General features: G+C 55.6%; 42 protein-coding genes, 1 tRNA gene, 2 pseudogenes and 1 riboswitch (2 of these 46 only partly in view). Of the genes and pseudogenes, 20 read left to right on the top strand and 25 right to left on the bottom strand.

Translation table 11 applies throughout. The features are described 5' to 3' along the window. Positions 1-57: pseudogene (selD, locus tag HY788_13045) on the bottom strand (selenide, water dikinase SelD); it reaches 934 nt to the left of the window's first position. A 74-nt stretch (positions 58-131) separates the two neighbouring features. Then, positions 132-737 (bottom strand): sulfurtransferase-like selenium metabolism protein YedF, encoded by a 606-nt coding sequence (gene yedF, locus HY788_13040; protein ID MBI4775080.1) that lies wholly within the window; start codon positions 735-737, stop codon positions 132-134. A gap of 259 nt (positions 738-996) precedes the next feature. Next, positions 997-1,071: riboswitch (cyclic di-GMP riboswitch) on the top strand. Between the two features lie 76 nt (positions 1,072-1,147). On the opposite strand from yedF, the gene HY788_13035 reads away from it, so the two are divergent. The 6 genes from HY788_13035 to HY788_13010 all read left to right on the top strand — a co-directional run bounded on the left by HY788_13035 (position 1,148) and on the right by HY788_13010 (position 8,181). Beyond that, a complete protein-coding gene (locus HY788_13035) occupies positions 1,148-1,924 on the top strand; it encodes a hypothetical protein (protein MBI4775079.1) in 777 nt (258 codons plus the stop codon). Positions 1,925-2,232: 308 nt separating this feature from the next. Then, positions 2,233-3,561 (top strand): YihY family inner membrane protein, encoded by a 1,329-nt coding sequence (locus HY788_13030; GenBank protein MBI4775078.1) that lies wholly within the window; start codon positions 2,233-2,235, stop codon positions 3,559-3,561. A 195-nt stretch (positions 3,562-3,756) separates the two neighbouring features. After that, positions 3,757-4,044, top strand: coding sequence for a co-chaperone GroES (gene groES, locus HY788_13025; protein ID MBI4775077.1), 288 nt, complete (start codon positions 3,757-3,759; stop codon positions 4,042-4,044). Positions 4,045-4,054: 10 nt separating this feature from the next. Beyond that, complete coding sequence (gene groL, locus HY788_13020) at positions 4,055-5,689, top strand: chaperonin GroEL (protein MBI4775076.1); 1,635 nt, start codon at positions 4,055-4,057, stop codon at positions 5,687-5,689. Positions 5,690-5,773: 84 nt separating this feature from the next. Then, positions 5,774-7,537: a hypothetical protein gene (locus HY788_13015; GenBank protein MBI4775075.1), complete on the top strand. Its 1,764-nt coding sequence runs from the start codon at positions 5,774-5,776 to the stop codon at positions 7,535-7,537. After that, complete coding sequence (locus HY788_13010; GenBank protein ID MBI4775074.1) at positions 7,534-8,181, top strand: radical SAM protein; 648 nt, start codon at positions 7,534-7,536, stop codon at positions 8,179-8,181. Before HY788_13015 ends, HY788_13010 begins: the two co-directional genes overlap by 4 nt. Positions 8,182-8,323: 142 nt before the next feature. Here the strand turns inward: HY788_13010 and HY788_13005 are convergent, their stop codons facing one another. After that, positions 8,324-9,316 carry a bifunctional riboflavin kinase/FAD synthetase gene (locus HY788_13005; GenBank protein ID MBI4775073.1) on the bottom strand — a complete coding sequence of 331 codons (993 nt, stop codon included), beginning with the start codon at positions 9,314-9,316 and terminating at the stop codon, positions 8,324-8,326. Positions 9,317-9,746: 430 nt separating this feature from the next. On the opposite strand from HY788_13005, the gene HY788_13000 reads away from it, so the two are divergent. Further along, a tRNA-Leu gene (locus tag HY788_13000) sits at positions 9,747-9,833 on the top strand. A 178-nt stretch (positions 9,834-10,011) separates the two neighbouring features. Then, positions 10,012-10,587, top strand: coding sequence for a cysteine hydrolase (locus tag HY788_12995; protein ID MBI4775072.1), 576 nt, complete (start codon positions 10,012-10,014; stop codon positions 10,585-10,587). A gap of 182 nt (positions 10,588-10,769) precedes the next feature. Here HY788_12995 and bamE read toward each other — a convergent pair whose 3' ends face one another. Continuing rightward, complete coding sequence (gene bamE, locus HY788_12990; GenBank protein MBI4775071.1) at positions 10,770-11,351, bottom strand: outer membrane protein assembly factor BamE; 582 nt, start codon at positions 11,349-11,351, stop codon at positions 10,770-10,772. 170 nt (positions 11,352-11,521) lie between these two features. Here bamE and HY788_12985 point away from each other — a divergent pair, with 170 nt between their 5' ends. Further along, positions 11,522-12,157 carry a DUF3786 domain-containing protein gene (locus HY788_12985; protein ID MBI4775070.1) on the top strand — a complete coding sequence of 212 codons (636 nt, stop codon included), beginning with the start codon at positions 11,522-11,524 and terminating at the stop codon, positions 12,155-12,157. Positions 12,158-12,233: 76 nt separating this feature from the next. Continuing rightward, complete coding sequence (locus HY788_12980) at positions 12,234-12,995, top strand: AAA family ATPase (GenBank protein ID MBI4775069.1); 762 nt, start codon at positions 12,234-12,236, stop codon at positions 12,993-12,995. A gap of 163 nt (positions 12,996-13,158) precedes the next feature. Here HY788_12980 and HY788_12975 read toward each other — a convergent pair whose 3' ends face one another. The 4 genes from HY788_12975 to HY788_12960 form a co-directional block, all read right to left on the bottom strand. Beyond that, on the bottom strand, positions 13,159-14,427 hold the full coding sequence (locus HY788_12975; protein ID MBI4775068.1) for an amidohydrolase family protein: 1,269 nt from the start codon (positions 14,425-14,427) through the stop codon (positions 13,159-13,161). Between the two features lie 117 nt (positions 14,428-14,544). Further along, the gene (gene mqnC / locus HY788_12970; GenBank protein MBI4775067.1) at positions 14,545-15,606 is read right to left on the bottom strand and encodes a dehypoxanthine futalosine cyclase; all 1,062 of its coding nucleotides are present in this window, start codon (positions 15,604-15,606) and stop codon (positions 14,545-14,547) included. After that, a complete protein-coding gene (gene mqnE / locus HY788_12965; protein ID MBI4775066.1) occupies positions 15,590-16,702 on the bottom strand; it encodes an aminofutalosine synthase MqnE in 1,113 nt (370 codons plus the stop codon). Before mqnE ends, mqnC begins: the two co-directional genes overlap by 17 nt. A gap of 14 nt (positions 16,703-16,716) precedes the next feature. Next, positions 16,717-17,319, bottom strand: coding sequence for a shikimate kinase (locus HY788_12960; protein ID MBI4775065.1), 603 nt, complete (start codon positions 17,317-17,319; stop codon positions 16,717-16,719). A 170-nt stretch (positions 17,320-17,489) separates the two neighbouring features. Here HY788_12960 and HY788_12955 point away from each other — a divergent pair, with 170 nt between their 5' ends. Continuing rightward, positions 17,490-18,287 carry a menaquinone biosynthesis protein gene (locus HY788_12955; protein ID MBI4775064.1) on the top strand — a complete coding sequence of 266 codons (798 nt, stop codon included), beginning with the start codon at positions 17,490-17,492 and terminating at the stop codon, positions 18,285-18,287. 12 nt (positions 18,288-18,299) lie between these two features. Further along, positions 18,300-19,088 (top strand): class I fructose-bisphosphate aldolase family protein, encoded by a 789-nt coding sequence (locus HY788_12950; GenBank protein ID MBI4775063.1) that lies wholly within the window; start codon positions 18,300-18,302, stop codon positions 19,086-19,088. Between the two features lie 70 nt (positions 19,089-19,158). Here the strand turns inward: HY788_12950 and rpiA are convergent, their stop codons facing one another. The 6 genes from rpiA to HY788_12920 all read right to left on the bottom strand — a co-directional run bounded on the left by rpiA (position 19,159) and on the right by HY788_12920 (position 24,359). Then, positions 19,159-19,908: a ribose-5-phosphate isomerase RpiA gene (gene rpiA / locus HY788_12945; protein ID MBI4775062.1), complete on the bottom strand. Its 750-nt coding sequence runs from the start codon at positions 19,906-19,908 to the stop codon at positions 19,159-19,161. Between the two features lie 251 nt (positions 19,909-20,159). Then, positions 20,160-20,465 carry a hypothetical protein gene (locus HY788_12940; protein ID MBI4775061.1) on the bottom strand — a complete coding sequence of 102 codons (306 nt, stop codon included), beginning with the start codon at positions 20,463-20,465 and terminating at the stop codon, positions 20,160-20,162. Between the two features lie 203 nt (positions 20,466-20,668). Continuing rightward, positions 20,669-21,412 (bottom strand): amino acid ABC transporter ATP-binding protein, encoded by a 744-nt coding sequence (locus HY788_12935; GenBank protein MBI4775060.1) that lies wholly within the window; start codon positions 21,410-21,412, stop codon positions 20,669-20,671. Further along, positions 21,402-22,097 (bottom strand): amino acid ABC transporter permease, encoded by a 696-nt coding sequence (locus HY788_12930; protein MBI4775059.1) that lies wholly within the window; start codon positions 22,095-22,097, stop codon positions 21,402-21,404. The genes HY788_12935 and HY788_12930 overlap by 11 nt, the downstream gene beginning before the upstream one ends. Positions 22,098-22,279: 182 nt before the next feature. Next, positions 22,280-23,134: a transporter substrate-binding domain-containing protein gene (locus tag HY788_12925; GenBank protein MBI4775058.1), complete on the bottom strand. Its 855-nt coding sequence runs from the start codon at positions 23,132-23,134 to the stop codon at positions 22,280-22,282. A gap of 4 nt (positions 23,135-23,138) precedes the next feature. Then, positions 23,139-24,359 (bottom strand): MFS transporter, encoded by a 1,221-nt coding sequence (locus HY788_12920; GenBank protein ID MBI4775057.1) that lies wholly within the window; start codon positions 24,357-24,359, stop codon positions 23,139-23,141. 553 nt (positions 24,360-24,912) lie between these two features. Here HY788_12920 and trxC point away from each other — a divergent pair. Together trxC and HY788_12910 are read left to right on the top strand one after the other, a co-directional pair. Beyond that, a complete protein-coding gene (trxC, locus tag HY788_12915) occupies positions 24,913-25,347 on the top strand; it encodes a thioredoxin TrxC (protein MBI4775056.1) in 435 nt (144 codons plus the stop codon). A gap of 37 nt (positions 25,348-25,384) precedes the next feature. Beyond that, complete coding sequence (locus HY788_12910; protein ID MBI4775055.1) at positions 25,385-25,666, top strand: hypothetical protein; 282 nt, start codon at positions 25,385-25,387, stop codon at positions 25,664-25,666. Here the strand turns inward: HY788_12910 and HY788_12905 are convergent. From HY788_12905 to HY788_12875, 7 genes are all read right to left on the bottom strand, one after another. Beyond that, positions 25,650-26,000, bottom strand: a complete 351-nt coding sequence (locus HY788_12905; GenBank protein ID MBI4775054.1) for a hypothetical protein — start codon at positions 25,998-26,000, stop codon at positions 25,650-25,652. The genes HY788_12910 and HY788_12905 overlap by 17 nt on opposite strands. Before the next feature lie 23 nt (positions 26,001-26,023). Continuing rightward, the gene (locus HY788_12900; GenBank protein ID MBI4775053.1) at positions 26,024-26,380 is read right to left on the bottom strand and encodes a molybdenum cofactor biosynthesis protein MoaE; all 357 of its coding nucleotides are present in this window, start codon (positions 26,378-26,380) and stop codon (positions 26,024-26,026) included. 43 nt (positions 26,381-26,423) lie between these two features. Next, a complete protein-coding gene (locus HY788_12895; protein MBI4775052.1) occupies positions 26,424-27,476 on the bottom strand; it encodes a DUF1786 domain-containing protein in 1,053 nt (350 codons plus the stop codon). Positions 27,477-27,513: 37 nt separating this feature from the next. Next, complete coding sequence (moaA, locus tag HY788_12890) at positions 27,514-28,509, bottom strand: GTP 3',8-cyclase MoaA (protein MBI4775051.1); 996 nt, start codon at positions 28,507-28,509, stop codon at positions 27,514-27,516. 150 nt (positions 28,510-28,659) lie between these two features. Further along, positions 28,660-28,995: an STAS domain-containing protein gene (locus HY788_12885; protein MBI4775050.1), complete on the bottom strand. Its 336-nt coding sequence runs from the start codon at positions 28,993-28,995 to the stop codon at positions 28,660-28,662. Positions 28,996-29,007: 12 nt separating this feature from the next. Then, positions 29,008-29,340 carry a hypothetical protein gene (locus HY788_12880; protein ID MBI4775049.1) on the bottom strand — a complete coding sequence of 111 codons (333 nt, stop codon included), beginning with the start codon at positions 29,338-29,340 and terminating at the stop codon, positions 29,008-29,010. Next, positions 29,321-29,677, bottom strand: coding sequence for a hypothetical protein (locus tag HY788_12875; GenBank protein MBI4775048.1), 357 nt, complete (start codon positions 29,675-29,677; stop codon positions 29,321-29,323). The genes HY788_12880 and HY788_12875 overlap by 20 nt, the downstream gene beginning before the upstream one ends. A gap of 587 nt (positions 29,678-30,264) precedes the next feature. Here HY788_12875 and HY788_12870 point away from each other — a divergent pair. Both HY788_12870 and HY788_12865 read left to right on the top strand, forming a co-directional pair. Next, entirely contained in the window at positions 30,265-31,590 is a 1,326-nt protein-coding gene (locus HY788_12870) for a metallophosphoesterase (protein MBI4775047.1), read from the top strand. 21 nt (positions 31,591-31,611) lie between these two features. Further along, the gene (locus tag HY788_12865; protein ID MBI4775046.1) at positions 31,612-32,022 is read left to right on the top strand and encodes an HIT family protein; all 411 of its coding nucleotides are present in this window, start codon (positions 31,612-31,614) and stop codon (positions 32,020-32,022) included. 155 nt (positions 32,023-32,177) lie between these two features. On the opposite strand, the gene HY788_12860 is transcribed toward HY788_12865, so the two are convergent. From HY788_12860 to HY788_12850, 3 genes and pseudogenes are all read right to left on the bottom strand, one after another. Further along, on the bottom strand, positions 32,178-32,858 hold the full coding sequence (locus tag HY788_12860) for a YkgJ family cysteine cluster protein (protein MBI4775045.1): 681 nt from the start codon (positions 32,856-32,858) through the stop codon (positions 32,178-32,180). Positions 32,859-32,980: 122 nt separating this feature from the next. After that, entirely contained in the window at positions 32,981-34,000 is a 1,020-nt protein-coding gene (locus tag HY788_12855) for a hypothetical protein (GenBank protein MBI4775044.1), read from the bottom strand. Between the two features lie 140 nt (positions 34,001-34,140). After that, positions 34,141-35,192: pseudogene (locus HY788_12850) on the bottom strand (MFS transporter). Positions 35,193-35,621: 429 nt separating this feature from the next. On the opposite strand from HY788_12850, the gene HY788_12845 reads away from it, so the two are divergent. Genes HY788_12845 through rsmB form a run of 3 tightly spaced genes read left to right on the top strand, consistent with a single transcriptional unit; the run spans position 35,622 to position 38,436 of the window. Continuing rightward, positions 35,622-36,131: a peptide deformylase gene (locus tag HY788_12845; protein ID MBI4775043.1), complete on the top strand. Its 510-nt coding sequence runs from the start codon at positions 35,622-35,624 to the stop codon at positions 36,129-36,131. Beyond that, a complete protein-coding gene (locus HY788_12840) occupies positions 36,128-37,078 on the top strand; it encodes a methionyl-tRNA formyltransferase (GenBank protein ID MBI4775042.1) in 951 nt (316 codons plus the stop codon). Before HY788_12845 ends, HY788_12840 begins: the two co-directional genes overlap by 4 nt. Next, positions 37,075-38,436, top strand: coding sequence for a 16S rRNA (cytosine(967)-C(5))-methyltransferase RsmB (gene rsmB, locus HY788_12835; GenBank protein MBI4775041.1), 1,362 nt, complete (start codon positions 37,075-37,077; stop codon positions 38,434-38,436). The genes HY788_12840 and rsmB overlap by 4 nt, the downstream gene beginning before the upstream one ends. A gap of 166 nt (positions 38,437-38,602) precedes the next feature. Here the strand turns inward: rsmB and HY788_12830 are convergent, their stop codons facing one another. Then, a complete protein-coding gene (locus HY788_12830) occupies positions 38,603-39,604 on the bottom strand; it encodes a ketoacyl-ACP synthase III (GenBank protein ID MBI4775040.1) in 1,002 nt (333 codons plus the stop codon). A gap of 612 nt (positions 39,605-40,216) precedes the next feature. On the opposite strand from HY788_12830, the gene HY788_12825 reads away from it, so the two are divergent. Next, positions 40,217-40,783: the 5' portion of a DUF2760 domain-containing protein gene (locus tag HY788_12825; GenBank protein MBI4775039.1), read on the top strand. Its footprint extends 198 nt past the window's final position; the window shows 567 of its 765 coding nt (coding positions 1-567); it begins with the start codon at positions 40,217-40,219; its stop codon lies off the right edge, out of view.

Below are 40,783 nucleotides of genomic sequence, written 5' to 3'. Positions count from 1 at the left end.
AGGATCCGTGTCCGCGGGCAGATCGGCCAAAATGGCCTCCAGATCCCCTGGAGGAATTTTGGACGCTCAACCGGCGGCTTTGACGCGCGTTGTCAGCCTTTTGGAAGGATCTCCCAAGTCAGTCACCACAATTAAAGATTGATAACCTTGCTCGCCACCTGCATAGATGTGACAATATCGAGCATGTTGGTGGTCTCGCCCACCTTTTTCTTGTCCAGGAGATCGAAAAAGGTCAGGCAGGTGCCGCAAACGAGCACACTCACTCCGGAGGATTCCAGTTCCTGGATGGCCGGCACGGTTTCGGCGCCTGCCACCGTGAGTTTGACACCGTTGTTTACGAATACCAACCGCCACAGTCCTTCCATTTCCTTAAGCGTGGAGAGGAAGTTGACCATCAGTTTCTTGCCCAGGGTGTCGTCTCCATACCCGATACGGTCCGTGGCGATCATGACCATGGTCCGGGCCTGGTCGAGGCCCAATTGCCGGTCGGACATGACCTCGCACTCCTTGGATGCTGGAGCGCTTTCCGCACGATTGCCGGTTATGGTGAACACTCCCGCGTCGCTGGTCACATCGGGTTGAAATCCCCGGGATTGGAGAAAGCGGGACACGTTTTGGCTTGCCGCTTCGTTGTCCACCAGGATTTGTACGGCCTCGACGGTCCGCGATTCGATCAGTTCTTTGGTTCTGAGGACGGGACTGGGACAGGCCAGCCCTTTGCAGTCCAGAATCTCCATGGTCGTTCCCTTCAATCAAATTTATATAGCAATCTATTCACTAAAGGGGAAAAAATAAAATTGGAAATATCGATGAGAAAACAGAGAATAGATCGGAATAATCGATACATTCAGATCCGGGCGACTAGGGAAGCCCGGCCGGAAGTCGGCAGCCGTTTTCTAGGGTGTTTCGTAAGAAACAGGAAAGTAAGAGAGGCCTGGAATAATATAGTTGACTTTTAGTTCGAGGGCGGCTATTATATCTTCAAGTAATCATATAAGCAGAAAAAGCCAAACCCGTCGTGAGGCGGGGACGGAAAGCCGCGGATCTCGAAGAGATGGCCGGGTTGCCTGAGGGTGCCGGGCCTTTTTTGTCTTCTGAAGAGGGGCACTTTGGGAAAAGTGTAGGATAATAGCAGCAGGAGGGCGCCATGAGAAAAGTGAAGGAAACTAACTTGAACAATTTGAAAAGAAACCGGATGTATCGGTTCATGGGCGACTGGAGAAGGATGTCCGTCGCCGTGGCCGCGATAGCCGCCATCGCAGCCTTTTTGATATGCGGGCCGGTCAATGCCTACACCATAAGCGCTGTGCTGACCGGTGACCCGAGATCCGAAAACCCGGACAACATCTTGGTGAATGTGACCATAGAGGTCGACGAGGTCAACTCGCCGAACGTGGCATCCTGGACGGTGGAATTCGACATGGCCGGTGTCCATCCGAACGCCAAGGCGAGCGAATTTTATTTCAACCTGGAAAACAGCGGCAACAAATTCGATAGCGGCAACTTGACGTTCAGCGGCTTCGATCCGTCGACGTGGGCGGTCGTGAGTCCGGCTTCCACCGTGGGTGGCGGTACTTTTACGCCGAATTTTCTCTTTGAAGCTCAAGACACGGGTACCGGACAAAACAAGAATCCTATCCAGGACGGAATTCCCCTCATGTTTGACATGACTTTAACAGCGGGTAACTTTTTGATCAGCGACTTCTTGAACGCCCCGTTTTCAGTCAGCTCCGACATGGTGCTTGGTTCGGGTCAGTTGGGCATGCATGTGCAGTCGTTGAACATGGCGGCGGGAAACGCCACCACGGATAGCGGGTTTGTTTTGGGTAACTACCACGTGGTTCCCCTCCCAGCCGCCGTCTGGCTGTTGGGATCCGGTTTGCTGGGCGTAATCGGATTCGGGCGCAGGAGGAGAAACCGCTGACCGACCCTGAAAGGCATTGATAAAAAGGGCAGGATCCTATGAAAATCCTGCCTTTTTTATTTATTCAGTGTACCGTTCAGGATATTCCTTGCAGACAATTGCACTTCCGGGAGCTACCTGATAGTCTATTTTATATTGTGATTATGCGTCCGGCGGCGCAGGCCGGAATGGTGAGCGAAACGAGCCGGTTCCGGCCAAGGCGCTTTCATCCGTACGCACCAGCTTAGGGTCCTCCGCGTTTTCCTCGCGGGACGGGACCTCCTTCAAGGGGCGACGGCAAGGAAAACGCGGATTTGAGGATGAGCGGCATGGATTACAGAACAGCCCTCAGAAACAAGCTGGAAGAAGTTCTTTTTCGCGATAGGGAAGCGCCGGCGGGAAACGTACTCCAAGGGATCCGACACTGGTTCCTCAACTTGCTTCGAGCCATTTATATCGGAATCTATAAGAGTTTTGCGGACCATGTTCAATTCAAGGCCTACGGCCTTACGTACATCACCACGCTTTCGATTGTGCCCATGCTCGCGGTCTCGTTCTCGGTGGCGAAAGGATTGGGTATGGCGGAGGCGCTGCGCGAGGTGCTTTTCAGCCACGTGACAGGGGTCCGGCCCGAGGTTCTCGAAAACATCCTTCAATATGTGGAAAACACCAACGCCCGCACCATTGGTATTGTAGGCGTCGTTTTCCTGTTCTACACGGTCACCGCCATGATCAGCGCCATGGAGCGAGCGTTCAACGAAATCTGGAACGTCGCGGAACAGCGGCCGTTGTACAGGAAGTTCACCGATTACATCAGCATTGTTACGGTGTGCCCGCTGTTGCTTCTAGTTGCCACGACGGTTACGGCTTCGCTGAGCAGCAACGCGTTCGTGGAATATCTAATGCGCGTGCGTTACCTGACGACGTTGGTGACATTTTCGTTGTCCATTGTGCCTTACGTCTTGTCCTGGCTGGCCATCGGCGTGATTTATCAGCTTCTTCCCAACACACGCGTGCCCGTGGTCAGTGCGATTTCCGGGGGCCTCATAGCAGGTATCGTCTGGCAGCTCGTGCAGAATCTGTATATCGCTTTTCAAGTCGGTGTGGCCAAATACAATGCCATATACGGTTCCTTCGCCAGCTTGCCGCTGTTTCTCATCTGGCTCTATTTGAGCTGGCTCATTCTGCTTTTCGGAGCCGAGATCGCGTACGCTTTTCATGGCTTTGGCAAGGTTCATCCGCGGTACTTGAGGAGCAGGGAGAAGTCATCCGCCGAAGCGCTGGTGATGAAGGTGTACTTGCTGATGGCCAAACGGTTTTACGCGGGTGAACCGGCCTGGCCCGCCAGGGAATTCGCGCTGCGCTTGGGCGTGGACCAGGAGCTCGTGAACACGACTCTAAGTATGCTAGAGAAAAGCAGGCTGGTGGTGAAACTGATCGACTCTCCTCCAAGATTCCAGCCGGCGAGGGATCTGGAAACCATATCCCTGGCCCAGGTGATGACGGCGGTTCGGGAGCCGCTGGATATCTCGAGGATAGATGATCCGGCGGAGAAACGTCTCGAAGAGATTCTGCGCGACGTCCGTTGCATGTCCGTGGAAAAGCTTTCCCACATTTCGGTGAAGGAACTTATCACCAAGCAAGTCCCGGATAGTTGAAATGTACGCACCGAACGCTGAAATCAAGGCTTCTGAAAAAAAATCGAAAAGACCGTCTCACCCCTTGACACCGCTAAAACCTGTTTTACCTTGAGCAAAAAGTTTGCCTTTTTTTGCTATCCGTCGTCCATGGCAAATCGCGATAGAATCCCATTCGGGAAATAGATATAACCGTATATCAGGAGGTGAAGGTGGATGAAGATCAAACCGCTTAACGACAGAGTGTTGGTCGTCCGAATCGAGGAAGAGCAGACAACCGCAGGTGGAATTATCATTCCTGATACCGCCAAGGAAAAACCGCAGGAAGGGAAGGTCATCGCCGCGGGTCCCGGCCGTTTGACCGAAGAAGGCAAGCGGATTTCGATGCAGGTCAAAGAAGGCGACAAGGTTCTGTTCGGCAAATACGCGGGAAGCGAAATGAAGCTGGACGGAGTCGAGTACCTCATCATGCGTGAAGACGATATTCTAGCGATCTTGGGTTAGGGGGAATAGTATGGCTGCAAAGGATATAAAGTACGATATGAAAGCCAGGGAAAAAATGCTTGCCGGCGTCAACAGCCTGGCGAACGCCGTGAAAGTGACTTTGGGCCCCAGAGGTCGCAACGTCATTCTCGAGAAGTCCTGGGGTTCGCCGACCATCACGAAGGACGGCGTTACCGTGGCCAAAGAAATCGAGCTGGAAGACAAATTCGAAAACATGGGCGCCCAGATGGTGAAAGAGGTGGCGTCCAAGACTTCCGACGTGGCTGGAGATGGTACGACAACCGCGACGCTGCTGGCTCAACGCATCTACCAGGAAGGTTCGAAAATGGTGGCGGCGGGTCACAACCCCATGTCGCTGAAGCGAGGTATCGAGTCCGCCGTCGAAGTCGTCGTGAGTGAACTCAAGAAATTGTCGAATCCCACCAGAGACAAGAAAGAAATCGCCCAAGTGGGAACCATCTCGGCCAACAATGATTCCACGATCGGAGACATCATTGCGGAGGCCATGGAGAAGGTCGGCAAGGAAGGTGTGATCACGGTCGAGGAAGCCAAGAGCATGGAAACCACCCTCGAAATCGTCGAGGGTATGCAGTTCGACAGAGGATATCTGAGTCCGTATTTCGTCACCGATCCGGAGAAAATGGAAGCCGTTCTCGACGAGCCTTATATCCTGTTGAACGAGAAAAAGATCAGCAACCTGAAAGACATGTTGCCCGTTCTCGAACAGATCGCCAAAATGAACAGGCCGTTGTTGGTCGTTGCCGAGGACGTGGAAGGCGAGGCCCTGGCCGCGTTGGTTGTGAACCGGTTGCGCGGCACGCTGAAATGCGCCGCGGTGAAGGCTCCGGGTTTTGGAGACCGACGCAAAGCGATGCTTCAGGACATTGGCATTCTTACGGGTGGACAGGTGATTTCCGAGGATCTGGGCATCAAACTCGAGAACATAAAACTGAACGACTTGGGAACCTGCAAGCGCATCACTATCGACAAAGACAATACGACCATCGTTGACGGCGGCGGCAGTAAGGCCGATCTCGAGGGACGTGTGCGACAGATCCGCGCCCAGATCGACGAGACTACCAGCGATTACGACCGGGAAAAGCTTCAGGAGCGACTGGCGAAGCTGGTGGGTGGCGTGGCTGTGATCAACGTGGGCGCTGCCACCGAAACCGAGATGAAAGAGAAGAAAGCCAGAGTCGAGGACGCCTTGAACGCAACGCGGGCCGCTGTGGAAGAAGGCATCGTGCCCGGCGGCGGCGTGGCTCTGCTGCGCTGCGAAACCGCTCTTGAGGCTCACAAGCTGGAAGGAGAAGAGAAACTCGGCGTACTTATCGTCAAGCGAGCTCTCGAAGAGCCTGCACGCCAACTGGCGGAAAACGCCGGTTTTGAAGGCTCCGTGGTCATTCAGAAAATCAAGGAAGGTAAGGGCGCGTACGGATTCAATGCGGATAGCGGTGAATACGAAGACTTGATGAAGGCCGGTATCATCGACCCGACCAAGGTGACCCGTTTCGCCTTGCAGAACGCTGCGTCCGTGGCGGCGCTGCTCCTTACGACGCAGGCCATGGTGGCGGAGAAGCCGAAAAAGAAAGAAGCTAAAGGCGGCGGCGCCGGTATGCCTCCCGACATGGGTGATATGTACTAAACGGAATTCCATTTCAGCGATCATAGATATCTCCGGACGGGAATCATCCCGTCCGGAATTGTTTTCCAAGAACCGCCTTTCCAAATGAACGCACCTCACGATCAAGGTCCCACCAAAAGCACTGCCGAAGGTACTCCGACGGCCCGAGATGAATACGAGGTATCCGAACACGTGGAGTCCATGAAGCCCGGTCGCGCCGATCGAAAAGAGTTGGAATCGACCATCGGCAGCGAAACCGTCATCCAGAGAATTCTGGATACTTCCCATCCCGCCCAACTCGTCGGAAAACTCGCGGAAGAGGATTTCTTCTGGCTGGTTCTGGACGCAGAGCCCGATTCGTCACTGGAAATTCTGAGGTTGGCTTCGGAAGATCAGTGGACGTATGTGTTGGATCTGCTGATCTGGAACAATGAGGGGCTCGATATCGACTCAGCCGTGGAATGGTTCGAACGACTGTTTCTGGTGGACCGCAGCCGCTTGACATCGCGGTTGTTGAACATGACTCCGACCTTGCTGACCGTGTTCCTCTCGAAAACCATCCGCCTCTGGGTGAGGGGGCATGACGAACCTGTGGATCTGAGCGGGCAGGAGTGGTTCACTCTGGACGAAGTATTTTACCTACGCTGCAGGCGCAGAAAGCATCGCGTCTTTATCGAGGAACTACTGAAGGAACTGGCGGACTCTGATTTCGACCGCTACTATGCCGTTATGTTTGCTTCCGCTGAAATCATTCCAGCGGAAGAAGAGGAAGGTCTCAAAGATCTCAGGAATGCGCGGCTGGCGGATAAGGGGTTTGTTTCCTGGGACGAAGCCATGCTGATCTACAGCCACATCAAACCCAGTCAAATCTATCGAAAAGTCCCTGTTTCCGAGTACTTCTCCGAATCCGACGAGGAACCCGGCGAGGGCATCCCCGTGACGCCGGTTCTGCTGGCGGAATCCCGCGACGCTTTCTCCAGGGCCTTGTCCTCGATTTTGGATACCGATACGCTCGATCGGCTTCGCCTGGAATTTGCGGGCCTCTGCAATATGGCGTTGAGCGGTGAAGGGTGCGCGCCGGACGAGGTTTCCGTGCTAAAACGGGTCTATCGAAAAGCCTCCGGCATGGTAAGCATCGGAATCGAGAGAACGGACGCGGAACCCTCCGTCGTGTTGCAGGAAAACGCCCTTATCGATCTATTTCGATTGGGATTCAGCGCGGTGCTCGATCTGAAGTGGAAGGCGGAGAAATGGTGGAAAAGCAGTTGGGCCCATGGTCAGGGATTATCACTGTCGTTCTGGGATAGGTCTTTGGAAGGCATGCTGCAGGGTCTTTTTCGAAAGCGCCCGTTACGCTATGACGCCGCATCCGAATCCCAACCGTTTGTGGATTTTGATTCCGTGGAAGAGGTGCAAGCGTGCGACAGGAAGCTGGATACACTTGAAGCGCTGGACGCGTTTCTGGAGGCTTCGTGCAGACAACCGATACCGGACGGTGAGAGAGAAGACCCGTTCTTTACATACAAAAGATGTCTATATACCATCTGGGCCAGGAGTTCTCTCGATTTAGATCCCGTGTTGAGCCCCTTGACCGCCTCGGATCTGAATCGTTTCTTCGATCGCATGGCAGAGGCGGGCGGCGAGGTGTCGGCTTGGTCCGGGCCGGAAGTAATGGACGCGTTCTTCGATGCGCTCAAAGCGCATATGCCCCAACTATCTTCCGATCATTGGAGGCGCGTGCGGGCCGTCTACAAGGAGTTGCTGGATTCCGTCCGGGATGCGTTCGGTAAGGTGAAACGGGCGGATCTGGACGCCCGGTACGTGGACTTGTTCCGGGTGTGGCCCGGGCGGGAAGAGACATCGATTTGACCCTGAAAGTAAACGAGATTTTCTATTCCATCCAGGGGGAATCCACCTATGCCGGACGCCCCTGCGTGTTTGTCCGACTCACCGGATGCAACCTCCGCTGCTCCTATTGCGATACCACGTACGCCTACCAGGATGGTGACGTGTGGTCGTTGAAGGATCTTCTGGCGCGAGTGGGCTCCTATTCGTGCGGCCTGGTCGAAATCACGGGAGGAGAGCCGCTGCTTCAGGATGAAACGCCGACTCTGGCGCGACGGCTTCTGGACGCCGGTTACCGCGTGCTCGTGGAGACCAACGGCAGTATCAACATTGAATTGCTGGACCAGAGGTGCGTTCGAATCGTGGACTTCAAATGTCCGTCCAGCGGAGAGGCGGACAAGGCGGACTGGGATAACTGGCATCGGATGGGGCCGGAAGACCAGGCCAAATTCGTTATCAGCAATCGGACGGACTACGAATTTGCCGTGCATGCTCTGAAACGGCTTTGCGACAATGCGGGACCTCGGTTTCCCGTGCTGTTCTCGCCAGTGTTCGGGGCAATGGAGCCTCGAACGCTGGCCGAGTGGATTCTTGAGGACAGCCTGCCGGTTCGGTTGCAGCTTCAATTGCACAAACTCATTTGGGGCCCGGTCGCCAGGGGCGTGTAGGCCTTCGAAGTCGCCTGACGCGCCCGATGAACGTTCGATCGGGGCTTGATGTACACGTGTGCTACGTCGCCCTGTCTCGATGCCGATCAGGCTGCGCGAATTCTCCCGATGAGATCGATCTTCCCACTTCCGGTGTGAACCTTCAGTTCGATGGGCTCAGGGGGGCCTGTAATCTCTGGGTCCGCTCTCCGGCCTCGATGGATCTCCCGCCAAAATAGGCCCGCGCTTCCTCGACGTCGCGGGCGATCTGTTCGGACAACTCTTGGACGCTCGAGAATTTCATTTCGTTCCGCAACTTGTGAAGGAAATTGATCTGTATCCGCTCGCCGTAAATATTCTCGTTGAAATCGAATAGATATGCTTCTACAGATAGGCGTTCCAGACCAAAAGTAGGGTTGTATCCCACGTTACACACACCGGCATACGTCTTGCCCCGCAGGATGACCTCCACCACATATACACCCTGCCCCGGCATGATTTCTTGGCCGGTTTCCATGTTGGCCGTGGGAAAGCCCAATACGGCTCCCCCTACCTTCCGGCCGGGAACGACTTTTCCCCGCATCTGGAAAGGCCGTCCTAGAAACTTCCGCACCTTTTCCATGCCACCCTGCTTGATAAGGTGGCGAATCGTGGTGCTGCTCACTCGCTCGCCCTCGAACTCAACGGCGTCCATCCGGACCACCCGGAAATCCTGTTCTTCGCTCATACGCAGCAGCAGTTCCAGGTTTCCTTCCCGTTTGTAGCCGAAAGCATAGTCGTGACCGATGACGATGGCCTTCATGCCCAGGCAACGGCATAGAATTCCTTCCACGAAGTCCCGCGCTCGGATTCGGGAGAACTCCACGGTAAAAGGAATCACGACCACATGGTCGATGCCGTATTCCCTCACGAGTTCCAATCGTTGCTCCAGACTGTTGATCATTGGAGGGGGCAGAATGGAAGCGCTATGCACCACAGCCAATGGGTGCGGGTCGAATGTCACGACAACCGACTCGCCGTCCATCTCTTTTGCCAGTTGTTTGATATGATCAAAAAGCGCTTTATGGCCCACATGTACGCCATCGAAGTTGCCAATGGTAACCACGGCCTTCTTAAAGGGATGCCTAATTTCAGAGAGGCTGTAAAACACGCCCATGTTGTGGATCCTTTTATATATTCATATTCGATGGATTCGTAAGAACCCTTTTGATCAATATATAGCCTAAGAAAATCAACAGGTTAGAGACACGAAAGCGGGTTTTTACGTACTCATCCTAGTTGTATATTCGCATTCAGAACCTGTCCGGAAGCTTCCGAGGGTTACTCTTCCGTTCCTTCGAAATCTGCTCGGTCGGTCGATGTACACACTACCATACCCGGAATCCGCGCGGACTACAAACCGGGACCGGGCGCTGAGGCATTCATCGGACTCGCCGGGTTCCAAGACCTCTTCCGAACGGAACCTCGATCCTTCGCCGGTGCAGACCCACCGTCGCCGGTCGGCCAAACACTCATTTCGATCGCTCTGAGACGCTCCATTATTCTTGACAAACGACAAGAAAGACTCTATTAACGAAAACGTTCGTGCCGAAGTGGCGGAACTGGTAGACGCGCTAGGTTCAGGGTCTAGTGGGCGTATGCCTGTGCGAGTTCGACTCTCGCCTTCGGCACCATGAAAACAACAAAAGGCGCTCCTTCACCTGGCTGCGCCTTTTTTCGTTTTCAGTTACGTTGTGTCAGCCGGGTTTTCCTGGACCTCCGAGTGCCTCCGGGCACACGTTTTATAGTCCCGAAACGCATGGATGTCAACTTGGCCGAGCTTTTTTGCTACCAAAAAAAGAGGAACGCGTCATGAAAACGGCTCTACTCATTATCGATCTGGTGGAAGACACGTTTGGAAAGCACAGTCATTTACCCGTAACGCAAGCCGCTCTGGCCATGGTGCCCCGAATCAACGAGGTTATCCGCGCTTGTCGTCAACGTGGCTTGCCCGTGATTTTCTCGACGGACAGCTTTCTCGAAAACGATTTCGTTTTTCAGGGAAAGATGAAGCCGCATTCGATCAGGGGAACCCGGGGAGCGGAGGTATACTCCGGATTGGACCGGCAACCCGGTGACGTCGTATTGCCCAAAAGGAGGTTTTCCGCGTTTTACAAGACGGACCTGGACCAGTCTTTTCGCCTGTGGGGGGTGGACACCGTGGCAGTGACAGGCATCGCCACTCACGTGTGTGTGCTGGCTACGGCTCTGGACGCCCTTTCCAATGACTTCAAAGCCATTATGATCGAGGACTGCTGCGCCTCCATGAGCGAAGACATGCACAACAACTGTCTGAACTTATATCGCAGGAGTCCATTGTTTCCCCTCTTTCAGGTGATGCCCTCCCAGGAATTCATGGAAAAGATCGGCAGCGGCGAGCAGGGGTGATGAGAAGCCCCGCATTCCGGTTCCTCATCGAAAGGTGGAAACGCTTCTGAAAGGCGAAAGGCGAAGTCAGCCCACCGGGAACGTGGTCCGCGGCGTCCCGTGGACCACGTTCGAAGATCTGGTAAAACGGTGAGAGAACTATAGAACGGCTATCCGGAACGTCTCCGGGGGGGGCGCTGAAATTAGAATCCCATCAAGAAATCCAGCTTGAAGTCGTCGACCACACCCTTTTCGTCAAAATACACATCAAGCACCTGATGGTCGTACTCACGCTTGTGGGTCTTTTTCTGCACATACAGGTAACGCCAGACGGGTTCCGGTCCGTCGGTGAAGAACTTACCGTCAGGGCTTCCGAACCAATCCTTGATCTCGTCCTTTGTTGTCTTGCCCACTTGAATCTCGGATACTTTGGAATCATCGAATTTCGTGCAGTCAAGAGCGGTCGAACTCATGTACTGGACACCGTACAGAACTTCCTTTTTGAAGAAGAAGTCAACTTGCTGGATGGCGTACACATCCGGCTGGCAAGCGTTGTCGGATGGGTCTCTGTAGGCGTAGCTGATCTTTGTGAGACCGGTTTCGGGCGTGTATAACTCGTGAGTCAGGTCTTGAGTTCCGTAAACGCCTTTTATCTCGTCCATGGTAGTCTCGCCCAGCGTAAACTGGTCGACTGCCGCTTTCGAGATCCGTGATGGCGCCGCACAAGCCATAAACATGAGAGCGATTATTCCAAGGGTTAACATGCCGACCAAGATCCGTTTCATCTCATTCCTCCTTTTCTGTGATTTTGTGAGTTCCAAGGATAGGAGAAACCCCTCTTTGAGTCAACTGCTTTGTAGAGCGTGCACCAAATCGCAAGGCCGCTTACCTCCTGCACTTGAACCAACGCGGACCAGGTCTTATAGTCAGATAAATTCATAAAAGGAGACGTTGAATGCCTCGAGTCGACGACTACCAGCATGCCTTCGAAATCGCGCAGAAAGAGCTGAAACAGCAGGATCCGGCCGATGTGGCCAAACGGAGCGGGGCGACCTATGTCGAGGACGGCGAAGGCGCCGTATCACTGACCTTCATCGATCGAGGAATCGTTGTCCGCTTCAGTGGCATGCAAATAGAAATGGAGAACGATTCGGACGGAGGCGAGATCCCGATTCAGGAAAAGGTTCTGGTGCTGCACTATTTACTCGGCGCACAGGGACAGGCGCCCTCGGGCCGGTTGATCACCTATAGGGAAATACCGTCGGGAGAGTTCTATTTTCCCGCCTTTAAAAAGCGGGCCATAGATCCCATGGTGGCCGTGTTTGGACAAAAGGGTGAAGCGTTTCAATCGCTGGCCGCCGAACTGGGGGGATCCCGTCAGACCGACCTCTCGGGGCTCGCTTACCGTTTCGTGCCGGTCCCGTTGGTTCCGATCACGCTTCAACTGCACGAGGCGGACGACGAATTTCCGGCGTCGGGAAACGTGCTTTTCGATGAGACCGTTTCCGATATCCTGTCACTCGAGGATGTGGCCTGGCTCTCCGGCATGATCGTGTACCGGCTGATGGGAATGCTGCGAAACCGTAAATAGCGGGTCTCCATGCGCGCTTTCAGCGCTTTCTTTGGTAAAGCGTCAAAGATATAGGTACCGAACAGGAGGATTCGATATGAAATTAGCCATCAGCGGCAAAGGCGGCGTTGGGAAAACCACCGTAGCCTCGCTCATTATCCGCGCTTTTAACGAACTCGGTAAACGGGTTCTCGCAATAGATGCCGATCCGGACGCCAACCTGGCCAGCGCATTGGGTATTCCAGATGCGGACAAAATCGTTCCCATAGCGGAAATGAAAGACCTTGTCGAGGAGCGTACGGGCATGCGTCCCGGCACGGTGGGCGGCATGTTCAAAATGAATCCCAAGGTGGACGACCTGCCGGAGAAACTCTCTGCCAAAAAGGACGGGATCTTGCTCATGCGCCTCGGAGGTGTCCAGAAAGGGGGAGGAGGGTGTATCTGTCCGGAGAGCACCTTGCTGAAGGCCCTCATATCACATATCGTGCTGGCCCGAGACGATGTCGTGGTCATGGACATGGAGGCCGGCATAGAGCACCTCGGCCGGGGTACGGCTCAGGCGGTCAACAAACTGATCGTGGTGGTCGAGCCGGGCCAAAGGAGCGTGGAAACCGCGCGCCACATCCGGCAATTGGCCTCGCAGATCAAGCTCGATAAGGTGGCCCTGGTAGGAAACAAGATCCGGGGAGAACAGGATCGGGAATTTCTGAAAAAGAACATGCCGGACTTCGAGTTCCTGGGATTCATCCCTTATGATGAGGCCATTATCGAAGCGGACCTCAAAGGGGAGTCTCCGTACGATCAGGACACGGAGGCGAAAGCCATCGTACGGAAGATGATCGACTCCATTCAGTCCTAGATCGGGTCGGAATGGGGAAAAGAAGGGAAAAGAAGGGGTCAAGTCTACTCTTGGCTCTTGCTGACCCTCTCTGATGGTTCTTCGAATAGACTCATCATGGCGCGGCTATCCTTCTTAATGCTCCCATCGTCTGTATGGGCATTGTCCTTAGGATACGGGCGCCTCAAAGTGTATCGGAACAAGAGCCAAGAGCAGACTTGACCCCTTTCCTTTCTTCACCGTATACGGCCCGTTCCAAAACATCCTCCGCCGTATACCCATCGAGGGACAGGAACGCCATGAACGCTCTCCTGCCCGGAATTAACTCTCCGAAATGCGAATGGAGCCCCAAAGCCCGGGCCCCGTTGGACGTGGCCATGGCCATGATGTCGCGGGGCGAAAGATTCGGTAGCTGACGAGCGAGGAACGCCGCTTCCTTCCACACGTCCAGATCGTCCACACTGGCGAGGCTGTCCGTTCCCAGAGCCGGTCGAATGCCCGCTCTCAGCATGTCTTCCACCGGGGGCATGGTTCCGTACATGCGCATATTGCTCCTCGGACAGATACATACGTTGCAGCGTGCTTCCGCTAATCGGCGAAGATCCTCCCAGACGGCCAGTCTCAGATGAACGGCCAACGTCCTTTCGTCCAGGAGTCCCAGTTCGTTGGCGTACGCGACCGGCGTATCCCGTTGGGTTCGAGGGAGAACGAGAGTGATGCCCCGTTCGCTTAGAAAGTCGGCCCACTCGCCCTTTCCCGTGCGGATAAATGCGGCTTCCTCTTCCGACTCCGCCAGGTGGATGGAGAACAGCAATCCCTTTTCCTTCGTGCGTTGTTTAGCGGAAACGAGCGTTTCCGAAGGCGTTGTGTGCGGTGCATGACCCGCCAGGGACAGACCCGGTTCACAGGACGCGGCGTTGAGAAGCGGCTTGCTCAGGGACGCCCGGGGCAACGGCGAACCACCCAGCACCTCCCAGAGAAACCAGCCGCATAGGTTCGCCTGCCTCAGCCTTTGGATGCCCGCCGGGCCGGCGCCGATGTCCGCCACGCAGGCGGTCCCTCGGGAACACAGGTTCCTTGCCGCGGACAAAGCTTCTGATTCCGCCGCTTCGGGATCCATCCGCCCCCTTTCCTGTAGGAGCGAACGGACCCAGGACAGAAACGTTCCGGACCCGTGCACCCGGCCCTTCAGAGCGGACAGATCGAGGTGGGTATGCGCATTGATGGCGCCCGCCATGAGCAGGCCCGTACCGTGATCCGTCACGCGACGGGAGGAGGAGGCCGAGCCGTTTCCCCATGGCTCTACCCTCGAGATGGTATTCCCGACCACTGTTACGGCGCCGTTTTCGATGATGCGATCCGGGGTCATCATGACCCATTTGGCGCGATGCACTCGTGGGGGAGGAGAAACGGTTTCTTGGTTGCGGGTGCTTGAATGAGAATCGTCGTTCATGTCGATCCGGTCAGGTGTCCAGTCGTCAGGTCTTGGGCGGTGCGCCCAAAACCGACTTAAAAGATTTGGGAGGGGAGCGCGAGGGGAACCCTTTTCAAAGGGTTCTCCTCGGTCCGATCAAATCAGGTTATAGAACGTATCTCTTTTCGCCGGTGTGAAGTTCGCGTCGCGGATGAGGCGCACCATATCCTGTTGCGACAGACGAAAGCGCACCCCTGCCGCGGCCACGACGTTCTCTTCGATCATGGTGCTGCCCAGGTCGTTGGCGCCGAAAGTGAGAGCGATCTGTCCGATTTTTGCGCCTTGGGTAACCCAGGAGGCCTGAAGATTGGCCACATTGTCCAACACGATTCTCGAGATGGCCAACATACGCAAGTAGGCCACGCCCCCCAGGGGGTCCACCTTGATCTGAGTATTCCGAGGTTGAAACGTCCATGGGATAAACGCGGTAAATCCGCCCGTTTCATCCTGCAGGTCCCGGACTCTGAAAAGGTGCTCCAGCCGCTGTTCGGGCGTTTCGATCTGGCCGAACATCATGGTGGCCGTGGTGCGGAGCCTCAGTGTATGGGCCGTATGCATGACTTCGAACCACTGATCCGCCGTGCACTTGCGTGGAGACACTTTGCTTCTCACATCATCCACCAGGATTTCGGCTCCCCCGCCGGGTATGGACCCCAGGCCCGCGTCGATCAGTGCGATAAGCACTTCCCGGATGGTGATTCCCTCGATCTCGGCCATGAACACGATTTCGGGCGGTGAAAACCCGTGCACGTGAATGGGGAACCGTTCCTTGATAAAGCGGAGCAGGTTCACATAATAGTCGAGATGAAGTTCCGGATTCATGCCTCCCTGAAGCAGAATCTGAGTGCCGCCCACATCGATGGTCTCTTGAATCTTCCGGGCCAGTTCCTCGCGGCTGAGAACGTATCCGTCCGGCGATCCCGGTGCTTTATAGAATGCGCAAAACCGGCATCCGGACACGCACACATTCGTATAGTTGATATTCCGGTCCACCACGTAGGTCACGCGCATGTCGGGGTGAAGGGCCAGGCGGCGGCCGTGGGCCAGTGCTCCGAGGTCAAGGAACTCCGCTTGCGCGTACAAGGCCGCGGCTTGGTCCATGCTTACACGGTGTCCGTCTTTCACGCGTTTGATGATTCCTTCAAGCGTGGGCGGCATGCGCGCTTCCTTCCACGGACCCATAAAAAGCGTCCCGTTCCACCGGTTCGAACCCGGCTTCCTCGATCAAGCCTCGGAGCAGGGACCTGGAGACGCCCTTGGGGCTCTCCGCGCCGGCCGTGTGGGAGATTTTTTCCTCGACAATGGTGCCGTCCATGTCGTCGGCTCCGAAAGACAGGGCCACCTGCGCGAGTTTCAGTCCCAGCATGACCCAGTAGGCCTTGATGTGGGGAAAGTTGTCGAGCAAAAGGCGCGCCACGGCCACGGTCTTGAGATCGTCGTACCCCGTGGTGGGGGGCAAGTGAGACAAGCGGGTGTTTTTTGAATGAAAGGCCAGCGGCACGAACGCCATGAAGCCTTCGACTTCGTCCTGCAACGCCCGCAATCTCAGAAAGTGCTCCACCCGTTCCTCGACGGTTTCCACATGTCCGTACAACATGGTGGCGTTGGTCCGGATGCCGGCCCGGTGGGCTTCACGCATGACCTCGAGCCACTCGTCGGCGCCTATTTTGCGCGGAAACAGCTCTTCCTGTATCCGGGGAGAAAACACCTCGGCCCCGCCGCCGGGCATGGCTTCCAAACCGCACTCTTTCAATCGCCGGAAGGTATCCGCCAACGTGCTTCCGGTCAATTTTGCCAGATGGTGGATCTCGACCGCGGTAAACGCCTTGACCGTGGCGTGGGGGCGCACCTTTTTTATCCTCCGGACCAGGTCGAAATAGTAATCGGCCGGAAGATCGGGATGTACGCCTCCCACCACGTGAATCTCCGTGATGGGTTCGGCCTCGCGGCAGCGGAGAGCCGCCTCCACGTCGTCCAGGGTCATGAAATACGCGCCTTCCCGGTCGGCCTCTCTTCCGAACGCACAGAATCGGCAAAGGTTCTTGCAGATATTGGTGTAGTTGATGTGCTGGTTGTATACGTAATACGCTTTGCGCCCGTTGGCGGCCAGACGCGCCCCGTGCGCCAAAACGCCCAGCCCCAGGAGGTCGTGGGTTCGATACAAATGGTTCCCGTCTTCCGCGTCCAGGCGTTTGCCGGCCTCGAGCTTTTTTTCGATTTTCCGCAGAGCGGGATCCGTGGGTTGTGCAAACATGATGTTCCTTTTCATTACTCTATTCTAATGGGGAACTCTTCTTTATCCCCACGATGCATGGCTTTCTCGATTTCAGCCGCCAACCGGGGCAGAGACATCCGGTCCGTGGAGAGCTTCAGGATCGAGCACTCCTGATACCAGGGTCTTCTGTGTTCGAGGAGGCTTCGCACTTCCTCTTCAGGCGTCTTGTCCGTGAGGGGAGGGCGCTGCGCAGCCGTGTTGGCGTCTTTGCTCATGCGTTGGAGGATCGTATGGATGTCGGCGGTGAGCCACACGGTATAAAAGTCCCTTTTCAGCGTCTCCCGGCATTCGGGCGTTTCGATGATGCCTCCCCCTGTGGCCACGACCACCCGTTCGTGCTTCGAGAATTCGCGCAACAGCTCGGCCTCGATCATGCGAAACGAATGCCATCCCTGTTCGCGCACCAGATCGGCAATGTCTTTGCGCGCTCTTTCCTGGAGCACCTTATCCAGATCCACGGCGCGCCATCCCCATTGTTGGGCCAGGATTTGCGCCAGGGACGACTTGCCGGTGCATCGATATCCGATCAACGCCAGCCGAACTACGGCGTTAGCTGAGTGAGCAACGGGATCTTCAAAGTGGTTACGATCGCGCATGAGACAGCGTCAGAAAGCGGTTGCTTTTGCCTTTCAGAATGGTTATTATTGACCATGTGGTCACTTAATTGCAAATCCTTTTTAAGCGGTTAGGGATGACCGCGTGGTCATTAAAGATGATGTGTGAATCACGTACAAACCCCAAAGTCCGCGTCGGCCGGATCCGATACATGAATTCGGACCCCGTGTACTATCATCTCGAACAACGCTCCCCCTCGGACGAATTGGAACTGGCGCCCGGCGCCCCGGCATGTCTGAACCGCCGGGTCCGAATCGGCGAGCTGGACATCAGCCCTGTTTCCTGCGTGGAATACGCCCGCCACTTCGAACGATACCTGATCTTGCCCGACCTGTCCATATCGAGCTTCGGTCCGGTGAGAAGCGTTTTCCTGGTCACGCAGATGCCGGTGAACGAACTGGACGGGAAACGGATCTGGGTGACCGAAGAGTCGGAGACTTCGATCGCGTTACTCAAGCTGCTGCTCGAGAACGGCAAGGGAGTGCGGCCGCGGTACGAGACCGTTCGGATTCATCCGGAAGTCCTCCGGAAGGAACGGCCGGATGCGGCCCTGGTCATCGGAGATCTCGCACTCCGCATGGGGACCAACGGCGGTTTTCAATATCGCTACGATCTGGCGGATTGGTGGCGTGAGGAGACGGGACTCGGGTTTGTCTTTGCCCTGTGGGTGGTGCGCAGGGAGTTCGCCGAGGCGCATCCGGATCGCGTGCGGAGAGCGCTGGAAACCCTGCTCGATTCCAAACGCAAAAGCCGTGTCGCCCTTGCCGACGTATCCCGCGCCGCCGCCGCGCGAAGCGGCCTCGATGAAGGCCTCATCTACAGTTACATGGATCGGCTGGTCTTCGATCTCGATCCCCCGCTGATCGAGGGGCTTCGTGCGTTTTTCGATAAGCTCCACGCCCGGGGCGTGCTTCCCGAGCCGGTCCCGCTCCGGTTTTTCGATGCGTGAGGGAGGTGGAACATGCGCTCTTTCAACCCCCGTCTGCGACATATCCTGGATCCGACCACGGGTCGGACCGTGATTGTCCCTCTGGATCACGGGTTCACCGCGGGTCCGTTAAAGGGATTGGTTTCCATGAGGGACGCGCTGGACCCAATCCTTCAGGCGCGGCCCAACGCCGTGATCCTCCACAGCGGCATGCTTCGGGAGCTGCCGTGGGACTTGCCCGCCGACGTCGGCATCATCCTGCATCTGTCCGGCGGCACGAACCTGACTTCATCCGGAATCCGCAAAGTGCTCGTAGCCAAGGTGGAGGACGCCCTGGGTCTGGGCGCGGACGCGGTATCCATTCACGTGAATCTGGGAAACCGGTACGAGGCGGAGATGTTGGCCGATGCCGGGGCTGTTGCATCCAAATGCCGGACCTATGGTCTGCCGCTCCTGATCATGGCTTACGTGCGGGGAAAAAAGGTAAAGGATGAATTCGATCCGGGTCTGGTGGCGCACGCCGCCCGGCTGGCTTCGGAACTGGGCGCCGATGTGGTCAAAGTGCCCTATACCGGTTCGGTGGAGAGTTTTCGATCCGTGGTACAAGGCTGCTGCGCGCCCGTGGTGATCGCCGGAGGACCCAAGATCGATCGGGAAGAAGACCTGATTCGCTGCGTTCAGGAGGCCATGAAGGCGGGCGCCGCAGGCATATCCATCGGCCGCAACGTGTTCCAGCATCCGAATCCCAAACTGCTTCTCCGCCGGCTGAGAACCATCGTGCACTCCAACCGTTCCCTCGCCCACGTGTCCCACGCGGCTTGAGGAACGGCCTGCTATTCGGAATTCAGCGGCCGGAAGGAACGTTTCGTAAAAGAAACACTCTGAAAGAACCTCATTCCATCCAGCGAGCGGATCCGGTCAGGCTGTCGCCGATGATGACCTGGTCCGTCATGCCGACGAAGAGCCCGTTTCCAACGGTGCCGGTGATGTTGTTGAGACGCATTTCCAGGGCCGCGGGATCGTCTATACCGTCAAAATGCACGTCCAGAAGCAGGTTGCCCAGGTCGGTAATCACGGGTCCGGCTTTGTGGACCGCCATGCGCAGCTCGGGTCTTCCGCCCACTTTTTCCACGGCCGCCATGACCGCGTACAGGGCCACCGGAATGACTTCCACGGGCACGGGAAAACTCCCCCCCAGCCTGGGGACCAGTTTCGAGCTGTCCACAATGACTACAAAACGATCGGCGAACCCGTCCACGATTTTTTCGGTAACATGGGAGGCGCCGCCGCCCTTGATCAGGTTTTTTGAAGGATCCACCTGATCCGCGCCGTCAATGGCAATGTCAATGCCGGAGACATTGTCCATGGAGCGCAGGGTTATGCCGACTTTCCGCGCCAGATGAGACGCCTCGTAAGAAGTAGGCACCCCCTGGATCCGGAGCCCTTGCTCGCGCACCCGCCGTCCCAGCTCCTCGATCACAAAGGCTGCCGTGGATCCGGTTCCGAGCCCCACCACCTGTCCGTCCTTGACGAGTTCAACAGCCGCCATTGCCGCCAGACGTTTTTCTTCTTTCGCATCCCGTTTCTTCGTCGATTCCAATGTGAACGCTGCCTCCGATATTGAAGTGATTGTACCGAGCATGGAAAAAGGGCTCCCTCGACGGGAAGCCCCTTGTTGAATTCGGCTGTGGCCAAAGGGCGAGGCTAGAAGCCTGCTGGAGCATTGCTCCGATTGCTTACCATGCTGTTGAAAAACGCGATCTGCGGCGTTGCGCTTCATCCCTCGTCACTGCGACGTACTCTATGTACGACTCATTCCTCGAGATTCGCGCGCCTTGCATCTCATCGTTTTTCAACGGCCTGTAATAACCCGGCTTTTTCAACGGGCTGTTACTAGGATTTCGGCTCAAAGAGTATCGGCGCGCCCAACTCATCGAAACTGAAGTTGTAGAACACGTTATGACCGTTATAGTCGAGCACCCGCAGGTCGTCTGTCTGGTTGAGGTCTCCAAGGATGACGTCGTAGTGGTTACCATACTTCTTTTTACACAGATCCACCGGCACTTCGTACGCGATGAACTTGTTGATGCCTTTCTGACGAACCTTGTCTACGAATTTGGGGTCCGTAAAACTCTTGTACGTAGTCAAGATCAGGATCGGACCGGTTCCTGTGAACAAGATCCCTGCCAAGCTGTTCATCACTCGGCCTCCTTTCTCGAAAGTTACGTTCGGCGGGCCCGAAACCCTCGCCTCGCCCTTTCCCAGGCGGCTTACAACGGTCACAGCATTCGCTCTCGCTTCCTCGGGTCGGAAATTCCGTCCCGACACGGATCTCTATTCCGCACCGCCTTATATGTATAATAACACAACGCACCGATCTTGACCACACACGTGTGCGCGAATCAGGCCGGCGCTTGAAATCGGGTGACTCTCGAGAGAAACGTTCGGGTGATGGGGTCGGAAGGTCGGGAGAAGACCTGTTCCGCGGGGCCGTACTCGACAATGGCTCCGTTCGCGAGGAAAACCGCCTGGTCGGCTGCGGCCCGCGCGAATCCCATTTCGTGCGTAACCATGATGATGTCCCTGCCTTCGCGTTTCAACCGAGAAATGACTTCCAGCACCTCCGCGGACATCTCGGGATCCAGAGCGGACGTGGGTTCGTCAAACAGCAGGACCCTGGGTTTGATGGAGATGGCCCGCACGATGGCCACCCTTTGCCGCTGTCCCCCTGAAAGCTCGGCAGGCTTCTTCAACGCATGATCCTCGAGATGGAAGTGACGAAGAAGCTCCCGGGCCCATCGTTCCGCTTCGGAAGGGTTGTACCCGTGCACCTTCTCCAACGGCAGGGTAATATTTTCGAGTGCGTTTAAATGAGAAAACAGATTGAACGCCTGAAAAACCGTTCCAATGCCCCGCCGGTACTGGATCAGCTTGGGTTCGTCGTATTCGACCTCGAGTCCGTTAAGCCGTACGGTTCCGGAATCGGGCCTTTCCAAGCCTCCGATGATACGCAGCAGGGTTGATTTCCCGCCGCCCGACGGCCCGATGACGGCCAATGCTTTCACTTCGCCCGTATCCAGAGTCAGCGAATCGAGGGCGATTTGGCCTTTGTAGGTTTTGCACAGAGAGTGCAGCTCAAGTCTCATAGGCGAAATTCCTCTCGAGATGCCGGCTCCACAAGGATATGGGTAGCGTGAGTATCAGATATCCCACCGCCAATGGGATGTAGCTTTCGAAAGCGCTGTACGTGAAGGCGTTTATTTCTTGAGCGTTCAAAGTGAATTCGCTGATGGAAATAATGGACAGGAGAGAAGAATCCTTGATCAAGGACACGAATTGTCCGGCCAGAGCCGGTAGGATCTGCCGGATGGCTTGAGGAAACACCACGTAGCGGTAGATCTGGCGGCGGGTAAATCCAATGGCTCTGGCCGAGTCGATCTGGGACTTTCCGACGCTTTCAATGCCTCCCCGTACGATCTCACAGATATACGCCGCGCTGAAAATAGACAGAATCAGGATCCCTACCAAATACCTGTTGCGGATCTGAAAAGCTTCCGCCACAACGTAGAAAAAGATGAGAATCTGAACGAGCAACGGGGTCCCCCGGATCAGCTCGACGATCAGTTTGCTCAGGTAGCGCAAGGCCAGCATGCGGGAGCGTTGAGCCAATGCCAGGAACACGCCGAGGCATGCGCTTGTCGCCAAGGCTGCGAAGGAAACCAGGACCGTTACGCACCAACCTCGGACGAACATGGGCCAGTAGCGCCCCACCGAGCTCCATGCCCAATGGTAGGCCACGCGGCTGAAAGCAAAATAGAACAGGCTGACCATGAACAGGAAGGCAAGGAACGCATTGAGACACCGGACGGCGCGCGAAGGAGCGGATTCGTTCCCTTCGTATTCGAGCAGGAAAAGGCGGTGTAAAAGGCGTTTTCGGTTCGAACTCACGGCGGAGCCCTATGTGTAGGTCGGATCGTCGTTGTATCGAACTAGATACGGGGGACTTCCTTCCATCAGAAGTAGAAAGGATATCCCATACGGCGGAACGCTTCTTTTTGCTCGGACAAGTACTTATCCGCCAGGCGGTCGAAGCCTCCGCTTTTTCTGAAGTGGCTAAGAAAGCCGTTCACCTGGGTGCGCAGGCGGTCAGTTCCCTTGCGCAGGCCGATAGCCCAGGACTCCTCTTGAAACGGTTTCAACAGCGCCACGGTGCGGTCCGGATAGCGACGCCAGGTCTTGTATATGGACATCTGGTCGTAGATGAAGGCGTCCGCCTTTCCTTGAACCACTTCGAGCACGCAGGCGGCCTCCTTGTCCAAAACGAGAACCGTCGCGTTACGAATATGAGTTGCAGCGTACGCATGGCCCGTGGTTCCTTTCTTCACGGCCACGGTTCTTCCTTCCTTGTCGGCGTCCGAAATGGAATGAAGGTTCGAGTCTATGCCGACCAGCAGGCACAATCCGGTTTTCAAATACGGATCCGAGAAATCGATGGATTGCCGGCGTTCCGGAGTAGCGGTCATGGAAGAGATGATCAGATCTATTTTTCCGGTCTTGAGTGCGGGAATCAAGCCGTCGAAGGGGATATTCTCGATCCGGACGGGTCGGTTCAGATAAGCGCCTAAGGCATGCGTCAGGTCCACGCTGACGCCCGTAGGGGACCCATTCGAGTCGGTCATTTCGAAGGGAGGGTAGGCCAACTCCATGCCGACGATCAGAGGATCCACGCCGGCTTGCCGGGAGCTGCATCCGGCCAGGAATCCCCCCAGGGTCAACACCAGGCCCAGGTATACCCAAGTTCTTTGCGGCGGACTCGCCGAGGAGGTTACAGACCGGGACACGAACCCGCCCCATATGCGCCGATACATGTTCTCACTTCCTTTCAACTTCCAACGCTTTCGAATCGATTCGGACCTTTCGTCCGGCGACGAACAGCAACAGTCCGCCAACGAAAAACACGGCAGTAAGGACCCAGAAGCTGGGAGAGAGGCTCTCGTTCGCCCTCCAGTCGAATAAAATCATACCCGCGGCAAACCCCATATTCAAACAGATGTTCTTGATGCTCAGAATGGTGGCGCGAAAATCGCTGGGAATGCGACTGTTGATTTCTCCTTCCACATTCACGGTGACGAAGAACATGCACGGCGCCAAGGCCAGCGGAAAAACGACACCTAGGAACGGAACCATGGTGCTCATGCCCGCGAAACTCGCCAGCGCCAACCCGCCGACCACGAGGGCCGATCCGTTGAAACCCAAGGCGGTGTCGATGCGATAGGCATTTTTCGAAACAATGGACCCAACCAGACGGATTCCCACGCCGATGGCGCCGAACCAGGCCACCGGAATCAGAATCTCCTGGAAATATAGAGAGTTATGCACCATGGCGATTCGAATGCCGGAGTCCACGAGAAACGCGAACAGAATCAGGAAGAGGATCTCCCTGCTGTCCAGAACGATCTTCAGGCTGCTGCAAAACATGCTCCATTCGGCGGCAAAAGTCGCTTTTTGCTTCAATCTGGGGGTCTCCCGGAAGAACAACGACCCGATAAAGGTGACGACCATGCAGACGGCCGTGAACCAGATGGGGAGCCGCATGTGAACGGTGTACAGGAGGCTGCCGGACACAGCGGAAACCGACCCGAAGATCAGGGTCTGGTATTGGGCCTTGCCCAGGGCCTGTTTGTACTGATCCTGCCGCCCGGCTTCTTTCAGGGAATCGTACAACAAGGCCGAGTCTGCTCCGGATGCGAGACTTTCGTTGAATCCGCTCAGTACCCGGTTTAATGCAAAACCCCAGAAGGTGGTTGAAAGGGCGAACACCAGCATTTCGATCACTGCGAGGAAGGCCCCTAGACGCAACGTCTTGGTCCTGCCGATCAGATCCGCCACGATGCCGGACGGCACTTCGAAGAAAACGATGCTGAGGGACCAGATGGCCTGCAGCACGGCAAACTGCTCGATGCTTACCCCCGCGTCCAGGTAAAACAGAGCGAAAACCGGGTAGTAGAACCGCATATTGAAAAACACCCGATAAAGGGCAAACAATCGCACATTGCGGTTCCAGGACGCTAGATCGTCGGGCTGCGTCTCCAAGGAAGAAAAGCCTCCTTTGATGTATTTAACAGGCTGTTGAAAAACGCGATCCGCGGTCACGCCAACGGCGTGACGCTTCATCCCTCGTCACTGCGACGTACTCTATGTACGCCTTTCCTCGGGATTTGCGCGCCTTGCATCTCATCGTTTTTCAACGGCCTGTAACAATCCGGCTTTTTCAACGGGCTGTTAAAGGGATATGCCGGCGTGTCAAAACACGCCGGATTCCCCTGATCGGATCCACCGAAGAACGTCGTCCCCGGACATCCCTCCAAAGCTGTTGACGTATTGCTTTTAAGGGCGGCCGGGAAGCGTTTCGAAATCCCGGAAACGGCGGGACCCCGAACGTTTTCGTTCGCTCGCCCATATGCACACAATCGACGGAAAGGGTCAATGGAAACATCGCAGCCAAGGCGTGTCGAAGGTTCATTAGGACTGAAGGCTTGATTTCCGAATTTCAGGATCTAGTTTAAAAGTAAATACGTAAAGACGGACGGGGTCTTATCAGACCATGCGTTTAACCGGAAACCGTGTAAATGATGAGGAAGCGAGCATGTCGGCGTCCATTCATATTGTCTGTGCTCATTGCGACAGCGTGAACCGTATACCAGCGGATAAACTCGGTCTCAGACCGAATTGCGGTAAATGTCATCGAAAACTGTTCGAAGCGCACCCGGTCTCTTTGAGAGGACAAAGCTTCGCCAAGCACGTCAGCCGAAGCGATGTTCCCGTTCTTGTGGACTTTTGGGCATCCTGGTGCGGGCCGTGCAAGATGATGGCCCCCGCGTTTGAGAAAGCAGCCCAAATGCTTCATCCGCGCGTGCGCCTGGCCAAAGTCAATACGGAAGAGGAGCAGGCTTTGGCCGGAAAGTTCGGGGTCCAGTCGATTCCCACCATGGTTCTTTTCAAGCATGGGCGGGAAGCGGCGAGAGTTTCAGGGGCCATGTCCGCGGACCAGATCGTGGGGTGGGCGCGGGGGCGCCTTTAACCTGAATCAATGAATTCAGATACTGGACGAGGAATACATGGCCATTTATCCCGAATTGGAGGACTTTGTGAGCTCCACGGCAGGGGCGCGGGTGAACGGGTACGTGGCTGGATACGGGACTCTCCAAGGCTTGAAATCGGAGTTGGACCGTCTGGGGTTGTCTGCTGAAGCGAGCAAACGATTGCTGCGTATGGTAGGCCCGCGGGAACAGTATACCGGAGGGGCCGCTTTTGGAAAAAAGGCCCCCCCGACCTCGCTCCTGCGACTTCGAGAGGGCGCTGGGCAGTTCCCCTTGAGGCGAATCATTTCTCGTCCTTGAAACCTTCTTTCACGCCTTCTTTGACTTCCTTGTATCCTTCTTTAATCTCCCCTCCGACTTCCTTGAATCCGGACTTGATCTTGCCGCCCGAGTCTCGTGCGGTTTTACCCGCATCCTTCACGCCCTGCTTGACGTCTCGAATCCCCTGTTTCACGTCTTCAGCCAGGGCTTTACTGCCCGTGCCGATGGCCTCTTTTGTTTCCGATACGATTCCTTTGTTTTCATCGGCGGCGGATGACTCGTTCGTGGGTTGAACCGGTTCTCCCGCGTAGACGCAGGTCAACGTCAGGACCATCACTCCCACTACCATCGAGACAACGGCTAAACGTTTCATATCGGCCCTTTCCAGTTGGTTTTTCAGGCGTATCTTTCCCAGCTTTCGGTAGCGAACCGTTTGATCTCGTCCACCGTGTCGACCAGAGCGGGAAACACGTTATCGCGGAGATCGCCGGCCACCGCCACCAGCAAAACATCTTCACCCGGAAGGAGTTCACCTTCTTGATATTCGACCAGGACCTCGACAATACCCGGCCGCTTTCTCGCTGATTCAATGATGTCCGACAGCCTTTCCGTATTCATCTTAACATGAAACGACGCGACCGGAAGGCCATCCCTGGATGTTCCCCGCACCACGCCGCGATGCGAGGCGATCATACCCACTCGGGAAAAATCGGTACTGGAACGAATCCGCTCGTGTAATGCTTCCAGGTTCATTGGAATCTCCTTTGGCCTGATTTCGGGCGGGTGTCGGCTCCGTTCAACAGATCGAACGATTCAGCTTCCACGCATGGAGAGCCGCCCGGACGAGTCCGAAACAGCCGCTCAGCATCATGTCTCCGAAAGGCGCGGCCGGATGCACATCCCCTGTTTTGATCAGGGCCCGTTGCGGGCCGGTTGCCAGCATCGGCGCGTTTTCAAAATGGTCGTTCACGCCCTCGGAATAGACGACACCATGTCCCATGTCGGAGTACACTTCTTCAGACGTTAGGAGGCCGTTTCTGAAACGCTGCAACTGATCCATGGCCTTGGCAAAATCAAGACATTCCGTGTGGTGTTCGTAGATTCCGTACACCCGGCCTTCGGCAACGAGATAGGCCAGTGTGTGGGCGTTACCCACATTTACGACCATCAGGCCGTCTCGAATTCTGGAAACAGCCCAATCATCCAGCATGGCTCCCATGATGGCCGCCGGACCGGTGTCCACAATCAGCGCGTCGGGTCGTATCTTGTGAATGGCGCCCATGCGAGTATTTTCCGGGGGAGGAGTTGCGTAGACCAGATCTTCAAGCTTTCCTCCGGCGTCGAGGAACCGTTTCCATTGAGCGAATCGCATTTCCCGGTTGCTGATGTTCGGAGAAAACCCGTGATCCTGCACGGCCACGATCAACCTTCCGGGAAGCGTCACCTCATAGGCATCGAGAAGTCGATTCAAGTTCTCGATATCGAGATCGAAAAGCCGAATCCTCTCCGCCAATTCCGGGGCTTCCTCCACGATTTCGACCCCCATGCGACGAACATACTCGATGTTGTCGTGGAAGGTTGCGGCCGCTTCTTTTTCCGCGTAGGCTTTCAGTCCGGCATCCAGATGTTTCTTGAGAGCAACCGTGTTGGACCCGCCTCCCATCACCGTTCCATACAAGAAGATCGGACGTCTGCGCGAGGTGGCCCGGGATATCCGTTTCGCCACAATTCGGGTAGGCGAAGGCAAGACAAGCTTGGCGCAGTTTTCGATGCGATCTTCGGGGGTCCACAGGAGGAGATCCTGAGTGCCTCCTCCTATATCGATGGCAAGTATAGCGTCCGCGTGCATTGAACCAACAGCCTTTCGGGACTCGATTCCGCGAAATTCAGCCTCCGATGCCCCACATACGCCGGTTGAGCGCGGGTGTGGCTTCTTCCGCCAGGCCGTGCCCCCGGGGCTTGTTGGCTACAGCGCGATCCATGATATCAAGGAGTTCCTCGTCTCCCGCTCCGTTGCGCATCGGCGATTTCAAGTCCGTCTCTACGTTGGAGAAGAGACACGTTCTGAGCTTGCCTTCGGCAGTGAGTCGCAAGCGATTGCAGGAAGAACAGAATCCGTGCGTAATGGCGCTGATAAAACCGATCGTCCCTCGCGCCCCGGCCAGTTTGTAACGCGAAGCCGGTCCATCGGTGGTTGAACGGTCCAATTTCGACAGGTCTCCTAATGCTTCAATGCGCCGGAGCAACTCCTCCGCCGGGACCACCAGGTCCGAGCGCCAATCTATGGGGCCGCCCAAAGGCATGTATTCGATGAAACGAACATGGTAAGGGGCGTCGTATGTCAACCGGGCGAAATCCAACACTTCGTCATCGTTCCAACCTTTGATGACCACGACGTTCAATTTGATGGGGTCGAACCCCAAGCGTTGCGTTTCGCGAATGCCGGCCCAAACTTTGTGAAACACATTCCTTCCGGTAATAAACTCGAACCGCTTGGGATCGAGACTGTCCATGCTCACATTCACCCTGCGGATTCCGTTCGCCCATAGTCTTTCGGCGTATTCCTCGAGAAGGACGCCGTTGGTCGTCAGTGTTATTTCTTCCACCCCCGTCTTAATCGATACATGATGTATGAATGTGGGGAGGCCTTTTCGAATGAGGGGCTCGCCACCCGTGATGCGGACTTTTCGAATACCACGTTGTACGGTTAGGCGAATGATTCGCAAGAATTCTTCATACGTAAGTATCTCATCGTGGGGAATTCTTTGAATTCCTTCCTCTCCCATGCAATATCGGCATCTAAGATTGCAACGGTCCGTGACGGATAGCCGGAGGTAATTTATGCATCGCTCCGAAGTTCCAACGTTCGAGTGCCAACTCAAAACAAATCTCCTGCTCGACTTCCAATGTGTACTAACCTGGTATTAAAACTAGGGTTGCCACAGCATGAAGTCAAGCGTCTGTGCCAACCCTCCGCCCGGGTTGCGAGAGAAACCGGGTTCAAAGCGTCTTGTCGCGAGATAAACGTATGCTCAGAACTCATTCCAGACACCCGATTCGTCCTGGACAATATGAAATAGAGAACAAAAGCCCGCCACATCCATGATCGCCAGCACGGCATCGGGCAAGCAGCACAATACCAGCTTGCCCTTCGCCCTGCGCATGCGCTTTAGCAGCAGCCATAGAGTCTGCAGGCCGGCGCCCGCCATGCTCTCCAATCCGTTGAAGTCCAGAACGAGCTTCGTAACGCCGGAATTCAACAGTGCATCCAGACGCTCCTGAAGAAGTCGAGCCCCTTCCCGATCGAGGCGTCCCCGGAGACGGACCAATTGGACCCCTGAGTGCTCTTCCACCGTGGTCTCGATCATAGCGTCCTTCTATCAGGTTCTGAGATTGCATTCCCGGACGAGGCGTTCACTGAAACGGAGAATGAAATCCATTTGCTCCCTGTCCGCGTATTGGATACAGGAACAGTGCAGCGTCTTCCGGCTCCGGACCAGCAACTCGATTTTGACCCAGTTCTTGCCCGTCTCCAGGGCAAAACAGAAAGGCCTGCAGTTTTCGTGCGTGCACTGTTCACCCGTTAAGAGATCGTCCGGAAACTCAACGAAATAGATCTGCTCTATGGGTCCCTGGTCAGCGTGTTGCCGTAGGTGCTCCTCCAATCGCTCCATGTCCGAGGAACTGATTTCATCAAACAGAAGTTGTCTCATTGTTCATGTCGTCCAGTCGTTTACCGTGTATGTATGCGTCCACGATCGAAAAAATCCAGACGCACAGCAACAGGATAACCAGCACCATCAGATACGTATGATCCTGCTCGGACATCGCACTCGCCAGTTTTTGGATGATCTGCGGGTCCGGACTCAAGTCGGGCGTGGTCTGAAAAACTCGATTGAGGTCCACCAGAACCTTCATTAGGATCAGGAGGAACAACACGGTCGTTCCCGCGATCAGAGCAATACCCTTGATCGGTTGGCGATTTAAGACTTGCCCTGTTCCCGGCAATACCAGACCGCTGACTAAAGGAGAAATGAGCCTGCGTTTCATAAGCTGTCGATCCTGCGTAAAATCGTCTATGCGGGACAACCAAGGCGCCTACGCACCGAAAGTCGCTCCAGACCTTCACGGAATTCGAGATCCGTGACCGTCCGCGAAATCGGTTTCGTGATGAGGGAGGAGACGCCCGCGGCCGCGGCTAGCCGTTGTCCCGGCTTTCCAATGGCGTAAACCAAGGCATCCCAACCTCAGCGCCATACCCAAAATGATGCTATTATGGCCCACGACGCCTTGCCTAGCAAGGGAAATCACCTTAGACCCGCCGGGCCGCGCCGGCATTGCGGCCGGCGGGATCGCGCGCGTCTGCGGGTTTGACAACCAAGTTCCAGTTATGCGACGATGCCTCTACCATCATTGCCCCTATCGGGTCAAATGAACTTGAGGCTGGGAGGACCAGTTTGCTCTCGGAGATTCATTTGTACCGGATCGCGGATGAACGCGGAGCCATCCCAACGCCTTTCATGGGGGAGGCCAAAAACGGTTGAGGGGATCATCATCGGCCGGCGGCAAGCTTGGGAATTGCCCCGCCGATCTCCTTTTTCACTTTAGAACGGCACCTCTCATAGGAGGATAGGGTTATGCGCCTTAGCAGACGCCGATTCTTGCAGCTATGCGGTGTGAGCGCGCTATTCGGCCCCAGCCTGAGCCTTTCCGGGTGCAGCGACTCGACGGATGAAGGCGTTGTTCCCACGTCTGCAGAGGGCTCGGCCATGGCCCCGCCACGGCCTGCTCAGTTTATACGATTGAACGATCTGGGCTCGGCTCCCAATGCGGAAGGCGCAATAGGGACCGCGGGGCAATTGATCTCCTTCGGACAGATTTCGGATACGCACATCACGCTGGATGATTTTAGTGTGACAGGCAACCTGGCCCTTGAATCCCTGTTGGATTCGTTCGGAGACAATATCGGTTTCGGAGGTCTGGATCGGCCTCAACCTCAGGAGCGTTATGACGTAGACGTACTCCAGGCCATCGTAAAAACCATGAACGCAGTCGTTCCTCCATTGGACCTCATTGTGCATACCGGTGATGCGATCGATGCGGGGGTCATGACCGAGTTGGTCTCGTTTCTCGGCGAAATCAATCAGTCCGGGCTGCCCTGGCTCCAGGCCATCGGTAATCATGATCGACTGGCCTTGGGAAACATAAGGCCAAGCTTGGCGGAGAACCTCTCGAGTCTGGATTTTGTGGACACGGGTCAATTCATCCGGGAACATTTTTTCAGACATCATGTACCCACGGAGTTGATGTTTGGTTCTATGGCCATGGGTTTTGATTTTGGCCCCGGTTTTAACGGAGACCCCAACAGCGTGAAGGGGTTTTACGCATTCAGCCCTGTGGCGCCTGTGCGTGACGTGTCGAACGTATTGGTTCAGCCCGGTGTGAGGTTTTATGTTCTCGAGAGCACCCTGGACGCGGGAAGCGCCGAAGGCGGGGTGAGCGACGAACAGATCTCGTGGCTGGCAGGCCAGTTGGACCAACACACCGATTCTTTGGCCATCGTAATCAGCCACCACCGTTTGAACGACCTCACGATCGGCCGTGACGACCTGGTGGGCGTCCTGTTTGACCATCCTCAGGTTATCGCGGTACTCAGTGGCCACGATCATACGCACCGAATCCGGGCTTTTCCCGTGAGCGGGGAGCCACACCGCGGATTCTGGCAGATTCAGACGTCATCGCTGATTGATTTTCCTCAGCAAGCCCGCATACTTGAAGTGATTAACAACGCGGACGGGACCGGCATCATCCGCACGTTCGTATTCAATCAGCAGGCGACGGGTCAACTCGGCGAAAATGCCCGAGCCTCTTACGAATCCTCGATCGATGATCCTTTCAATGGAGAAGGGGCGGCGGAAGACCGCGACGTGGAGCTTTTGTTTCAGTTCCCCCAGATGACTTGAGCCGATAGGAGAGAACCTGCAATGGATTGCCTTTTCTGCAAGATCGTTTCCGGAGAGATTCCTTCCACAAAGGTGCTGGAAAACGAACATGTGTTGGGCATTATGGACATTCAGCCCATGAATCGTGGCCACTTGCTGGTCATTCCCAAGAAGCATGCGGCAAATATTTTGGAAATCGACGAAGAGGGTTACCGCGCGGTGGCAGGAACCATTCATCGCTTGGCCCGTGCCGTTGAGAAGGCGTTGAACCCCGACGGAATGAACGTGCTCCAGTTAAACGGCGCTGCGGCCAACCAGGAGGTGATGCACCTGCACATGCATCTGGTGCCTAGATGGGAAGGGGATGGGCTGACGGTGTCCCAATGGAATCCGGAGCCGGGCGACATGGCGGCCATAAAAGAGACGGCGGATCGGATCAGAGCGAAACTTTAAGTCTATCCTCGGCAGGGTGAAACCGGCGTTTGTCCACCCACGGGGACGTCGGTTTGTCTTACTGAGGGACAAGCGATAGCTTCCTGACCGGATGCACGTCGGACGTATTGAGCACCAGCCGTCGGGTTTGGCCGGACATCGGAAAAGCGGATGATCTAAGGATGCTTCTTTTCCTGTTCGGATATGAATTCCTCCACCAGGCCGCACAGAATTTCCATGAGTTCGTCGTTGTCGGAAGGAAGGGAAACGCCCTTTATCCGGCACGCGTCCGGCAGGTATCTGTCGAAGTCGTACAAGAGCTCCCACGCCGGGCTCAGATCCGAAGAGGGAATCTTCAACCGTTCGAGACGACTTACCAACCGGATGAAGGCGTCGTTCCACCGTTCATACTCGGACAGCCCGGAAAACGCTCTCCATTCCTCCACCGACCATGACTTCGATGTCACGGCGCCCCGGCAGAAGTCCGGGAGATTCTGTAGATAAACTCTACTGATTCCCTCCTCGACGGATATAGCCCGGCTGAGAGGGAAGTTGCGGCATGCTCCCGGGCGGTCCGGGTAGACATTACAGCCATAAGATCGAAGGAAGACACAGCGGCCGTTGGAGTCCGGTTTCAAGACCACGGCAGGCGGACCGCCCGAGGGGACCCGCTCGATGAAACAGTAGGAATCGAGGAAACGCCCGGAAGTGATCCCGAGCTTTCTGCAAAGTCGGAGCAGGTCATACGGCGTCAGTTCGAGCCGCATCCGACAGCATTTTCCGAAACAACTCAACTTCTTGTGACAGTCGAAACTAAACCGATCTCCCGGACCGAGGAGTTTGCCTTTTTCCTTCATACCTTCGCTTTCCCAGGGTCGAATGTGACATGCGAGCTGTGGATTTCCCAAAAAACGGCACAATGAAGTTTGTCCAATGCCGAGCCCTGCCGATCCGTCGTTTCCGCGTGAACCTGTTTCGTCTATACCAAGGGTGAACCCAAGAAACGGATGAATTGTTGGAGCAGATCGGCGCCGAGTTTGTCGGACAAGTCCTGTGCCATGATTCGGGCCGCATTGGCGGGAGTGTACTTGTATCTGTGCGATCTCGGAGAGATCAGGGCGTTAAACATATCGACCATTCGTGTCACTCTGGTCAGGTGGCGAACCTCGTGCCCTTTGAGTCCCTTAGGATACCCGCTACCGTCGATACATTCGTGATGTTGTAGAATTAGATTGAGAATTTCCACGGGAATCCGAGCCGATCCTTTCAATAAAACATAGCTCAACAGCGGATGCTTCTGGACGGTATTAAGCTCTCCGGCGGTCAGTTTTCCCGGTTTCTTCAGTATCTCGTTGGGTATTTTGCCCATTCCAACGTCCATTAACATGGCGCACAAAGACGCATTTCTTATGGCTTCCTCACCGGATTTCGCAAAAGCAAGGAACGCCGCCGCAATAATACTGTTATTCAGGGCATGGGAATACAACGAGTAGTCGTTTCTTACAAGTCCTACCATGTTTGACAGTATTTCGGAGTCTTTAACTACGATATCTATGCTGTCTATGATTCGATCTATAACAGGTGATATCTCCTGCTTCGACGGATCCAAAGTATATAAAGTATATATGTTTGAATACGCCGTATTGTATATTGCGTTGGCTTTTTGTGACGGCTCGCATTTTCCATCGAGAATGGATATGACTTTTTGGCGTAGGTATTCGTTCAATTCCTTAGAATGCTTCTTCTTTACGTATAGATTCGTAATACCGAGGTCCAGCAGTTGTTTCTTTGACTCCGGCTTAAATAGGGTCCCTTTATGACAACAGACAACCATTTCCACGTCGCTGTTCGCTTTGGATGCCTTACAGGCATGGAGGTCAAAGTCAAGAGGATCTTCCGAGCCCACCAACTCGGTCCTGAGGGGCAAGTATCCCCACGAGTCCGGATCAACTTTTACGCCGATGTCACTGCTAAGGACACTGGATGGCGTTTTATTCACGTAAGGTACTCCTTAATGGTGCAAATCGATCCAAGGACCGAACATCAAACCTTCATCTTAAGATCGTTTGCCGCGGTCATTTGATGAATACCGACCAGTCGGATCGACCGAGGTTTCCGGCCTCCCCGGCGGGAAGGCCCTCATCGTAGAGTCGACTTGGCTGTTTCCGGCAGCTTCAGGACGACAAACAGCGAAATCACGGCCGTTGCGACCAGATAGTAAGCTATTGAGAGATCATCGTGCGTCTTTTCGATGAGATAGGCCGCCACCATGGGAGTGGTGCCGCCGAACACGGCAAGGCAGAGGTTGTAACCGATCGACAAGGCGCTACATCGTACGTGGGCCGGAAACGACTCCGCCATGGTTGCCGGTCCTGTTCCAAGGTAGATTCCGACCAGGACGGCAAAGCCGATTTGCCCGATTTGAATCCAGAAATAATGATCATGGTGCATCAACCAGATCAGGGGGTATCCGAATAAGACCAGTCCGACCACGGAAAACAACAGAAGAGGTTTTCGCCCTATACGGTCCGAGAGGAAGCCGGCTGAAGGAATGACCAACAGCAGAACGAACATGCTTATGGTATTGATATCCATTGCTTTGGAGGCAGGTATTTTCACAATATGAATCAGGAACGTGGCCATGTACACGAAGATCATGTAGAAAGCCACGGCGTTTACGATATTGAATCCGACTACTCGGAGCTCAGTATACCGGCCACGGCTCCAAAAATACTCCAGCTTCCCATGAACCCCCTGCTTTTATGATCTGCATGCTCGACAAGAAACACGATGGAGGTGGTGTATTCGCCTCCCACGGACAACCCTTGCGCCATCCGGAGCAGCACCATGATAATGGGAGCAGCTACACCGATCTGGGACGCGTCCGGGAGCAAACCCACGAGAAACGTTGGGATGGCCATCATGAAAACCGATAGTGTGAGTGCGGCCTTTCTGCCTGTTTTGTCGCCCACATAACCGAATACCAGTCCGCCTACCGGCCGCATGAGAAAACCGGCTGCAAAGGCGCCGTAGGCGGCGATCAAAGAAGCGACCGGGTTTTCTGAGGGGAAGAAAAGGCGTCCTATGATGGGAGCGAAATAGCCGTAGACGGCAAAGTCGTACCACTCCATGACATTTCCGGACAAGCCGGCGAAAATAGTGCGATTTCGGAGTGAGAGGGAGGACGGCATCGTGTTGCTCCTTATCAGCGCGAGCAGTAGTTCCAATCCGCGTATTTACGGATCCAATTAGAGCAGGTGACCGGCTGCACCGGATCAGCAGGCGGCTCCAAGGCTTCTGAACAATAGCTTCTCCCGATATGGCCTTCAATCACTTTTTGGCTTTCACCGCGTAACCGGGCCGAGTATGGTTCAACGGAGGCATGAGACCGGACAAATTCAACGCTGTTGTGGGACGGACTCCTCGCCGATTTGTTTTGCATGTCTTGTTTCGGGCAGGATCATGCTATAAATTAATAGAAAAGAAATCGACATACCCGCCGATCTTTTCCGGGAGCCGCGCCTCTTGCGATTACGGGTCGGCGAGAACAAGAACACGTATCCATTCGGGGGACGTCCAACTTGCGAATGAGTTACGAACAGGAGCAAAGGTGCAGGAAGATGGGGTTAAGGCAAATTCTTACTTTTCCGGACGAGCGGCTGAAAGTGCGATGCGAGCCGGTGGAGGAATTGAACGGCGAGATCCAGGAACTCATTGACGATATGGCTGAGACCATGTACGCCGCGCCCGGGATAGGACTTGCCGCTCCTCAATTGGGGGAGCAGCGCCGTGTGATCGTGTTTGACGTGGGAAGTCGCGATGAGCCTCGCAAACCAATGGCTTTGATCAATCCCGAGATCGTGGAATGTGAAGGTGAGATCGTTTCCGAAGAAGGGTGTTTGAGCGTATTGGATTACAATTCCGAAGTGAAACGAAGTTCGCGGGTTTGTGTTCGAGGATTGGACCGGGAAGGACGGAGCCTGGAAATCGAAGCCGAGGACTTGTTTGCTATTGTGCTGCAGCACGAAATTGACCATCTGGACGGTATCCTATTCATAGATCGGATCAGCAAGTTGAAAAGGAGTCTGTATCTGAAGAAGTTGAAGAAGAAGGAAAAGGGGGAGGCATGAAGCCCGTCGGCTTGAGAATAGGCTTCATGGGTACGCCTGAATTTGCCGCTGTTCACCTGAGCAAACTGCTGGATGCGGCGTGCAAAGTGATTGTCGTGGTTACGCAACCTGATCGACGGAAGGGCCGTGGCGGAAAAGTTCAGGAGTCTCCCGTCAAACAACTCGCACTCGAGCGCGGGTTGAAAGTGCTTCAACCCGGCCGCGTCGGCGATCCGGAAGTGGTGAGTCAGCTTACCTCTTTCGCGCCGGACGTGATGGTGGTTGTAGCGTATGGACAGCTTCTGCCTCGATCGGTTCTGGACGTTCCAAGATTGGGTACGATCAACGTTCACGGTTCTCTTCTTCCTGCTTACAGAGGGGCGGCTCCGGTTAACTGGGCGCTGATACACGGCGAAAACGTCACGGGCGTCACCACCATGATGCTGGACGAGGGTCTGGACACGGGAGATATCCTGCTGCAGGCCGAGATGTCGATAGAACCGGAAGACACGGCCGGAACGCTGGTGGACCGACTCGCCCACGTGGGCGCAGACCTGCTCCTCGATACCCTCTCGAAGCTCGAGGATAATACGCTGCCCCGTGTTCCTCAGGATCATTCGAAAGCTACTTATGCACCGAAACTGACCAAAGGGGACGGTTTGATCAAATGGAACGGGAGCGCAGTGAGTATCGTGAACGGTGTACGAGGGCTGGACCCTTGGCCGGGGGCTTATACGTTCCTTGGGGATAAGCGGCTACGGCTCTTCGGCGCCTCGCAGGGGACAGGCTCTCGGACGGGGCCGCCTGGAACGGTCCTCGGCTTGACGGAAAGCAGCCTCGAGGTGGCGGCCGGCGAAGGGTCCGTCGAGGTTCGAGAGATGCAGATGGAAGGACGAAAACGGCTCCCGGCAGTCGAGTTTTTGAAAGGAGTTCCGCTGCCTCCCGGAGCGGTACTGGGAGAGCGATGACCTGGGCTCGGAAAACGGCCTGGAACGTACTCACGCAACTCGAGACCACGCAGCAAGACCCCCGGTGGATACTGCAATCGTTCTTCTCCACGTCCAAAAACCTGCCCGAGCGCGAGTATGCCCTTGCTTCCAATCTGGTATTCAGCGTCCTTCGCCGGCAAGCCGGACTGGACTGGCTTCTGGACAGGGTGTCAAGAATACCCCTGCGCAAGTGTGCGATTCCGGTGAGGACGGCTCTGCGCCTGGGAGCGGTCCAATTGTGTGTACTGGACCGGATTCCCGATCACGCGGCGGTCAACGAAACCGTGAACCTGCTGAAGGGTTCCCAACCGAAGTGGGTCGTCGGTTTCGTCAACGGGGTGCTTCGATCCTTGTCCCGTGAATGGGAGACGCATTGGGCCGCATTGGATGAAGAACCTCTTTCGGTTCAACTGTCTATCCGATATTCCCATCCTGAGTGGCTCGTTCGAAGATGGATCGAAAGAATGGGCTCTGAAGAGACATTGAAGACGTTGAAGGCCGACAATCTCGAGCCGCCTCGAACGATACGGGTAAATCCGATGCACACGGACCGCACGAGCATGCGACGCGCATTGGAGGCGGGTGGAGTTTCCGCCCGAGAAACCCGGTTCTCGCCCGATGGGCTTGTGCTTCAGAAACTCGAGGGCCCCATCGAGCGGTTGGGACCCTGGGAATCCGGCGGTATCGATATTCAAGATGAAGGCGCTCAGTTGGTCGGCTATCTGGCCGCGCCGGTTCCAGGCGCGCGGGTTCTGGACGTTTGCGCCGGTCGTGGAGGGAAGACGGGGCATATGGCTCAACTCATGGGAGATCGCGGAGAGATCGTTGCTTTGGACTCGAGTCCGGACAAGGTGCGGCTGCTCTGTGACAACGTTCATCGGCAGCGCGTCCGCTGTGTCGTGCCCGTCAAGGGCGATGTAACCCTTCTCCGGCCCGACGAACTAGGTGGGCTCTTCGCGCTGGTTCTCGTGGATGCGCCGTGTTCGGCCCTGGGAGTTCTCCGTCGAAGACCGGACGCGCGCTGGAAGAAAAGAGAATCGGACATTGCGAGGATGAGTGGGGTCCAGCGGGATATCCTCCTCGCTGCGGCGCGTTTCGTGGAACCGGGAGGGGCCCTCGTGTACTGCACTTGCAGCACGGAGCCCGAGGAAAACGAATCAAATGTCCAATGGTTTCTGGAAACGCACCCGGGTTTTCGTTTGGAGCCGGCAACGGCCGTGTTGCCGTCCGAAGCTCGCTCGCCGGCCGGCCCGGACGGTCTCTTCCGATGCCGAACGGCCGTACATGATACGGATGGTTTTTTTGGAGCGAGGTTCAGGTTGAGAGGGGAGAAGTAAGCCTCCTCAGGATATGCAGCGCTTGGTCGAGTGCTTCCGGCGGTTTCCGAGCGAAAAGAGAGCCTGACGGCGTGTCGGCGGACACATGAGGATGAAACCTCGGATTCCCGGCGTTGCCGCCGCCCGGTGAGCGGCGGTGGCGGACCCTCTGCGTCGCGCGGTTATCCTACTTTCCCGTGGACCACTTTATTATGGCGGCGCCCCACGTCAGGCCGGCCCCGAAACTAACGAGGAGCAAAATATCGCCCTTATGGATGAGGCCTTTTCGATTGGCTTCGTCCAAAGCGATGGGTATGGAAGCGGATGACGTGTTTCCATACTTGTCCACATTCGTTAACACGCTGTCCATTGGAATTTCCAGGTTGTCAGCGACGGCCTGAATGATTCGGAGGTTGGCCTGATGAGGGATTACAAGCCGAATGTCCCGTGTCGTCAACCCGTTACGCTCGAGCGCCTCTCTCGAAATGTCGGTCAGGCAAGCGACCGCTTTTTTGAATAGACGATTCCCCTCCATTTTCAGGATGAACGGCTTAACGTCGATACCCTTCACGATTTCAGGCGGATTGGAGTCCCTGTATGTCGAATACAAAAGGCTCCACAATTTGCCGTTGGATTTGAGATGGGTGGAAAGGATACCGTCGCTGTTGGTCGTGGCGGACACTACAACGGCTCCGGCGCCGTCGCCCAGGAGCACACAGGTTGACCGGTCCTGCCAGTCCAGTATGGTCGATAGCCGCTCGACGCCGGCAACCAGAGCGTTGCGACAAGAGCCTGTTCGGATGGCGTTATCCACCATGCTCAATGCGAAAAGGAACCCCGAGCAGCCGGCTGAAACGTCAAATGAAGCCGCGTTGTCTGCGCTTAAGGCTTCCTGAACCATGCATGCCGCGGAGGGGAACTGGCGATCGGGAGTCACCGTTCCAACGGCGATCATGTCCAATTCAAGCGGGGAAACCCCCGCCATTTCGAGGGCGTTCAATGAGGCTTGAGTGGCCAGTTCCGATGATGTCTCAGTCCCGTCAGGAGCTGAAATGCGCCGTTCTTTGATGCCTGTGCGCCGCGTGATCCATTCATCCGACGTATCCACAAGGGATTCAAGCTGTTTGTTTGAGAGTATCCTTTTGGGTACTGAAGAGCCGGTTCCTACGATTGTTGCATGGGCCGACATGGGTTAAAACCTCTGTTTCATAAATGTTCCGGTGGCGGGATAAGTTGAACACCACCCGTACCGCCGCGCCCGAAGATCACCGGTATCAACTCTGTACTTCTTCGGACCGGACTTTTCGGGGGTCATCGGGGAAGAAGCCACCTTCAGACCTGGGGTAGGCCCCCGGATTATGCTGAGCACGTGCGTAAAGACTTTTTCAGTGGTTATGTCCAGGTGCTCGAATCGAATTATGGAATGGCCGCCATTTGTCATGAAGCCCGTTGAAGGGCCTTCCAACCCTTAGCCACTGGTAGCGTCTTTGATAGCTGTCCAATAATTGGCACTTCTTCCGGCAGTCAGTTCCATATAATGAATTATTGCGCTATGGTCAAGTATAGCGTTCATCTTTGACGGGCGTTCGCCGATAAACTCGCTCCTTTGCACATGATCGAAGGCGCCGGACGAAGCCGGCGCCTTCGCGGGCGAGAGGCCGATCCGGTGTTCGAGGTTCGGCGGAAAAGGAAAAGCCGTATGATCAAGAAGAAAACCGCTTGACGGGTTTCCGTCTCATCCGTACTTTTGGGAACCATCCCAGGTTCGGGGGACCACCATGTCTAGAATGAAGGAGTCGTCATGCAACTTAGAGGAAGCCTCTCTCTGCGAACGTTTTTGGTGCTGCTGGTTGTATTGGGGTTGATCGGAGTGGGAGCGTACGTTGGATGCCGTTATGTAATCCTGGAAGCCCTTGGCCGAGTCGAACTTTTAAGATCAGCGCAAGATACGACCGTCCTGGCGTCGGAACTGGACAAAACGAAAGAGACGTTGCTCATGGCGAACAGCTATCTGATTTGGGCTGTCGCGGCGGGCTTTTCGTTGCTGACCCTGTCGTTGTGGGCGATCTTGACCATCTCGTTTTCAGGGCCGGCAAGAAGAACCATGGCTTCCGGAACTCCGGTACGGAAGACCGAACTGAAACCGAAACCGGCGAAAGAAACCGTTTCAAAGCCGGAACCGTCTAAACCGGATACGGCTCTGGTGTTTCTATCTTTGTTGCAGAAGGAAGGCCGCTTTGTGGACTTCCTCGGGGAAGACTTGGACGGCTACGCGGACGAGCAGATCGGTGCGGCGGTCCGGAGCGTCCATCAAGGGTGCAAAAAGGTGGTAGCCGGGCATTTGAAGCTGGCGCCCGTATGGAACGCT

Source organism: Deltaproteobacteria bacterium, assembly GCA_016208165.1.
Lineage (GTDB): Bacteria > Desulfobacterota > Desulfarculia > JACQYL01 > JACQYL01 > JACQYL01.
Note: the sequence above shows the minus strand (reverse complement) of the source record. Positions and strands in the feature narration are given on the sequence as shown.

Bases quoted from the DNA above. Each gene is read 5' to 3' on its own strand.
- yedF (MBI4775080.1), bottom strand. From the start codon at position 737: ATGGAGATTCTGGACTGCAAAGGGCTGGCCTGTCCCAGTCCCGTCCTC.
- HY788_13035 (MBI4775079.1), top strand. From the start codon at position 1,148: ATGAGAAAAGTGAAGGAAACTAACTTGAACAATTTGAAAAGAAACCGG.
- HY788_13030 (MBI4775078.1), top strand. From the start codon at position 2,233: ATGGATTACAGAACAGCCCTCAGAAACAAGCTGGAAGAAGTTCTTTTT.
- groES (MBI4775077.1), top strand. From the start codon at position 3,757: ATGAAGATCAAACCGCTTAACGACAGAGTGTTGGTCGTCCGAATCGAG.
- groL (MBI4775076.1), top strand. From the start codon at position 4,055: ATGGCTGCAAAGGATATAAAGTACGATATGAAAGCCAGGGAAAAAATG.
- HY788_13015 (MBI4775075.1), top strand. From the start codon at position 5,774: ATGAACGCACCTCACGATCAAGGTCCCACCAAAAGCACTGCCGAAGGT.
- HY788_13005 (MBI4775073.1), bottom strand. From the start codon at position 9,316: ATGGGCGTGTTTTACAGCCTCTCTGAAATTAGGCATCCCTTTAAGAAG.
- HY788_12995 (MBI4775072.1), top strand. From the start codon at position 10,012: ATGAAAACGGCTCTACTCATTATCGATCTGGTGGAAGACACGTTTGGA.
- bamE (MBI4775071.1), bottom strand. From the start codon at position 11,351: ATGAAACGGATCTTGGTCGGCATGTTAACCCTTGGAATAATCGCTCTC.
- HY788_12985 (MBI4775070.1), top strand. From the start codon at position 11,522: ATGCCTCGAGTCGACGACTACCAGCATGCCTTCGAAATCGCGCAGAAA.
- HY788_12980 (MBI4775069.1), top strand. From the start codon at position 12,234: ATGAAATTAGCCATCAGCGGCAAAGGCGGCGTTGGGAAAACCACCGTA.
- HY788_12975 (MBI4775068.1), bottom strand. From the start codon at position 14,427: ATGAACGACGATTCTCATTCAAGCACCCGCAACCAAGAAACCGTTTCT.
- mqnC (MBI4775067.1), bottom strand. From the start codon at position 15,606: ATGCCGCCCACGCTTGAAGGAATCATCAAACGCGTGAAAGACGGACAC.
- mqnE (MBI4775066.1), bottom strand. From the start codon at position 16,702: ATGTTTGCACAACCCACGGATCCCGCTCTGCGGAAAATCGAAAAAAAG.
- HY788_12960 (MBI4775065.1), bottom strand. From the start codon at position 17,319: ATGCGCGATCGTAACCACTTTGAAGATCCCGTTGCTCACTCAGCTAAC.
- HY788_12955 (MBI4775064.1), top strand. From the start codon at position 17,490: ATGAATTCGGACCCCGTGTACTATCATCTCGAACAACGCTCCCCCTCG.
- HY788_12950 (MBI4775063.1), top strand. From the start codon at position 18,300: ATGCGCTCTTTCAACCCCCGTCTGCGACATATCCTGGATCCGACCACG.
- rpiA (MBI4775062.1), bottom strand. From the start codon at position 19,908: ATGCTCGGTACAATCACTTCAATATCGGAGGCAGCGTTCACATTGGAA.
- HY788_12940 (MBI4775061.1), bottom strand. From the start codon at position 20,465: ATGAACAGCTTGGCAGGGATCTTGTTCACAGGAACCGGTCCGATCCTG.
- HY788_12935 (MBI4775060.1), bottom strand. From the start codon at position 21,412: ATGAGACTTGAGCTGCACTCTCTGTGCAAAACCTACAAAGGCCAAATC.
- HY788_12930 (MBI4775059.1), bottom strand. From the start codon at position 22,097: ATGGTCAGCCTGTTCTATTTTGCTTTCAGCCGCGTGGCCTACCATTGG.
- HY788_12925 (MBI4775058.1), bottom strand. From the start codon at position 23,134: ATGTATCGGCGCATATGGGGCGGGTTCGTGTCCCGGTCTGTAACCTCC.
- trxC (MBI4775056.1), top strand. From the start codon at position 24,913: ATGTCGGCGTCCATTCATATTGTCTGTGCTCATTGCGACAGCGTGAAC.
- HY788_12910 (MBI4775055.1), top strand. From the start codon at position 25,385: ATGGCCATTTATCCCGAATTGGAGGACTTTGTGAGCTCCACGGCAGGG.
- HY788_12905 (MBI4775054.1), bottom strand. From the start codon at position 26,000: ATGAAACGTTTAGCCGTTGTCTCGATGGTAGTGGGAGTGATGGTCCTG.
- HY788_12900 (MBI4775053.1), bottom strand. From the start codon at position 26,380: ATGAACCTGGAAGCATTACACGAGCGGATTCGTTCCAGTACCGATTTT.
- HY788_12895 (MBI4775052.1), bottom strand. From the start codon at position 27,476: ATGCACGCGGACGCTATACTTGCCATCGATATAGGAGGAGGCACTCAG.
- HY788_12885 (MBI4775050.1), bottom strand. From the start codon at position 28,995: ATGATCGAGACCACGGTGGAAGAGCACTCAGGGGTCCAATTGGTCCGT.
- HY788_12880 (MBI4775049.1), bottom strand. From the start codon at position 29,340: ATGAGACAACTTCTGTTTGATGAAATCAGTTCCTCGGACATGGAGCGA.
- HY788_12875 (MBI4775048.1), bottom strand. From the start codon at position 29,677: ATGAAACGCAGGCTCATTTCTCCTTTAGTCAGCGGTCTGGTATTGCCG.
- HY788_12870 (MBI4775047.1), top strand. From the start codon at position 30,265: ATGCGCCTTAGCAGACGCCGATTCTTGCAGCTATGCGGTGTGAGCGCG.
- HY788_12865 (MBI4775046.1), top strand. From the start codon at position 31,612: ATGGATTGCCTTTTCTGCAAGATCGTTTCCGGAGAGATTCCTTCCACA.
- HY788_12860 (MBI4775045.1), bottom strand. From the start codon at position 32,858: ATGAAGGAAAAAGGCAAACTCCTCGGTCCGGGAGATCGGTTTAGTTTC.
- HY788_12845 (MBI4775043.1), top strand. From the start codon at position 35,622: ATGGGGTTAAGGCAAATTCTTACTTTTCCGGACGAGCGGCTGAAAGTG.
- HY788_12840 (MBI4775042.1), top strand. From the start codon at position 36,128: ATGAAGCCCGTCGGCTTGAGAATAGGCTTCATGGGTACGCCTGAATTT.
- rsmB (MBI4775041.1), top strand. From the start codon at position 37,075: ATGACCTGGGCTCGGAAAACGGCCTGGAACGTACTCACGCAACTCGAG.
- HY788_12830 (MBI4775040.1), bottom strand. From the start codon at position 39,604: ATGTCGGCCCATGCAACAATCGTAGGAACCGGCTCTTCAGTACCCAAA.